Raw genomic sequence first — 49,467 nt, 5'->3', positions numbered from 1 at the left:
GGCGGGCCTCGCGGCGTCCGGTGCGTGCTCTGGGGGTCCCCCCGGCCGGAGGCTGGGGGTCCCCCCGGCCGGAGGCTGGGGGAGTGCCGGGCGGACGCCCGCGTACTGGTTGTACGTGGGTGTTCGCCCGGTGCGGCGAGAGGGCGTGCCGGGCGTCGCGGGGCAGGCGGGACTTTGCGGACACGCCCTAGCCGGGTCGGGCGGCGGGACGTCAGGCAGGGGTAGCGGGGGGAGGGCCGGGTACTCGGGGGTTCCTACTTCGAGAGGAGGCGGAACACCGTGACCGGGACCATCGATCATCGGGCCGTGCACGACGAGCGCCATTCCGTGGGCGAGCTCGTCTCACAGGCCTCGGAGCAGCTCTCCCGGCTCGTCCGGCAGGAAGTCGCTCTTGCGAAGGAAGAGCTGGCCGAGAAGGGCCGGCGTGCGGGGCGTGGCGGTGGGCTGCTCGGTGCGGCCGGTGCCGTCGCTTACGCCGGGCTGCTCGCGCTGGCCGGGACGGGTGTCGCCGCCCTCTCGCTGGTGCTGCCCGTCTGGGCCGCGGCACTCATCGTGACGGGGGTGCTGTTCGTGATCGCGGCCGTGCTGGCCGCTGCCGGCCGGAGCCAACTGCGCCGGGCCGCGCCTCCCACGCCTGAGGAGGCGCTCGGCAGTGTCAGGGCCGATGTCGAGGAGATCAGGGAAAGGGCACATCGATGACGGAAGCGACGGGTGGGGCCAAGGGGCCCGATGAACTGCGCCAGCAGATCGAGCGGACCCGTAGTGAACTCGGCAACACCGTGGAGGAGTTGGCGGGGAAGGCGGACGTGAAGGGGCGTGCGCGGGCTCGGGCGGCCGATCTGCGGGACAAGGCCGGGGCGATGACGGTGCAGTTGCGGAGCAGTGCCGCGCAGGCCGGGCACACGGTGCACGACAAGGCGACACATGCGGGGCCGCGGCCGGTGCGCGATGTCGTCCAGGCCGGGATGCGGCATCCGAAGCCGGTGCTGGTCGCCGGGGCGGCCGCGGGGGCCGCGGTCGTCGCTGTCGAGGTCGTGCGGCGGCGGCAGCAGGTGACGCGCGGACATCGCTGGCAGCGCTGGTACCGCTGAGCGGGGTGCGCCGACGGCATGCGCCAGGCGGGCCGTTCGCGCCTGCGCGGTTGGGGAAGCGGTACGCCGCTCCGCCGGACCGCGCACCCGCCCACCCCAGCACAGACGTTGAGCATCCGGAAGCGCCGGGCTGCCCGACACCCCTCCCTTGACCTCAAGCTTGGTCGAGGTTGAAAGGTGGGGTGCGCAGGCAACCGGCGCTTACGACTGGAGTGTTCAATGAGCCGTCGAACCGAACAGCACCCCGACCTCACCGATCCCCGAACCGGTGCTCCCTTCTTCAGCACCTGGCGGGTCGGTACACCCGAGCGGCAACGGCAGACCGTGGAGGCGATCGGACAGACGTGGGAGCGGCGGCCGTGGCCCACCGGTGATCTGCTGGGATACCACGTCTACGTGGGGCACGACGGGTCCACGCTGATGCACTACTCGCAGTGGAGCGGCGAGCAGGCGTACGAGGCCTTCGTCAAAGTTCATCGGCAGGAGCGGGTCGACGAGGTCGACACCGCCGTGCCGGGGATCGAGAGGGTGGGGATCGCGCGGTACCGGCGGTACGGCCGTCGCGAGCGGGCCGTCGGCGACGTACGGGAGGCGGGACTGATCGTCACCGTGCGGGTCGACTTCGAGGAGGGGGCCGGGGAGCGGCGGGAGGAGTGGGTCGATCTCGTGCTCAAGGCCCTGGCTGACGACCCCGAAGGGCACGCCGGGCTGATCTCCGCTCATTTCCATCTGAGTGCCGATGGCGGGCACGTGCTGAACTACGCCGAGTGGGAGAGCGACCAGGCCTATGACGAGGCCTTGGCGGCTCCCGGGACCGACATGTGGCAGCGGGTGCGGACCTACCCGGGGGTGAAGGGGACGAGCGGGAGCCGGTACCGGCATGCCCTGGGGCTCGTTCCCGGGTGAGTGCGGTGCCGTGGGGCGGCTGGACGCTCTGGTCCAGCCGCCCCACGGCCGACGGGTTACGGCCGGAAGCGCAGGACCTGCGGGTCGTGGTCGCTGATCTGGTCGTTGAACTCCGCGTTGACGTGCACGCTGTCGTACTCGAAGTCACAGTCGCGGCGGATCGACGGGCTGATCAGGATCTGGTCGAGGACCTGGCTGTTGCCCTGGTAGACGTACGAGTAACGCTCGCTCCTGGGCAGCGACTTGATCGCCGACCAGAGTTCGCCCCGGCCCTCCAGGATCCTGGTGGTGCCGGAGAACTCGAAGTCGTTGATGTCGCCCAGGGCGATGACGTCCGCGTTCTTCTGGGTGTCGAGGATGTCCTTGACGAAGGCGTTCACCAGCGTGGCCTGCTGGTGCCGCTGGGTCTCGGAGCTGCGGGCCGGCGGCTGGTACTGGGAGGTCAGGCCCTGGTCGCCGCCCTTGGAGTTGAAGTGGTTGGCGATCACGAAGACCGTGCGGCCGCGGAAGACGAACTCGCCGGCCAGCGGCTTGCGGCTGTTCTTCCAGGCCTCGTCGGCGGGGGCGATCCGGCCGGGGCTGAGCGTCAGGTGCGCCTTGCCGCGGATCTTCGTCACGTCGGTCGCCGTCGTGGCGTCGCCGCCCGCGCGGTCCGTGAAGGAGACCCGCTCCGGGTTGAACAGGAACGCCTGGCGGATGTTGCCGCCGGGCTCGCCGCCGTCGGCCTTGTCGGCCGGGTCGATCGAGCGCCAGTCGTACGTGGGGCCGCCGGCCGCGACGATCGCGTCGATCAGCTTGGCCATGGTCCGGTCGGCGGCGACCGTACCGTCGTTCGTCGCGCCGTTGTTGTCCTGGATCTCCTCCAGGGACACGATGTCCGGCGACTTCAGGTTGTTCACGATCGCGGACGCGTGCTCGGCGAAGGTGTCGTCGGTCGGGTCGAGGTTCTCGACGTTGTAGGTGGCGACCGCGAGTTCCGAGGAGCGCTGCTTGCGCGTCGTCTCGCGCTTCAGGCCCGCGGGCTTGAGCGTGCCGAGTTCGCTCGCGATCAGCGTGTAGCCGCCGAACTGGTTGTAGTCCAGCGGGCCCGCCGTCGTGCCGGTGAGCGTGTCGCCGACGTTCGCCTTCGGGAAGTCCGCCGTCGCGCCGAGGGACTGGATCTGGAGGCGGCCGGTGTTCTGGGCGTCGTAGGAGCCGTAGACCGTGCCGCCGTTGCGGCTGCGGTTCTCGTCCGGCTTCACCGTCACCCAGAGTTCGGTGAACGGGTCGGTGGCGCCCACGACGCGGGTGTCGCTGACGCGGACGGTCATGCCCTCCAGCGCCTCGTAGTGGTCCAGGGCGTACTTCGCGGGCTTGAGGGGCAGGGCGTTGACCGAGCCGTTCGCCGTGGTGTCGCCGGCCGGCGCGTAGGCGGCGGGCACCGACCTCGCGTCGACCGTCGTGGCGGCGGGGAGCCGGTTGCCGCTGGAGACGACCGTGGTCGTCGGCTTGGTGATCTCCGTCAGGGACTGGTTGCCGGAGGCGGTACCGCCGGGGTACTCCGAGACGGTGCCGCCGACCGTGACGGAGTCACCGACGGCGACCCCCTTCGGCGTCGAGCTGGTGAAGACGAAGACGCCTTCGCTGGTCGCCGGGTCGGCGTCCGGGTTCGGATCCTGGATCCAGAACCCGCGGGACGAGCCGTAGGTCCGGATGCCGGTGACGATTCCGGTCACGTCCGTGACCTGCTTGCCGGCGAACGGCGATATCCGGGTGTTGCCCTGGATGTCGTGGATGCGGACCGAGTCCGCGTGTGCGGGAGTGGTGAGGACGATCGTGGATGCCGCGGAGCACGCGGCGGCGACGGTGAGCGCGGCGAGGCGCGCGGACGACTTGCTCGGCAACGGGGTTCCCTCCGGGGACGTGACAGGGCGCCGGGACGAGGGTGGTGCGTGGACTGTCTGCCGCTACCTGTGGGGCGGGCGGCGTGACGCGCGTAGAGAGCGGGGGACTGGCGGGTCTGGTGGGGCCGGCCCGGTGAACAAGTGTCCGCCGACTTCTACGCGCGTCAATCTCCAGCCTGCGCGGGCCACTTGTCAAGGTTTCGGCCATGTACAGCACCTGACGGGGACATGAAGCAGGCGGCATGGGTGTAAATCCGTCTAGGCTGAGCGGCTGAGTCGTATGAGGCGCCGCTAGGAGAAACAGCCGATGTCAGACAGCTCCCCCCTGCCGCCGGTGCGGCTGCACCCCGAAGCGGAGCTGGCGCGCGACGTGCTGTCCACGCCGTTGCTGTCCCGGGCCGCCCGGCTGGCCCGCTGGGCCGGGCCGGAGACCCGGGTCGACGCCGGGGGCGGGCTCGTCGACGAGCAGTTGCCCGCGGCCGCCGAGGTGCTCGGACTGAGCGGGGACGACGCCGCCGCCGACGCCAGTGAGGCGTGGCGGGTGGCGGTGGACACCGGTCTCGTCGAGATCGTCGACGAGGAGGAGGGCACCGTCACGGCGGGCGAGGACCTGGCGGTGCTCACCGGCGGTTCGCCGCAGGACGTGCTGACGGTGTGGCTCGCGGCCCTGGAGGCGGTGCTCGCCGACGCGAGCGTGCCCGACCTGGACGGTCTCGTGGCCGAGGACGGCGACGTCGACCTCTCCGCCCTCGACTGGGACCCGGAGGCCGAGGCCGAGTTCCTCGACGGCGTGCTCGGCAACCTCTACCTGCTGACCGCCGGCGAGGACACCCCCGCCGACGCTCCGGTACCGCTGCCCGCGCTGGCCGCTTCGGTGATCGTGCCCAGCGACATGGGCGAGCCGACCAACGACGTCCTGGAGCAGGTGTCCGACGCGATGATGCGGCTGGACGACCAGTTCCGGATGCTGGAGCCGGTGGGACTCGTGGCCTACCGGCCCGTGGACGAGGCGCTCATGGCCGAGGCCGACGAGGAGCCCGCGGCGCCCGTCGACGACACCGACGTCTCCCGGTACGGCATGGTCCGGCTCACCCCGCTCGGGCTCTACGGCCTGCGGGCCCGGCTGCTGGAAGCCGGGTTCGATGCGCCGGCCGTCGGTGACCTCGCGGACAAGGGAGCCGACGCGCTGCTCGACGGCACGGCGGCGTTCCCGCCCGGTGCTGCGCAGGCCGAGACGGAGCAGTGGCTTCAGCGGCGGGAGTCGCTCGCCGCGGCCCGCGAGCTGCTGGCGGCGGCGCGGGGTTCCGATGCCGGGGCGCCGCTGCGGCGACTGCGGTGTCAGCAGGCCTTGTCGCTGGTCGGGGCCTCGGCCGAGCCCGCCTTGCGGGAGGTGCTCGACGATGCCGAGCTGGGCGGGCTCGCGCGTGTCTGGCTCACCGAGCATGGTGCGGCGGATGTGCCTGCGCCGTCCGAGGCGATGGTGTATTGGCTGACCATCGACACGGTGGCCGCGCAGCTGGCCGCCGAGGGGAACTCCGAGGAGCTGCGGGCGTTGGTCGAAGGGCTCGCGCGGCAGCACGGTGGGTTCTTCGAGGCCGTCTGGCGGGTTGAGCACCCCGCTACGGCTGATGTGCTGGAGGCGATGGGGCGGTTGCATCCGGACAAGAAGGTGGCGAAGGAAGCGCGGAAGGCTGCGTTCAAGGCGCGGTCGCAGCAGGGGGGCTGAGTTCGTATTGCGGGTGTGGGCGCGTTGTGGCTTGTCGCGCCCACGCGGCGGAGCCGCATATGGATACAGTCCCGCGCCCCTTGGTGCGCTGTTCAACCCCTGTTCACGGATGAGCGGGACGGTGTTGCCGAACGAGGTCCGCCACCCTCCACGGCATACCCCCCGTCACAGGAGACACCCATGTCGCTCACCCGCAGGGACTTCGCCAGAACCTCCGCGATCACCGGTGCCGGTGTCGCGCTGGCGGGCAGCGTCGGCGCCCTCGCCACCGCGCCCAACGCCCTCGCGTCCTACGACACCGACAGTGCGGAGGGCGCGGCGGACGCCCGGCACCCGGTCGGCTACGGGCCGCTCGTCCCCGACCCCGAGGGCATCCTCGCCCTGCCCGCCGGCTTCTCGTACCGGATCATCACCTACAGCGGTAGGACGAAGCTGGAGTCCGGTGAGTTCACGCCGTCCAACCACGACGGCACCGCCACCTTCGACGGCCCCCGCGGCACCACCCTGCTCGTCAACAACCACGAGCTGAAGGGCCCGCGCGCCAACTGGAAGTACCCGGTGCCGCTCACCGAGGGCCTCGTCTACGACCCGGCCGCCGCCGGTGGTTGCACGGTCGTCGAGATACGCCCCGACGGACGGGTCGCGGAGTGGGTCGGCATCGCGGGCACCTCCACCAACTGCGCCGGTGGCAGTACGCCGTGGGGCACCTGGCTCACCTGCGAGGAGAACTCCGACAGGGCCGGCGTCAACGGCATGACCAAGGACCACGGCTACGTGTTCGAGGTCGACCCCTCCGACCGGCGCGCCAACCGTGGCCCCAAGCCGCTGAAGTTCTTCGGCCGCTACGACCACGAGGCCGTCGTCATCGACCCCAGGCGCGGCCACGCCTACCTCACCGAGGACGACGACGAGCCCAACGGCCTCTTCTACCGCTGGACCCCGCCCGAGGGCTTCGCGTACGGCCCCGGCAAGTTCCGCGAGCTGGCCGACGACGCCGGTGTCCTCCAGGCGCCCAAGTGCTTCGACTCCGGCGGGAAGTTCGTCGACGACCTGTCCCGCGCCACGAAGACCGGCACCGTCTACGGCGTCGACTGGGTGGACGTGCCCGACCGCGACGCCCGTACGACCCCCGTGCGCAAGCAGTTCGCCGCCGACGAGGTCACCCGCGCCCGCAAGCTCGAGGGCATGTGGTGGGGCGACGGGGGCGCCTACATCGTCTCCTCCTACGCCCGTGAGGAGAGCCCCCTCCAGCACGACGGCCAGGTCTGGTTCTACGACCCCAAGCGCCGCACGCTGACACTGAAGGTGCTGCTCGGTGTGAACCCCGCCCCGTCCGAGGACGGCGCCTTCGACGGTCCGGACAACATCACCGTCTCCCCTTACGGCGGCATCGTCCTGGCCGAGGACGGCGAGGGCGTCTCGCACCTCTTCGGCGCCACCGAGAGCGGCCGCACGTACCCGATCGCCCGCAACGACCTGAACGTCGGCACCGAAGAGGAGCCGGAGTACAGCGAGTTCGCCGGTGTCACCTTCTCGCCCGACGGCAAGACCCTTTACGCCAGCATCCAGGACCCGGGCATCCTGCTCGCCATCACCGGCCCCTGGAAGCGGCAGAAGCGGTAATTAATTCGTTCGCAGTGCCTGCGCTGCGCCTCCTACAGTGAGATCACAACGTCACGCACCTCCCGGTGCGATGGCAGCGGCTACTTCTCTTCCAAAGAATCCGACGCCGCCGCCGACTTGATCTCGGGAGGCGCAGCATGTGGTGGGTGCCCGGTGCGAAGGCAACGGTTACTTCCTGGGATCAGAGGGTTGCGGGTTCGAGTCCCGTCAGCGACTTCGGGTCGCTGTAGCTCAAGTGGGTAGAGCATCTGAATTAGTCCGTCGCCGACTTCTGTCCTCGGGCACCCACCTCTTTTCCTGCATGCAGCGTCTCTCCCGAAACACGAACGAATTCGGGGGAATTCACCATGGCGCGATTCAATTCCAAGGCAGCCCGTGCACGTCCCGTCTCCCGTGTGACCTCCACCGGGCGAGTGCTGCGCACGTACGAGGGCGGCCGGGGCCGCGAGCGTGACGCACGCTCCGAGCTCTTCCTGCTGGCCGTGTCCAACTTCGTTTCGCAGCAGACCTTCTACGAGACCGGCGCCGACCGCGACGACCGCTTCGCGAAGCTCGTGCGCGAACTCGCCGTCACCGACCCGGCGTGGACGGCCGGCCTGCTCGGCTGGCTGCGCGGCGAGGGCAACCTGCGTACGGCCTCCGTCGTCGGCGCCGCCGAGTACGTCAAGGCCCGCCTGGACGCGGGCGCGACCGGCGGCCCGACGGGCCGGCAGGTCGTCGCCTCCGTGCTCCAGCGGCCCGACGAGCCCGGCGAACTGCTCGCCTACTGGACGGCGATGTACGGCCGCAACGTGCCCAAGCCGGTCAAGCGCGGCATCGCCGACGCCGTACGCCGGCTCTACCACGGCAAGGCGCTGCTGAAGTACGACACCGCCTCCAAGGGCTACCGCTTCGGCGATGTCCTCAACCTCGTGCACGCCGCCCCGGACCCGGACAAGCCCTGGCAGGGCGAGCTGTTCCGGTACGCCCTCGACCGGCGGCACCACCCCGACACCGCGGTGCCGCCCGCGTCGGACCGCGTCCTCACCGCCCACCGCGAGCTGATGGCGCTGCCGGTGGCGGAGCGGCGCTCGGTCGTGACCGCCGAGGGCGGTGCAGAGCGGCTGGCCGGGGCCGGGATGACGTGGGAGACGCTGGCGGGCTGGCTCCAGGGGCCGATGGACAAGGCGGCCTGGGAGGCCGTCATCCCGTCCATGGGCACCATGGCGCTCGTGCGCAACCTGCGGAACTTCGACGAGGCCGGGGTGTCCGACGAGGTCGCCGAGCGGGTCGCCGCGCGGATCGGCGACCCGGCGGAGGTCGCGCGCTCGCGTCAGTTCCCCTTCCGGTACCTCGCCGCCTACCAGCACGCGCCGTCGCTGCGCTGGTCGTACGCCCTGGAGCGGGCGCTCGGCCACTCGCTGGCCAACGTGCCCGCGCTGCCCGGCCGGACGCTGGTGCTCGTGGACCGCTCGGGCTCGATGTTCTGGTCGCGGCTGTCCGACCGCTCGGAGCTCAACCGCGCCGACGCCGCCGCGATCTTCGGCACGGCGCTCGCGCTGCGGGCGGAGCGCGCGGACCTGGTCGAGTTCGGCTCGACGAGCGGCCGCGTGAAGTTCCGCAAGGGCGAGTCGGTGCTGAAGATCCTCGACCGCTTCGGCGACCTGGGCGGCACCGACACCACCGAGGCGGTGCGCCGGCACTACCGGAAGCACGACCGGGTGCTGATCGTCACCGACGAGCAGTACACGCACCACCACCGGGGTGACCCGACCGAGCAGGTCCCGGCCGACGTGCCGGTCTACACCTGGAACCTCGCCGGATACCGCGCGGGCCACGGCCCGTCGGGGACCCGGAACCGGCACACCTTCGGAGGCCTGACGGACACGGCTTTCCGGATGGTTCCGCTGATCGAGGCCGCCCGGGACGCCGACTGGCCCTGGGCGGCCTGACGGACCGTGGCCCGCACCGCGAGGGGAGTGCGGGCCACGATCTTGTCCCGGCCCTTGTTCTCACTGAAATTGACATCTAACATTTCAGTTCATGGAGGCCATCCGGCCCGTGCCCCGGACCCTGCTCAGGGACCGGGCGTACGAGGCGATCCGGGACGCCATCGTGGCCGGGGAGATCGAACCCGGCGCGGTGGTGCGGGACGCCGAGCTCGCGGAGCGGCTGGGGCTGTCCCGGGCGCCGGTACGCGAGGCGTTCTCCCGGCTCGTGGACGAGGGGCTGCTGGAGAGCAAGCCGCAGAGCTACACCCGGGTGACCCCGCTCGTGGCCTCCGACGTCAGGGACGCCGCCGCCGTGGTCGGCGCCATGCACGAGCTCGTGACGCGGGTCGCCGTGCCCCGGCTGGGTGCCGCCGACATCGAGGCGATGCGCGCCGCCAACCAGCGGTTCGCCGCTGCCGTCGGCACCGGAGACGTGGACGGAGCCTTGCGCGCCGACGACGCGCTGCACGAGGTTCTCGTCCGGGTGAGCGGCAACCGCGCCGCCGCAGCGACCGTCGCCCGCTACACCCCGCTCATCCGCCGCTTGGAGCGGCAGCGCTTCGGCGAGGGCGGCAGCTGCCGCTCGGCCGGACTGCACGAACGGCTGATCGAGGCCTGCGCGGCCGGTGACGTGGCCGAGGCGGTCCGCGTCACGGCGGAGATCTGGCGAGGGCTCGAAGAGCTCGCCGACTGAGACCGGACCGATACCCATCCCGTCCCCGGGAGGACCCATGTCCCTTTCCTCGTATGCCCGTTACCCCCTGCTCTTCGGGCCCTCACCCGTGCACCCCCTGGAGCGGCTCACCGAACACCTCGGTGGCGCGGCCCTGTGGGCCAAGCGCGAGGACTGCAACTCCGGTGTCGCCTACGGCGGGAACAAGACCCGCAAGCTGGAGTACCTGGTCGCCGACGCGCTCGCGAAGGGCTGCGACACGCTCGTGTCGATCGGCGGGGTGCAGTCCAACCACACCCGGCAGGTCGCGGCGGTGGCCGCCCGGGCCGGGCTCAAGTGCGTGCTGGTGCAGGAGAGCTGGGTGGAGTGGCCGGACGCCGTGTACGACAAGGTCGGCAACATCCTGCTCAGCCGCCTCGCCGGGGCCGACGTACGGCTGGTGAAGGCCGGGTTCGGGATCGGGTTCAAGGAGAGCTGGGAGCAGGCGCTCAGGGAGGTCGAGGAGGGGGGCGGCAAGCCGTACGCCATCCCGGCCGGCGCCTCCGACCATCCGCTCGGCGGCCTCGGCTTCGCGGGGTGGGCGTACGAGGTCGCCGAGCAGGAGCGTGAGCTGGGCGTCTTCTTCGACACCGTGGTCGTGTGCTCGGTGACCGGCTCCACCCAGGCCGGCATGGTCGCCGGGTTCGCCGCGCTGGAGGAGGCGGGCGGGCGGCCCCGGCGCGTGCTCGGCATCGACGCCTCGGCGAAACCCGCCCCGACCCGTGGCCAGATCGCCCGGATCGCGCACAACACCGGGCAGCTCATCGGGCTCGAGCGCGAGTTGACCGAGTCCGACGTCGAACTCGACGAGCGGTACCACGCGGGCACGTACGGCATCCCCGACGAGTCCACCCTGGCGGCGATGCGGCTCGCGGCCCGGACGGAGGGTATGGTCACCGACCCCGTCTACGAGGGGAAGTCCATGGCCGGGATGATCGACCTGGTCTCACGGGGCGAGATCGGCCGCGACTCCACGGTCCTCTACGCCCACCTGGGCGGACAGCCGGCGCTGAACGCGTACAGCGCGCTGTTCTGACGACGCCTGGCCGTGTCCGGGCCAGGAATCAACCGGCCGGCGCGTGGGTTGTCGGGGTCATCCGAACCTCGAAGGAGCCCCCCCATGCCCGACGAACCGGCCGTACGAGAACTCCGCCTGGTCGTGACCGCGGAGGATTACGAGGCGGCGCTGCACTTCTACCGGGACGTGCTCGGCCTGACCGAACAGGGCGCGTTCGCGTCGGAGGACGGGCGGGTCACGATCCTGGAGGCCGGGCGGGCCACCCTGGAGCTGACCGACCCGAACCACGCCGCCTTCATCGACGAGGTCGAGGTGGGGCGGCGGGTGGCCGGGCACGTCCGGGTCGCCTTCCAGGTGGACGACTCCGTCGCCGTCACGGCGAAGCTGGCCGCCGCCGGAGCCGAGGTGGTCGCCGAGCCCACGCGCACCCCCTGGAACTCCCTGAACTCCCGCCTCGAAGCCCCGGGCGCCCTCCAGCTGACGCTCTTCACCGAGCTCGACGACCAGAGTGCTTCTGATGGATCTCCGCGGCGTCGCGGAGATTCGTCAGAAACCCCCTGAAGGGGCCCGCGCGGCCGCCCCTGCCGGGCGGGGTCCCCAGCCGGATAAAGTGCTCAGCATGTGGACCGACGATCAGCGCGCGGAGCCGGGTGCCGAGCGGCCCGACGGTGCCCGGCGCCGGGCCACGATCCACGACGTCGCACGACTGGCCGGGGTGTCACGGCAGACGGTCTCCCGGGCGGTCAACGACAAGGGCGAGATCGACCCGTCCACCAAGGAGCGGGTCCTGGAGGCGGCCCGGCTCCTGGACTACCGGCCCAGCCGGTTCGCGCGCGGACTCGTCCAGAAGGGCGCGGTGACGGCGGGCCTGGTCATCCCGGACCTGCGCAACCCGTTCTTCCCCGAGGTCGCCGCCGGGGTGCTGGAGGCGGCCGAGCAGCGCGGCTGGCAGGTGGTCGTGTGGGACTCCCGGATCGACGAGGCCAGGGAGCGGCAGGCGCTCGACGTGCTCTCCCACCAGGCGGACGCGGTCGTGGGCTACTTCAAGGACCCGGACGACGTCCTCACCCGGCACCTCGGCGGCGTGCCGCTGGTGCTTCTGGAGCGCGGCCCGCAGCAGACCCGGTTCGCCGCCGTGGGCATCGACGCCGCCACCGGAGTCGAGCAGGGCCTGAACCACCTGCTCCGCGCGGGACACCGCAGGATCGGCATGCTGGACGGCGTGCACGGCCCCGGCCCCCGCAGGGTGGCCTTCCTGGAGCAGGTGCGGCGCCTCGGACTGCCGGTCGACGAGGACTGGATCATGGTGTGCCCGGAGCACAGCGTGGCCGGCGGCGAGGCCGGGATGGAACGGCTCCTGGCGGCGCGGCCCGAGATCACCGCGGTCTTCGGCTTCAACGACCTGATCGCGGTCGGGGCGATGCGCACCGCCCACCGTCACGGCCGGAGTGTTCCCGACGATCTGGCGGTGCTGGGCTTCGACGGCCTCTCCCTGGGCGAACTGGTGGACCCCGCCCTGACCACCCTGCACATCGACAAGCGGCAGCTGGGACGGCTGGCCGTGGAGCAGGTGGCCCGGCTGCGCGCGGGCGAGGAGCCGCTGCGGGGCGCGGACGCGTGGGTGGTGCCCGAACTGGTGGTCCGCTCCTCCGCCTGACCGCCCGGCCGTCAGCCGGCGGACCGGCCCCTGGAACGACTGCAGGCGGGTGACCTCCGGTCGCCGGCCGTTCTCGATAGAGTGCGGAGAGGGTCTCCGGTTCTTGAGTCCCCGGTTCGTGAGGAGTGGCTGCATGGCGCAGGTCAGGCCCATGCGGGCGGATGCTCGGCGTAACTACGAGCGGTTGCTGAAGGTGGCCGTGGAGGCCTTCGCCGAGCACGGGGAGGGCGCGTCGCTCGACGACATCGCCAAGCGGGCCGGCGTCGGCTCCGGCACGCTCTACCGCCATTTCCCGACCCGGCACGCGCTGCTGGAGGCCGCGTACCTCGACCGCGTCGAGGCGATCGCGGCCAGGGCCGGCGAACTCGCGGCCGAACTGCCGCCGGGCGAGGCGCTGGTGGAGTGGCTGTACGAACTCGGCGCCGGGATGATGCAGGTGCGCGGCCTGAAGGCGCTGCTGGGCCCGGCCGTCACGGACGGTACGTCGGAGGTGGCCACCGCTTGCGGCGATCCGCTGCGGAACGCCGCCGCGCGGCTGGCCCGGGCGGCACGCCAGGAGGGCACACTGCGGGACGACGTCGAGCCGATCGACCTCCTGCGCCTGGTCCACGGCCTGGCGACGGCGTCGGAACTGGCCGACGGCGAGAGCGACCACATCCGCCGGTACCTGGGGTTGCTGACGGAGGGGCTGCGGCCCTGAGACCTCGGGGCCGTCCCGTTTCGTCGGTCACGGCGTGGGGTACTCCGGCCTGGTTCCGTGCCTGACCAGCCAGGAGGCGAGAAGTATCGACGCCCCGAACCACAGGACAGCACACCGGTACGCCGACATCGACGGGACGCGCGTCTTCTACCGCGAGGCAGGTTACCCCGACGCCCCCGTCGTTCTGCTCCCGCACGGATACCCGTCATCCTCGTTCCAGTACCGGGCCTTCCTGCCTGCCCTCGCCGACCGGTGGCGGCTCGTCGCACCCGACTTCCCGGGTTTCGGCTACAGCGACACCCCGGACCCGGGGGGCTTCTCGTACACCTTCGACGGGTATGCCGACTTCCTCCAGCGGTTCACCGACACGCTGGAGCTCCGGCGGTACGCCCTCTACCTGCACGACTACGGGTCACAGATCGGGCTGCGGCTGGCGATGCGCGCCCCGGAGCGCGTGGCGGCCCTCATCGTCCAGAACGGCGACATCTACGAGGACGAACTCGGCCCGAAGTACGGGGCGCTCAAGGAGTACTGGGCGAACCCGACGCCCGAAGGGCGGGCGCGCCTGTGGGAGGCCGTGACGGAGGAGGGGCTGCGCGAGGAGTTCGTCGGCGAGGTCGACGACCGGCTCGTCGAGAAGATCAGCCCCGATCTGTGGAAGCTGTCCTGGCCGCTGCTGTCCTCTCCGCGGCGCCGCGAGATCATGGTCGGCCTCATGGAGGGCCTCAGGGAGAACCTCGACTGGCTCCCCAGGTACCAGGAGTACCTGCGCAAGCACCGGCCCCCGACGCTGATCGCCTGGGGGCCCCAGGACGGCTACATGCCGGAGGGCGCCGCCCGCGCCTACCTGCGTGACCTGCCGGAGGCCGAGCTGCACCTGCTCGACGGCGGGCACTGGCTGCTGGAGACGCACCTGGAGGAAGTCGTGGCCCTGGTGCGGGACTTCCTCGGCAGGGTGCACACCCAGCAGCCGGCCCCCTAACTGTGCTGTCCCGGGACAGCACACCTAGAGCGACTGAGCCGCCGGCTTCACCATCCCCCTGACCGTGCGGGACTTCACGAAGTCGCCGATCGCCGTCATCTCCCACTCACCGGAGAACTGGCGGATCAGCTTGGCCATCATCACGCCGGTCTGCGGCTCGGCGCTGGTGAGGTCGAAGCGGACCAGTTCCTCGCCGGTCGCGCCGTCCAGGAGGCGGCAGTAGGCCTTGGCGACCTCGGTGAACTTCTGGCCGGAGAAGGAGTTGACCGTGAAGACCAGGCCGGTGACCTCCTGGGGCAGTCGGCCGAGGTCGACCGTGATGACCTCGTCGTCGCCGCCGCCCTCGCCCGTGAGGTTGTCGCCGGAGTGCCGGATCGCGCCGCCCACGATCTGGAGCTTGCCGAAGTAGCAGCTGTCGACGTGGTTGCGCTGCGGCCCGTAGGCGATGACCGAGGCGTCCAGGTCGATGTCCTTGCCGCGGTACGCCGGCTCCCAGCCGAGGCCCATCTTGACCGAGGAGAGCAGGGGGCGGCCGCCCTTGATCAGGGAGACGGTCTGGTTCTTCTGGAGGCTGACGCGGCCCTTGTCGAGGTTGATCTTCCCGGCGCCCGGCGCGGGCGGCGGGGGCGCGGCCGGAGCCGGAGGCGCCGCGGGTGTGGTGACGGGCGGGGCCGGCGGAGCCACCGGCGCCTGCGCCGGGGCCGGCGGCGGGGTCACCGGCTGCTGGGCCGGGGCGGCCGGCTCCTCCACCGAGACACCGAAGTCCGTGGCGATGCCCGCGAGGCCGTTGGCGTATCCCTGGCCGACGGCTCGGGCCTTCCACTGGCCGTTGCGCAGGTAGATCTCCACGATCACCAGGGCCGTCTCGTCACCGAGCTGCGGGGGCGTGAACGAGGCCAGGACGGAGCTGTCGTCCGCGTTGCGGATCGTGGCCGTCGGTTCGATGCCCCGGAAGGTCTGGCCCGCGGCGTCCGGGCTCGCCGTGACGACGATCTTTTCGATGCCCGGGGGGAGGGCCGAGGTGTCGACAATGATCGCGTCGGGCGCGGTGCCGCCGCCCGAGCGGTAGGTCACGCCCGGGCCGGACGGCTGGTTGTAGAAGATGAAGTCGTCGTCGGAGCGCACCTTGCCGTCGGCGGTGAGCAGCAGGCCCGATACGTCGAGCCGCACCGGGGCGGCGACGTCAACCGTCACGCGGGCGGCGGACAGGGGGATGTTCGAGCCGGGGGTCATAGCTGTCATGCCGGGTGAACGATCGAGGCGGTTTTGCCGTTCCCTTACCCTGCGGCCAATCGGGTCAGCGGCGGTTGCGGGGATGGTCGCGGGCCGTGCGTTCGTTGCCCCGCTTGTAGTTCCCGGTCCAGCGGGCCATGACGAGCTGGGGGTCGGAGGCCTCGACCTCGGCGATGAACTGCTCGGCCCGGGGGCCGTTCAGCGTGGTGGCGGGGCGGCCGTGGTGGGTGATGCGGACGGTTCCGCCGGCGTGCTGCTCGTAAGCGAATCCGTGGGGTGGTGGCATGCCGCGAGCGTACGGGGGCGGGGTCAGGCGCCCCACCGAATTTCGCCTGCCCCGCCGCAGCGGTCCGTTCCCTATGGCACGACCACGATCTTGCGGCCGACCCCTGACGCGAACTGCTCCAGCGCCTGCGGGTACCGCTCCAGCGGGATCCGGTCGCTGATGAAGACGTCGGGGTCCAGGACGCCGTTCGCGAACAGCTCGGCCGCGCGCTCGAAGCTGTGCAGCACCGCCATCGAGCCGGTGATGGTGATCTCCTGGTTGTAGATGCGGTACGGGTCGATCGTCACGCGGGTCGCGTAGTCGGCCACGCCGAACTGGAGGAACGTGCCGGCCTTCGCCACCCGGTCCAGGCCGTCCTGGATCGCCGCCGCGTTGCCCGTGGCGTCGACGACCAGGTCCCAGCCCTGCGGACGGTCGAGTTCGTCCGGGCCCGCGGCCGCAGCCGAGACGCCGAGGCGGCGGGCCGTCTCCAGGCGGGCCGGGTTCACGTCGACGACGTCCACGCTCGCCGCGCCCGTGCGCTTGGCCAGCTCCAGCATCATCAGGCCCATCGTGCCGGAGCCGTAGATCAGGACGTGCGCGCCGAGACGGGACCGGAGCACGTCGTAGCCGCGTACCGCGCAGGACAGGGGCTCCACCAGGGCCGCGTCCTGCGTGCGGACGTGGTCGGGGAGCTTCACACAGTTCGCCACGGGGGCGAGGGCGTACTTCGCGGCCCCGCCCGCCGTCGTGACGCCGATCGCCGCCCAGCGTTCGCAGAGGTTGTTGTGGCCGGTGCGGCAGTAGCGGCACTCGTAGCAGTACAGGGACGGGTCCACCGCCACCCGGTCGCCGACCGACAGCTCCGTGACCTGGGTGCCGACCCCGACCACCTCGCCCGCGAACTCGTGCCCGGGCACGATCGGCAGCTTGGGGGCGAACTCGCCCTGGAGGATGTGCAGGTCCGTGCCGCACAGCCCGCAGGCCGCGACCTCGACGACGACCTCGCGCGGCCCTGGCGTCGGGTCCGGGACCTCGGCGACGACGGCCCTGCCCACGGACTCGATGACGGCGGCCTTCATTTGACGGCTCCCAACGACAGGCCCTGGACCAGCTTGTCCTGGGCGGCGAACCCCGCGGCGAGCACCGGCAGGGAGATGACGAGCGACGCGGCGCACACCTTCGCCAGGAACAGGCCCTGGCTGGTGATGAAGCCGGTCAGGAAGACGGGGGCGGTCTCGGCGACCACGCCGGTCAGCACTCGCGCGAAGAGCAGTTCGTTCCAGCTGAAGATGAAGCAGATCAGGGCGGTCGCCGCGATGCCGGGCAGGGCGATCGGGGCCACCACGCGTGCGAGGACCGTCGGCAGCCGCGCCCCGTCCACCCGGGCCGCCTCGATGACCGCGACCGGGATCTCGGCGAGGAACGACTGCATCATCCACACCGCGATCGGCAGGTTCATGGAGGTGTAGAGGATGACCAGCAGCCAGATGTTGTCGAGCATCCCGGCGTTCTTGGCGAAGAGGTAGATCGGGAGCAGGCCCGCCACCGCCGGCAGCATCTTCGTGGAGAGGAAGAAGAACAGGACGTCCGTCCACTTGCGGACGCGGTTGATCGACAGCGCGTACGCCGCCGGGAAGGCCAGCAGCAGGACCAGCAGGGTCGAGGCCACGGACGCGACCGTGGAGTTGATCAGCGCCGGCCAAGGGCTCGCGCCGCCGCCCGCGCCGAAGAACTCGCGGTAGCCGTCCAGGGTCAGGGACGCCGCGAAGGACGGCGGGTTGGTCGCCGCGTCCTGCTCGGAGTGGAAGGACGTCAGCGCCATCCACGCGATGGGCAGGAAGAACGCGATGCCGAGCAGCCAGGCCAGCAGGCCCAGGCCCGCACCCTTGCCTCGGACACGGCTCACACGCAGGGCGGTCGTGCTCATGCGCCGGACACCTCCTCGCGGAACAGGGACGACACCACGCGCAGGGCGAAGGTCGCGATGATGATCGAGCCGATGACCACCAGGACGCCCGCGGCCGAGGCGAGGCCGTTCTCGTGGGCCTGGTAGAAGCTCTGGTAGACGGTGTAGGGGAGGTTGGCGGTGCCCAGGCCGCCGGACGTGATCGTGAAGACCGCGTCGAAGTTCTGGACGATGTAGATCGAGCCCAGCAGGGCGCCCAGTTCGAGGTAGCGGCGCAGATGCGGGAGCGTCAGGTGGACGAAGATCTGCCAGTCGCTCGCGCCGTCGACCCGGGCCGCCTCGATCTGCTGGTGGTCGCGGCTCTGGAGGCCGGCCAGCAGGATCAGCATCATGAACGGCGTCCACTGCCAGACGAGCGACGCTTCGACCGCGAGCAGCGGGGTGTTCGAGATCCAGTCGGGCTGTGGGCCGCCCACATAGTGCAACAACCCGTTGAACAGGCCGTATTCGGGGTTGTAGAGCACATGCTTCCAGAGCAGGGCCGCCGCGACCGGTACCACCAGGAAGGGCGCGATCAGCAGCGTCCGCACGATGCCCCGGCCGCGGAACTTCCGGTCCAGCAGCAGCGCCAGGACGAGGCCCAGCACCAGGCTGGCCAGGACCACCGCCACCGTCAGCAGGACGGTCGTCCACACCGACTGGCGCAGGTCCGCGTCGGTGAGGACCTCTTGGTAGTTGTCGAGGCCCGTGAAGTGCCGGGCGTCGGGATAGAGGGAGTTCCAGTCGAAGAAGGAGATCACCAGCGTGGCCACGAAGGGCAGCTGGGTGACGACGATCATGAAGATCAGGGCGGGGAGCAGCGGGGCGCGGGTGGCCCAGCCGCGCAAGCGGGCGGAGGGCCGGCGGACCGGGGTGCGTGTCTCGGGAGCGGCCACGGGGGCCGTTGTCGTGGCGGTCATCGTCCCTCGTACTCCTCGGAGATCTTCTCGGCGAGCGCCTGCGACTTCTTCAGGGCCGACTCGACGGACTGGCGTCCGGCGATGGCCGCGCTGATCTCCCGCGAGACCTTGGTGCCGAGGTCGGTGAACTCGGGGATGCCGACGAACTGGATGCCGGGCGCGGGCCGTGGCTGCACCCCGGGATCATTGGGCCGGGCCCCCTCGATGGCCTCCTTGGTCATCTCCTGGAAGGCGGCGGCCTCCTTGCGGTAGTCGGCGTTGGCGTACGTCGACGCCCGCTTGCCGGCCGGGACGTCGGACCAGCCGATCCGGTCGCCGACCAGCTGCTCGTACTCCTTGCCGGACGCCCAGGAGACGAACTTCCAGGCGTCGTCGGAGTTGCGGGAGGCCTTCTGGATGCCCCAGGCCCAGGTGTAGAGCCAGCCGGCGGACTCGGTCTTCTCGACGGGGGCGGGGGCGTAGCCGACCTTGCCCTTGACCGGGGATTTCGCCGCCTCCAGGGATCCGGCCGCGGAGGTGGCGTCGTACCACATGGCGACCTTGCCCTGGGTCATGTTGTTCAGGCACTCGGCGAAGCCGGCCTGGGCGGCGCCGGACTCGCCGTGCTCGCGGACCAGGTCGACATAGAACTTCGTCGCCTTCTCGAAGGCGGGGGAGTCGAGCCGCGCCTTCCAGTTCTTGTCGAACCAGGTGCCGCCGAAGGTGTTCACGACGGTGGTCAGGGGGGCCATCACCTCGCCCCAGCCGGGCAGGCCGCGCAGGCAGATGCCCTTCATGCCCGGTTCCGTGCCGTCCGCCTTCGCCGCGAGGTCCGCCACCTGCTGCCAGGTGGGGCGCGCGGGCATCGTCAGGCCCTTCTTCTCGAACACGTCCTTGCGGTACATCAGGAACGACGACTCGCCGTAGAAGGGCTGGCCGTAGAGCTTGCCGTCGTCCCCGGTGAGGGACTGGCGCATCGGCTTCAGGATGTCCTGCTCGTCGTAGGCCGGGTCCTTGGCCACATAGCCGTTCATCTCGTGCAGCCAGCCGTTGCGGGCGTAGATCGGTATCTCGTAGTTGGACAGCGTGGCGACGTCGTACTGGCCGGCCTGGTTGGCGAAGTCCTGGCTGATCTTGTCGCGGACGTCGTTCTCGGGCAGGACGGTGAAGTTGACCTTGATGCCGGTCTCTTCGGTGAAGTGGGTGCGGGTGAGCTTCTGGAGCTCGACCATCTGGGGGTTGTTGACCATCAGGACGTTGATGGCGTCGCCGCCGGATCCGGCCCCGCCCGCCCCGACCCAGCAGCCGGAGAGCAGCGGGGCGAGCAGCGTCCCTGCGGCGGCCATGGCGAGCGTGGCTCGCGGTGGCCGTCGTCGGCTCTGGGTTCGCATGGATCGCTCCTGAATTATGGGGAGATAAGGGGCATGGCAGGACGTGGCTGAGCCCTGCGGGGACGGGGACCGGTGGGTCAGACGCGGATGACCTGTGGGCCGAGCAGTGAGTAGCGGTGGGCCTCGGCCGCCGGGAGGAGCGTGCTCGTCACGATCGTCTCCAGCGCGCCGACCTCGGCGAACCGGCAGAAGCTGACCGCTCCGAACTTGGTGTGCACGCCCGCGAAGACCGTGCGGCGGGCGGCCCGCACCGCCTGGGTCTTGACCTCGCTGACGGCCGGGTCGGGGGTGGTGAGGCCGTGTTCGCGGGAGATGCCGTTGGCGCCGATGTACGCCAGGTCGACGACGAAACCGGCCAGCATCTTCGTCGTCCAGTGGTCGACGGTGGCGAGGGTGCCGGAGCGGACCCGGCCGCCGAGCAGCAGCACGGACACGCTGTCGGTCTCGGCAAGGGCGCCGGCGACCGGCAGGGACGCGGTGACCACGGTCAGCGGCCGGTCCCGGGGGAGTGCCTCGGCGATGAGCTGGGGGGTGAAGCCCTCGTCGACGAAGACGGTCTCGGCGTCGCCGAGCAGTTCGGCGGCAGCGGTCGCGATGCGGCGCTTCTCGGGGACGTGGCTGGTGGCGCGGAAGGCGAGCGTCGTCTCGAAGCCGGCGCTCTCCACGGGATAGGCGCCGCCATGGGTGCGGCGGAGCAGGCCGTGATCCTCCAGGACGCGCAGGTCCCGCCGTACGGTTTCCTTGGCCACGCCGAGTTCGGCGGCGAGGGCGGTGACGTCGACGGAGCCGGCGCGCCGCGCGGCCAGCACGATCTCGCGCTGGCGTTCTTCCGCCGTCCTCGTGCTCATGCCGACACCTGCCTTCCGCTTCTGCTGCCCGTTCGGGCCCGGTGGGACCCGTGGGGGAATTTCTACAGCGGGGATGCGGCACTGACCAGGTCTGTTGCGGGTTCGATACTGCCCGCTTGTGCCCGTTCGACGTGGGGCGGGACCGTCGCGGACCTGCGTCGGCGACGACCGGGGCGTGAGAGCGGGCAGCGATGGTGCCCGAATACGGGGGCGGGCGGGCCCGTTCGGTGCCCGCCCGCCCTCTCGCGACGACTCTTTCCGGTCAGTACGGCCAGATCGGCGGGTCGGTCACGAAGTGGCCGCCGAGGTAGGCGTGCGCCTCGTTCTCCGGGTCCAGCTCGCCCTGCTCGGCGATGAGCTTCTCGGCCCACGGCTCGGAGTCGTCCTGCGGCTCGTAGCCGAGCGCCCGGGCGGTGGTGAGGTCCCACCACAGCCGGGTGTTCGCGGAGGAGCCGTGGACGACGGTGTGGCCGACGTGCTCGGCGGTCAGGGCCGCGTGGAAGAGGCGGGCGCCGTCGGCGGGGCTCATCCACACCGAGAGCATGCGCACGCTGGTCGGCTCGGGGAAGCAGGAGCCGATCCGCACCGAGACCGTCTCCAGGCCGTGCTTGTCCCAGTAGAGCTGCGCGAGGTCCTCGCCGAAGCACTTGGACAGGCCGTAGAAGGTGTCCGGGCGGCGGGGGGTGTCGACCGGGATCAGGGGGTCGTCGCCCTGGGGGCGAGGGGTGTAGCCGACGGCGTGGTTGGAGGAGGCGAAGACGATCCGGCCGACGCCCTCCTCGCGGGCGGCCTCGTACAGGTGGTAGGTGCCCTCGATGTTCGCCTTGAGGATCTTCTCGAAGGGCGCTTCCAGGGAGATGCCCGCGAGGTGGATGATCGCGTCGACGCCGCGGACCGCCTCGCGCACGGCGTCCTGGTCGGAGAGGTCGGCGGTGATCGCGTCCGGAGCGCCCTCGATCGGCCGCATGTCGAGCAGGCGCAGCTCGTAGCCGTAGTCCGGGAGCAGGCCCCGCATCAAGGTGCCGAGGCCGCCGGCGGCGCCGGTGAGCAGGACGGTGCGGGGAGCGGGCATCCTCGGTCTCCTTGAATCTCCACCGTGCATATGGGCGCACGGCATTCATATTCGTGGACACGCTAAGGATCTGGAGCGGAACCCGTCAAGTATGCCGCGGAAAGAGCGAATCCGCTGGTGCGTGGCGGGTTCGCGCGCTTGACCGGCGTCGAGGCGGCGCCTTAGCGTGGGGTCGTTCAGAAATATAGACGGCAATCATGAATATGGAACCGGGAGAGCTCGTGACGTCAGCCCCTCTCGCCGCTCGACTCAACATCCCCAGCGGACCGCTGTTCTTCCCGGTCACCGCCTACGGCCCCGACGGCTCCGTGGATCTCGACACCTACCGCACGCACGTGCGCCGCGGGGTCGAGGCCGGAGCGGCCGCCGTGTTCGCCTGCTGCGGCACCGGCGAGTTCCACGCGCTGACGCCCGAGGAGTTCGAGGAGTGCGTCCGGGCGGCCGTCGAGGCCGCCGAGGGGCGGGTGCCGGTCGTCGCGGGCGCCGGCTACGGCACCGCGCTCGCCGTGCGCTACGCCCGCCTCGCCGAGGCGGCCGGGGCGGACGGGCTGCTCGCCATGCCGCCCTACCTCGTCGTCGCCGGGCAGGAAGGGCTGCTGCGGCACTACCGGGAGATCGCCGCCGCGACCTCGCTGCCCGTCGTCGTCTACCAGCGCGACAACGCGGTCTTCACCCCGGAGACCGTCGTCGAACTGGCCCGCACGGACGGGATCATCGGCCTCAAGGACGGGCTCGGCGACCTCGACCTCATGCAGCGCGTCGTCAGCGCCGTACGCTCCGAGGGCCCCGGCGACTTCCTCTACTTCAACGGTCTGCCGACCGCCGAGCAGACCCAGCTCGCTTACCGCGCCCTCGGTGTCACGCTCTACTCGTCCGCCGTGTTCTGCTTCGCGCCCGAGATCGCCCTCGCCTTCCACCAGGCGCTCCGCAGCGGCGACGACAGCGTGGTGGAGAAGCTGCTGGACGGCTTCTACCGCCCCTTCGTCGAACTGCGCGCCCAGGGCCGCGGCTACGCCGTCGCCCTCGTCAAGGCCGGCGTACGGCTGCGCGGACTGGACGTGGGGGAGGTGCGGCCCCCGCTGCACGAGCCGACCGAGGATCATGTCAAGCAGCTCGCCGAAGTGATCGAGCGTGGCTACGCGCTGCTTGAGGAGGCCAAGTGAAGGCGTCGGCATTCGTCTACCCCTGGGACGTCAACGGGGATCCGGAGGCACCCGCGCGGATCGCCGCGCTCGGCGTGGCACAGGTGACGCTCGCCGCCGCCTACCACTCCACGCGCGCGCTCACGCCCCGCCACCCGCGCCACCGCATCGTCACCGCCGAACACGCCGCCGTGCTGTACCCGGCGGGCGACCGCTGGAACGGGCGGGAGCTGCGCCCCTACGCGGCCGGTGACTGGGCATCCGGGGACGCCTTCGGCGAGGCCGCCGCCGCGCTCGCGGACGCCGGCCTGGAGGTGCACACCTGGGTCGTCCTCGCGCACAACTCCCGCCTGGGCGCCGAGCACCCGGGCACCTCGGTCGTCAACGCCTACGGCGACCGCTACCCCTGGGCGCCGTGCATCGCGCAGCCCGCCACGCGCGCGTACCTGACCGACCTGGCGGCGGAGGCGGCCGTACGGCCCGGGGCGCGCGGGACCGAGCTGGAGTCCCTCGGCTGGTACGGCCTCCAGCACCTGCACGCCCACGACAAGACCGGCGGCGTCGGCCTCGGCGACGCCGGGCAGTACCTGATGGCGCTGTGCTTCTGCCCGGCCTGCCGGGAGGGCTACGGCCGGCACGGCCTGGACGCCGACGAGCTGGCCGCCGCCGTACGGACCGCGCTGGAGCCGGTGTGGCAGGGGGTGACGCCCTCCGACGGAGGCTGGACGGGCGTCGAGAAGCTCCTCGGCGAGACGCTCGCGAACACCACGCGCGCGTACCGCGACGCGACCGCCCGCACGCTCCAGGAGGAGGCCGTGGCGGCGGTCCGGGCGGCCGCACCCGACGGCTTCCAGGTCCTGCTGCACGCCGATCCGGTGTCCTACCACGTCGGTGCCAACCCCGGGGTCGACCCGGCGCACATCCTGTCCGTCGCCGACGGGGTGGTCGTGCCCTGCGCGGGCGGCACCGGCACCCTGACGCCGTTCGCCCGGCAGGGCAAGGAGGGCGCGGTCATCGCCGCCAACTTCACCGTCGTCTCCGGCATGGGCGGCAGCCCCGGCACGCTCGCCGCCGACGCGGCCGAGGCACGGCGGCTCGGCGCCACCGAACTGCGGCTCTATCACGCCGGGTTGGCGTCCGACGGCGACCTGGAGACGGTCCGCTCCGCTCTCGCCGGGTTCTGAACCAGCAGGGCCGCCGTCACCAGCAGGACCACGCCCAGGGCCACCAGCACCGGCCGGTGACTCACCAGCTCGACCAGGGCCGCCCCGGCGGCCAGCCCGACCACGTTCGGTGCGTACACGAGAGTGTTGGCGGTGGCGGTGACCCGGCCCAGCAGCGCATCCGGCGTCTCGCGCTGCACGGACGTCAGCGTGGCGATCAGCACGGCGGGCAACCCCGCGCCGATCGCCGCGCCGCACGCGAGAGCCACCGCGTCCGACGGCACCGCCCGCAGGGCCACCGCGAGAGCCAGCAGGGCGATGCCGAACGCCGCGAAGCGCCGTTCGCCCAGGTGGCGCAGGGCGGTCCCGGAGAGCAGTCCGACCGCGACCGACCCGGCGCCCTGCACGGCGTACAGCACACCGGCGTACGCGGGGGAGCGGCCGAGGTCGTCGACGACGGCGTAGAGCATCGCCCCGTTCAGACCGGCGCACAGCATGGTGGCGCCACCCGCCAGAACCAGGGGGCGCAGCACGGGGTGCGCCCACAGGTGGCGGGCGCCCTCGGCGGTCCGTCCCCGGCGGCTGCCGGTGGGCGGCGCCGGCTTCTCCTCCCGTACCCGCAGCACCGCGTACACGCCCGTGGTCAGGACGAACGTCGCCGCGTCCAGGAGGGCGACGCTCGCACCGCCGTACGTCGCGTACAGGCCGGCGCCCGCCGTCGGGGCCAGGAGCTTCATGCCCTCGTTGGCCGTCATGCGCAGGCCGTTGAAGTCGCCGAGCAGGGACGGGTCGACGGCGGTCGCGACCAGTGCCGACTCGGCCGCGTCGTGGACGACGCCCGCCGCGCCGTATACGAACAGCACGGCGTAGAGCAGCCAGAGATCACCCGGGGCGTCGACGGCCACGAGGGCGAGCAGGAGGGCGCCCAGCAGCAGGTTCACGCAGATCAGCAGCGGTTTGCGGCGGACCCGGTCGGCGAGGGTGCCCAGCCACGGACCGGCCAGGACCGGCAGCCACAGGGCGAGCACGCACAGCGCGGCCAAGCCGTCCGAGCCGGTGAGGTCCTTGACCCACACCCCGGACGCCAGCCACAGGGCCGAGGTGCCGAAGCCGGAGACCACCACGCCGGAGAGGCAGAGCCCGGCGTCGCGGTCGCGCAGGACACGCACCACGGGCCAGGTCGTTCTGCTCGTCATGCCTGGTCATCGTGGCTCTAAGGCCCGTGAGCGGGGATCGGGAAAATGCCGTAGAAAACGGGCGGCAGGGCGATGAGTTCCGCGGTCGCCGTCGGTCTACCTCCCAGGAACCACATCAGGAGGAACAGCGGATGACCGATACCACCCCGACCCTCGACCTCGGGCCGCAGACGGCGGTCCTGGCGCGACTGGCCGAAGGCGTCACCGACGCGCAACTGGCGGACCCGACGCCCTGCCCGGAGTACGCGGTGCGCAACCTGCTGGGCCACCTGGTCGGGCTGACCGTCGCCTTCCGTGATGCCGGCCGCAAGGACCTGGGCGCCACGACCGACACCAGCCCGGGCTCCGCGCTCCCGGACATCGGGCCCGGCTGGCGCGAGGAGTTCCCCAAGGTCCTCGCCGAACTGGCCGAGGCCTGGCGCGACCCGGCCGCCTGGACCGGCATGACCCGGGCCGGAGGCGTCGACCTGCCCGGCGAGATCGCGGGGCTCGTCGCCACCGACGAGCTGGTGATCCACGGCTGGGACCTGGCCCGCGCGACCGGCCAGGCGTACGCCCCCGACCAGGCCGCGCTCCAGACCTGCCACGCCTTCCTCGCCGCGTCGGTCGACGACCCCAGCCGGGGCGAGATCTTCGGCCCCGTCGTCCCCGTCGGGCCGGACGCGCCCCTGCTGGACCGGGCGGTGGGGCTGAGCGGGCGGGATCCGGGGTGGAAGCCCAGGCCGTAGAAGGCTGGAACTCCAGGCCGTAGAAGGCTGGAAGCCCAGGCCGTAGAAAGCGATTGCTACTTCCTTCGTCAGAAGCATTGACGAAACAAACGCGCCCTCTTAACGTCATCGCGTCGTACTTCGTACGTCATATATGAGACGCGATACGCGAGATCCGATACGCGATCCCCAGGGACGCGAGATCCGAGAGGCGCGCATGACCTCTGTGCCCACGCCGATCCCCTCCCGCACGCAGTACGTGCTGGAGGGGATCAAACACCGCATCCTCACCGGGCAGTTGACGCCGGGCCAGGCGCTGGTCGAGACCGAGCTCGCCGCGCAGTTCGGGGTGTCGAAGACCCCGGTGCGCGAGGCGCTCAAGACGCTCGCCGGGACCGGACTGGTCGTGATGAACCAGTACAAGGGCGTCACGGTGCGCATGGTGGACGCGGACATGGCGCGCGAGGTCTACGACGTGCGGCTGCTGCTGGAGCCCGAGGCGCTGAAGCGGGCCGTGCACCGCGGGGCTTCCCTGGAGGCCGCCCGGTCCGCGCTGACCAGGGCCGACGCCGCCACCGACACCGCCGAACGCTCCCTGGCCAACCGGGAGTTCCACCGCGCCCTGTACCTGCCGTGCGGGAACCCGCTGCTCGGCCGGATGCTCGACGAGGTCCGCGACCAGGCCGCCCTCGTCTCCGCCGTCGCGTGGGCCGCCTCGCCCTCCTGGGAGCGGGAGGCCGGCGAGCACCGCGAGATCCTCCGGCTCGCCCTCGACGGCGACGCCGACGGCGCGGCCCGCGCCCTGCACTCCCACATCGCGTCCTTCGTGCAGCGCGCTTTCCCCCAGGCGGAACTGGAACAGGAAGGTCAGGAATGAGCAGCGTGGCGTTCGAGACCCAGCGGGCCGCCCTGGCCGATGTGGTGGCGATCCCGGTGACACCGTTCGCCGAGGACGGCTCCGTCGAGCAGGACACCTACCGGGCCCTGCTGCGCCGCCTGCTCGACGGCGGCATCACGACCCTCACCCCGAACGGCAACACCGGCGAGTTCTACGCCCTGACCCCCGAAGAGCGGCGGCTCGTCACGGAGTTGACGATCGACGAGGCCGGGGAGCGGGCCGTCGTCCTGGTCGGCGTCGGGCACGACATCCCGACCGCCATCGCCTCCGCCCGGCACGCCCGTGACCTCGGCGCCCGGATGGTGATGGTTCACCAGCCCGTCCACCCGTACGTCTCGCAGGCCGGCTGGGTCGACTACCACCGGGCCGTCGCCGAGGCCGTGCCCGAGCTGGGCGTCGTGCCGTACATCCGCAACGCACAGCTCACCGGCGCCCGCCTCGCGGAACTCGCCGACGCCTGCCCGAACGTCATCGGCGTGAAGTACGCCGTCCCGGACGCCGCCAGGTTCGCCGCCTTCGCCCGGGACGCCGGGCTGGAACGGTTCGTGTGGGTGGCCGGCCTCGCCGAGCCCTATGCGCCCTCCTACTTCTCCGCGGGCGCCACCGGCTTCACCTCCGGGCTCGTCAACGTCGCCCCGGCCGTCTCCCTGAACATGATCGAGGCGCTGCGCTCCGGCGACTACCCGGCCGCCATGAAGGTCTGGGAGCAGATCCGCCGCTTCGAGGAGCTGCGCGCCGCGAACGGCTCCGCCGACAACGTCACCGTCGTCAAGGAGGCCCTCGCCTCCCTCGGGCTGTGCCGCCGCGAGGTCCGCCCGCCGAGCAGGCCGCTGCCCGAGGGCGAGCGCGCCGAGGTCGCCGCCATCGCCGCCGGGTGGTCGATATGAGCACACCGAAGAAGCGTCCGGAGGACCTGCGCAGTCACCAGTGGTACGGCACCGAAGGGCTGCGTACCTTCAGCCACCGCGCCCGTACCCGCCAGCTCGGCTACCTGCCCGAGGAGCACCTCGGCAAGCCCGTCATCGCGATCCTCAACACCTGGTCGGACATCAACCCCTGCCACGTGCACCTCAGGGACCGCGCCCAGGCGGTCAAGCGCGGTGTCTGGCAGGCGGGCGGTTTCCCGCTGGAGTTCCCGGTGTCGACCCTGAGCGAGACCTTCCAGAAGCCGACCCCCATGCTCTACCGCAACATGCTCGCCATGGAGACCGAGGAGCTGCTGCGGTCGTACCCGGTCGACGGGGCCGTCCTGATGGGCGGCTGCGACAAGTCCACGCCCGCCCTGCTCATGGGCGCGGCGAGCGCGGACCTGCCGGCGGTGTTCGTGCCGGCCGGGCCCATGCTGCCGGGCCACTGGCGCAACGAGGTGCTCGGTTCCGGCACCGACATGTGGAAGTACTGGGACGACAAGCGGGCCGGTGTCATCGGCGACTGCGAGATGCAGGAGCTGGAGAGCGGCCTCGCCCGCTCGCCCGGCCACTGCATGACGATGGGCACGGCCTCCACCCTGACCGCCGCCGCCGAGGCCATCGGCGTCACGGTCCCCGGCGCCTCCAGCATCCCGGCCGTCGACTCCGGGCACGACCGGATGGGCGCCAGGGCGGGCATGACGATCGTCGACTTGGTCCACCAGGACCGGAAGCTGAGCGACATCCTCACCGCCGACGCCTTCCACGACGCCGTGACGACCGTGCTCGGCCTCGGCGGCTCCACCAACGCCGTGATCCACCTGATCGCCATGGCCGGCCGCGCGGGCGTCCGGCTCACCCTCGACGACTTCGACCGCATCGCCCGCACGGTCCCGGTGCTGGCCAACGTACGGCCCGGCGGACAGACGTACCTGATGGAGGACTTCCACTTCGCGGGCGGCCTGCCCGGGTTCCTCTCCCGGATCACGGACCTGCTCCACCTGGACCGGCCTACGGTCTCGCACGACACGCTGCGGGAGCAGATCGCCGGCGCGCAGGTGCACAACGATGACGTCATCAGGATGCGGGACAACCCGGTCGCCGCCGAGGGCGGGGTCGCCGTGCTGCGCGGCAACCTCTGCCCGGACGGCGCCGTCATCAAGCACATCTCCGCCGAGCAGCACCTGCTCAAGCACACCGGACCCGCCGTCGTCTTCGACGACTACAAGACGATGCAGCGCACCATCAACGACCCGTCGCTCGGCATCACCCCCGACCACGTGCTCGTGCTCCGCAACGCCGGTCCCAAGGGCGGCCCGGGCATGCCCGAGTACGGGATGCTGCCCCTGCCCGACTACCTGCTCAAGCAGGGCGTCCGGGACATGGTCCGCATCTCCGACGCCCGCATGAGCGGTACGAGTTACGGCGCCTGTGTGCTGCACGTCGCGCCCGAATCGTACGTGGGCGGACCGCTCGCCCTCGTCCGCACCGGCGACTCCATCACCCTGGACGTCGAGGCGCGCACCCTCCACCTCCACGTGGACGACGAGGAGCTTCAGCGGCGCAGGGCGGACTGGACACCGCCGCCCACCCGGTACGAGCGCGGTTACGGCGCGCTCTACAACGAGCAGATCACGCAGGCCGACACCGGCTGCGACTTCGAGTTCCTGGCCCGTCCGGGCAAGGTGCAGGACCCGTACGCGGGCTGAACCCACGCGCCACCCACGCACGACGGCACCACCCACGCACCTCAGCACGACCCGGCACGACCCTGCACAGGAAGAAAGCGCTTCCCGCGCACGCACGACGTACCACGACGTACTGAGATCGGAGAACAGTCATGGCCCAAGCCGCAGCCGTGGCGAAACCGCCCGCGCCACCCCGGCGGCGCCGTGGCTCCGCCACCCCGCGCAGGCTCCCGTACCTGCTGATCGCACCGGCCGCCCTGCTCATGCTGGGCTTCATCGCCTACCCGGTCATCAGCGTCTTCTACTACAGCCTGCAGAACTACAACCCCACCAAGCCGTGGCGGAACGGATACGCGGGCTTCGACAACTTCGTCCACGCCTTCACCGAGGACCCCGTCTTCTGGGACACCCTGGTCTTCAGCGCCAAGTGGGTCTTCGTCGAGGTCGGCCTCCAACTGCTGTTCGGTCTCGCGCTGGCCCTCATCGTCAACCAGACCTTCGTGGGCCGGGGCCTGGGACGCGCGATGGTCTTCTCCCCGTGGGCCGTCTCCGGCGTCCTCACCTCCGCGATCTGGGTGCTGCTCTACAACTCCCAGACGGGCATCACCCGTTACCTCGCGGACATCGGCATCGGCTCCTACGGCACGAGCTGGCTGTCGGACACCTCGACGGTGTTCCCGGCGGCTGTCGTGGCCGACCTGTGGCGCGGAGTGCCGTTCTTCGCGATCCTCATCCTCGCCGACCTCCAGTCCGTCTCGAAGGACCTCTACGAGGCCGCCGAGGTCGACGGGGCCAGCAGGATCAAGCAGTTCTGGCACATCACGCTGCCCCATCTGAAGGACGCCATCATCCTGTCCACGCTGCTGCGCGCGGTCTGGGAGTTCAACAACGTCGACCTGCTCTACACCCTGACCGGCGGCGGACCCGCGGGTGAGACGACCACGCTGCCGCTGTACATCGCCAACACATCCGTCGACGCCCACAACTTCGGCTACGCGTCGGCCCTGACCACGGTGGCGTTCGTGATCCTGCTCTTCTGCTCGATGGTCTATCTGCGGCTGAGCAAGTTCGGAGGCGAGAGCAAGTGAGCGTCAAGGAAGCCACCAAGGCGGCGCCCGCCCCGGCGCCCGCGGCCCCCGAACCGCCGCGCCCCGCCAAGGGCAAGCGGGCCTGGGACGAGGCGCCCCGCTGGCAGATCTACCTGCCCCTGGGGATCTACCTCGTCTTCACCCTCATCCCCTTCTACTGGATCCTGCTGTTCGCCCTGCGCCCGGCCGGCTCGACCTCGCTGGTGCCCTGGCCGATGACCTTCGACCACTTCGAGAAGGTGTGGACGGAGCGCAGCTTCGGCACCTACTTCGCCAACAGCGTGCTCGTCGGCGTCGCCACCCTGGTCATGACGACCCTCGTCGCCCTGGCGGGCGGCTACGCCCTCGCCCGGTTCGACTTCAAGATCAAGCGGGCGTTCATGCTGGCCCTGCTGTGCTCCCAGTTCGTGCCGGGCGCGCTGCTGCTGGTCCCGCTGTTCGAGATCTTCGCCGAACTCCAGATGATCAACAGCCTCGGCAGTGTCATCCTCGCCGAGACGGTCTTCCAGCTGCCGCTGTCGATGATCCTGATCAGCAACTTCATCAAGAACGTGCCGTACTCCCTGGAGGAGGCGGCCTGGGTGGACGGCTGCAACCGCATGACGGCCTTTCGGATCGTCGTGCTGCCGCTGCTGCGGCCGGGCCTGATCGCCGTCGGCTCCTTCGCCTTCGTGCACTCCTGGAACCACTTCCTGTTCGCCCTGATGTTCCTCAACAACCAGGACAAGCAGACCATCCCGGTCGGCCTGAACACCCTGATGAGCGCGGACAGCGTCGACCTGGGCGCCCTCGCCGCGGGCGGCATCATCGCGGCCGTGCCGGTCGTGCTCGTGTTCGCCTTCATCCAGAAGTGGCTGATCACCGGGTTCAGCGCGGGGGCGGTGAAGGGATGAGACTGCGCCAACTCGCCGTGGCGGCAGGGCTGGTGGGCGTGCTCTGCGTCCCCGCCCACGCGGAGGACCGTGACATCAGCCGCGACACCCTGCCCGCGAACGACGGCTGGGCCTCCGCGGGTGAAGGCACCACCGGAGGCGCGGCCGCCGACGCCGACCACGTCCACACCGTCACGGACCGCGCGGAACTCGTCCGCGCCCTCGACGGCGGCAGCGACACCCCGAAGATCATCAAGATCGCCGGGACCATCGACGCCAACACCGACGACGACGGCGACCGGCTCGACTGCTCCGACTACGCCACCGGCGGCTACAGCCTGAAGAAGTACCTCGCCGCCTACGACCCCCGCACCTGGGGCGCCGCCAAGCCCAGCGGCCCGCAGGAGGAGGCCCGCCAGGCCTCCGCCGCCCGGCAGGCCGAGCGGGTCGTGCTGCCCGTCGGCTCCAACACCACGATCGTCGGGCTCGGCGACTCGGCCGTCCTGAAGGGCGCGAGCCTTCAGGTGCGGAACGCGGACAACGTGATCATCCGCAACCTCGACATCCGCGACGCCTACGACTGCTTCCCCGTCTGGCAGCCCAACACCGGCGGCCTCGGCGACTGGAAGACGGCGTACGACACGATCTGGCTGGCCGGCGCCACCCATGTGTGGGTGGACCACGTGACGCTGAGCGACAAGGGCCACCCGGACGCCGAGGAGCCCACCCACTTCGCCCGCAACTACCTGCGCCACGACGGGCTGCTGGACATCACCAACGGCTCCGACCTGGTGACCGTCTCCTGGAGCCGGTTCGCGGACCACGACAAGGCGATGCTCATCGGCAACGGCGACACCGCCACCGGCGACCGCGGAAAGCTCCGGGTCACGCTCCACCACAACGAGTTCGAGTCGGTCGTCCAGCGCGCCCCGCGGGTCCGCTTCGGCCAGGTGCACCTCTACAACAACCGCTACGAGATCAACGGCGACGACTACCGCTACTCCCTCGGCGTCTCCACCGAGTCGAAGATCTACGCCGAGAACAACGCCTTCCACGCCCCCGGCCATGTCGAGGTCGCCGACCTGGTCAAGAGCTGGAACGGCAGCGCCCTGCACCAGAGCGGCACGCTCTTCAACGGCTTTCCGGTTGACCTGCTCATGATCTACAACGCCTACAACTCGGGCAGCGAGCGCGACCTGACGGGCGACGTCGGCTGGACGCCCGCCCTGCACGGGCGGATCGACAGCGCCGCCGCGGCCGACCGGGCCGTGGCCCGCGGCGCGGGTGCGGGGAGGATCCCGTGACCGGTCGCATGATCGACTCCATGAACACACCTCTGCCCGTCGTCCTCGCCGGCGCCCGGGGCCACGGCCGCTGGCACGTCGAGAACATCCGCCGCCTCCAGGACAAGGGCCTCGTACGGCTGGCCGGCGTCTGCGAACTGACGCCGCTGACCGATCAGGAACTCGACGGCCTGGGCACGCCCGAGCAGTCCGCCGACTTCGGCGCCCTGCTGGACTCCACCGGCGCCCGGATCGCCGTGATCTGCACACCGATCCCCACCCACACCGACCTCGCGCTCACGGCGGCCGAGCGGGGCGTGCACCTCCTGCTGGAGAAGCCGCCCGCCCCCTCGTACGCGGAGTTCCGCCGCATGGCCGACGGGGTCGCCGCGGCCGGTGTCGTCTGCCAGATCGGCTTCCAGTCGCTGGGCTCGCACGCCGTGCCCGCCATCCGCGAGCTGATCGCCGAGGGCGCGATCGGGAAGCTGGCCGGGCTCGGCGGGGCCGGTGCCTGGGTGCGGAACGAGGACTACTTCCGGCGGGCGCCCTGGGCGGGCAAGCGGCGGCTGAACGGCGTCGACGTGATCGACGGGGCGCTGACCAACCCGCTCGCCCACGCCGTCGCCACCGCCCTCGCCCTCGGCGGCAGCACCCGCGCCGAGGACGTCACCGGCATCGAGACCGAACTGCTGCGCGCCAACGCCATCGAGTCAGACGACACCTCGTGCGTCCGGGTCAGCACCGCGCAGGGCCACCCGGTCACCGTCGCCGCGACCCTGTGCGCCGAGCAGGCGGACGAGCCGTACGTCCTGGTGCACGGCAGCACCGGCCGGATCACCTTCTGGTACAAGCAGGACCGCGTGCTGCTCCAGCGCGCGGGGCACGGCCCCGAGGAGTTCGAGCACGGCCGCACCGACCTGCTGGAGAACCTCGTCGCGCACCTCACCACCGGCGCGGACCTGCTGGTCCCGCCGGACGAGACCGGCGCCTTCATGAAGGTCGTGGAGGCCATCCGCACGGCCCCCGACCCGGCACCCCTGCCGGACACCGCCTGGCACCGCGTCCCCGGCGAGAACCGCCGGGTGGTGCCCGGCATCGACGGGCTCGTCGCGGCCGCCGCCGACACCCTCTCCCTCTACTCCGAGCTGGGCGCCCCCTGGGCCTCGGAGCACCTGCCGAAAGAGGTGAGCACCAGATGACCAGCAGCAACGACACCGCGGTGCTGCGCGTCGCGGGACGGCCGGTCGGCCGGTACGTCACCCGGCCCGAGCTGCCGGCCCGGCTCTCCCCGCGCCCCTATCTGCACCCCGTCACCACCCTGGCCGGCACGGCGGTCACCGAGCTGACCCCCGCCGACCACGCACACCACCTCGGCGTCGGTGTCGCCGTTCCCGACGTCGAGGGGTTCAACTTCTGGGGCGGACGCACCTACGTCCGCGACCAGGGCCCGACCGAGCTGGACAACCACGGCTCCCAGCGGCACGTCGCGTTCCAGCTGCGCGACCCGGACGGCTTCGTGGAGGAGCTGCGCTGGGTGGCGGCGGGCGGTGAGCTGCTGCGCGAGCGCCGTACGGTCGCGGCCACCGAACTCACCGACCAGGCCTGGGCGCTGGACCTCACCTTCTCCCTCACCAACGTCACCAAGGACCCGCTGTCGATCGGCAGCCCCGCGACCAACGGGCGACCGGGCGCGGCCTACGGCGGATTCTTCTGGCGGGCCCGCAAGGAGTCCTGCGCGCCGGAGGTCTTCTCGGCCGGGGCCGAGGGCGAGGAGCAGGTCCACGGCCGCCCCGCCGACTGGCTCGCCCTGCGGGGCGGCACCTGGACGCTGGTCTTCGCCGGCGCCACCGGACAGACCCGCCGCGACCCGTGGTTCGTGCGCACCGAGGAGTACCCGGGCGTCGGTTCCTCCCTGGCGCACGGCGAGCGGCTGCCGGTCCCGCCGGACGAGACCGTCGTCCGCCGCGTGGTCACCGTCGTCGCCGACGGCCGCCTCGACCGGGACGCCGCGGCGGCCCTCGTCCGCAAGGCGGTGAGCCCGTGACCACCGAGACCTACCGCAACCCGATCCTCGACGCCGACTGGTCCGACCCGGACGTCGTCCGCGTCGGCGACGACTTCTACCTGACCGCCTCCAGCTTCGGCCGCGCCCCCGGACTGCCCTTACTCCACTCCCGCGACCTGGTGAACTGGACGCTGGTCGGCCACGCGCTCGACCGTCTGGAACCGGCGGAGGAGTTCGAGAAGCCCCGTCACGACTGCGGCGTCTGGGCCCCGTCCCTCAGGTACCACGACGAACGCTTCTGGATCTTCTGGGGCGACCCCGACCAGGGCATCTTCCAGGTCAACGCCCCCGAGATCAGGGGCCCCTGGACCCGCCCGCACCTGGTGAAGGCGGGCAAGGGCCTGATCGACCCGTGTCCCCTGTGGGACGAGGACACCGGCGAGGCCTATCTGGTCCACGCCTGGGCCAAGTCCCGCTCGGGCATCAAGAACCGCCTCACCGGGCACCGCATGCGCCCCGACGGCACCGAACTCCTCGACGAGGGCAAGGTGATCGTCGACGCCGACCGCATACCCGGCTGGTTCACCCTGGAAGGTCCCAAGCTCTACCGGCACGACGGCTGGTTCTGGATCTTCGCCCCCGCCGGGGGAGTGGAGACCGGCTGGCAGGGCGCCTTCCGCTCGCGCGGCTTCTTCGGGCCGTACGAGGAGCGGATCGTCCTGGAACAGAAGGACACCGAGGTCAACGGCCCCCACCAGGGCGGCTGGGTGCGCACCGCGTCCGGCGAGGACTGGTTCCTGCACTTCCAGCAGCGCGGCGCCTACGGCCGGGTCGTGCACCTCCAGCCGATGCGCTGGGGGGCGGACGGCTGGCCGGTGCTCGGGGACGACGGCGCCCCCGTCGCCGTGTACGGGAAGCCCGGCCTGCCGCCGCAGCCGCCCGCCGCGCCCGCCACCGACGACGACTTCCCCGGCGGACGGTACGGCCGCCAGTGGCAGTGGACCGCCAACCCGGGCGACGGCTGGGCCACCCAGCACTCCGGGGACGGGCTCCGGCTGACCTGCGTCCGCTCGGCCGACGCGCACGATCTGCGCAAGCTGCCGAACGTGCTCACCCAGCGGCTGCCCGGAAAACCCTGCACGGTCGAGGTGGAGCTGCGGCTCGACAGCGACGAGCCCGGGGCCCGGGCCGGCCTCGCCGTCCTCGGGGACGCGTTCGGCTGGATCGGCCTTCAGCGGGGCGCGGACGGGACCGCGCACCTCGTGCACCGGTTCGCCGAGGCGGTCGCGGACGCCGAGCGCGACGCCGCCCACCCACGGCTCGCGCCCGGGGGCCGGGCCCGGCTGCGGATCGAGATCGGCGCGGGCGCCCGCTGCCGCTTCTCGGCCGACGTCGGCGACGGCTTCCGGCCGTCGGGCCCGGTCTTCACCGCCACCCCGTGGCGCTGGGTCGGCGCCCTGCTCGGCCTCGTCGCCCTCGCGCCCGCCGGCCAGGGCCACGCCGGCGCGGCCACCTTCACCCAGTTCCGGATCAGCGCCTCGTAACGCACCTCAAGTCGTACGCCTGTTGGGAGCCGCAATGACGCACTTCCGTAGCAAGCGCTTGTCGAGACCGGCGCACGGCAAGGTCGTGGCCGCCGTGCTCGGCCTCGTCGCCGCGCTGAGCCTCGGGACCCTCGGGGACGCACAGGCGGCCCCGCAGTCCCGGGGCGTGCCCGCCGCGGACCGCTGGACCGACCGGCCGCACGGCTTCGCCTCCCTCGCCGGCGGCACCACCGGCGGCGCGGGCGGCAAGGTCGTCACCGTCACCGACCAGGCCGCGCTCGCCAAGTACGCGGCGGCCGAGGAGCCGTACGTCATCCGCGTCAAGGGCTCCCTGGACATGGACCCCTTCGGCACGGAGATACCCGTCGCCTCGGACAAGACCATCATCGGCGTGAGCGACACCGCCGAGATCGTGCACGGCGGCTTCACCCTCGACCCCGGCACGCACAACGTGATCATCCGCAACCTCGCCATCCGCGACACGGCCATCGAGGGCAACTGGGACTGCAAGGACACCGACTACGACGGCATCCGCCTCGACACCGCCCACCATGTGTGGATCGACCACATCCGCTTCTCGCGGATCTGCGACGGCCAGCTCGACATCCGCAAGGACAGCGAGTACGTCACCGTCTCCTACAACCAGTTCACGAACAACAACAAGACCTTCGGCATCGGCTGGACCCCGAACGTCAAGACGCAGATCACCGTCGACCACAACTGGTTCCGCGGCACCAAGCAGCGCAACCCGTCCGCCGACAACGTCGCCTACGCCCACCTCTACAACAACTACCTGTCCTCGCAGCTGTCCGACGGCGACCCCGTGTGGACGTACGGCAACTGGTCGCGCGGCCGGACGAAGATGGTCATCGAGAACAGCTTCTATGACGGCGTCCAGCACCCCTACCAGGCCGACGCCACCGCCGAGCTGGTGCAACGCGGTTCGGTCCTGCGGAACACCACGGGACGGCACGACGCGTGGGGCACGGCGTTCGACCCGCGCGCGTTCTACGACTACCGGCTCGACCCGGCCGCGGCCGTGCCCGCGCTGGTGAAGAGGTTCTCCGGGCCGCAGAAGCGGATCGGCGGGCCTGTCACGCTGCACGTCCCGGGCGACTACCCGACCGTGCAGGCCGCCGTGGACGCGGTGCCCGACGGCAACGACACCCCGCTCACGATCGCCGTCGCGCCCGGCACGTACCGCGAGAAGGTGTTCATCCCCGCGAGCAAGCCGAATCTCGTGCTGCGGGGGACCGGACAGGACCGCTCCGACACCGTCATCGTCTTCGACACGCCCGCCGAGTACGGGGGTTCGACCGGGAGCGCCACCGTCCGGATCGCCGCGAACGACGTCACCGCACGCAACCTCACCTTCAGCAACGACTTCGACGAGGCCGCGCACGAGCTGAAGGGCGAGCAGGCGCTGGCGATGAAGACGACCGGCGACCGGATCGTCTTCGAGGACACCGCCTTCCTGGGCAACCAGGACACCCTGATGACCGACAGCCTCAAGCTGACCACCCTCAGCCGGGTCTACGTCCGCGACTCCTACATCGAGGGCGACGTGGACTTCATCTACGGCCGGGCCACGACGGTGATCGAACGGTCGGTGATCCGGGCGCTGAGCCGGGGCTCGGACACGAACAACGGCTACATCACGGCGGCTTCGACCTGGAAGGGAAACCCGTACGGGTTCCTGATCACCCGGTCGAAGATCGTCAGCGACGCCCCTGCCGGGACCTTCCACCTGGGCCGGCCCTGGCACCCGGGTGGCGAGCCCGACGCGATCGCGCAGGTGCTGATCCGGGACACCGAACTGCCGGCCGCGATCAAGTCCTCGCCGTGGACCGACATGGGCGGGTTCTCGTGGAAGGACGCGCGGTTCACCGAGTACCGCAACTTCGGCCCGGGCGCGACGGTCACCGCCGACCGTCCGCAGCTGAGCGACCAGGAGGCGCGGCCGCACACCGTGGCCGCCTACCTCAGGGGCACGGACGACTGGGCACCCCACGCCCGCCACTGACCCCCCACACCTTCAAGTTCCGCTGGATCCAGAAGAAGAGAGCCGACCAATGAAGATCAGCAATCGCAGAAGCAGGCGCGCCGCCACGGCCGTCGCCCTGGGGGCCGTACTCGCGCTGACCGTCACCGCCTGCGGCGACGACGGCAGCGGGGCGGGCGGCGACAAGGGCGCCGACGGCAGCGGCAAGGGCAAGATCGTCTTCTGGGACAACAACGGCGGTGTCCGTACCGAGGCCTGGAAGGAGATCATCGCCAACTTCGAGAAGGCGAACCCCGACATCGAGGTCGAGTACGTGGGGATCGCCTCCACCGAGTACCAATCCAAGGTCGACACCGCCCTCCAGGGCGGCGGTCTGCCGGACGTCGGCGGTGTCGGCGCGGCGATGCTCGCGGGGTTCGCCGCACAGGGCGCGCTGGAACCGCTGGACGAGCGGCTCGCCAAGTCCTCGCTCAACGGCAAGCTCAACAAGGACATGGTCGAGTCGCTGAAGGCGGCCGGCGGTGGCGACGACAACCTGTACTCGATCCCGACCTCCGCGAACAACGGTGTGCTGTACTACCGCACCGACCTGTTCAAGAAGGCGGGGCTTCAGGAGCCGACGACGTGGGACCGGTTCTTCGAGGCCGCGAACAAGCTCACGAGCAAGGGCAAGAACGAGTTCGGCTACACCATCCGCGGTGGCGCGGGCTCCATCGCCCAGGCGCTGGACGCGATGTACGGGCAGTCCGGGATCACCTCGTTCTGGGACTCCAGCGGTGAGAAGACCACGGTCAACGACCCCAAGAACGTGGCGGCCCTGGAGAAGTACGCGGCGCTGTACAAGAAGGTCACCCCCGCGGCCGACCTCAACAACGACTTCACCAAGATGGTCGCGCAGTGGGACTCCGGCACGATCGGGATGCTGAACCACAACCTCGGGTCGTACCAGGACCACGTGAAGGCGCTCGGGGTCGACAAGTTCCGGGGCATTCCGCAGCCGACCGGGCCCGGCGGTAAGCGGGTCCAGGTCTCCAACCCGGTCGACGGCATGGGGCTGTTCAAGAGCTCCAAGAACAAGGCCGCCGCCTGGAAGTTCATCGAGTTCGCCACGTCCAAGGCGGAGAACTCGAAGTTCAACGAGTCGGCGGGGCAGGTGCCGTCGAACACGGACGCGGCGAAGGACGCGTGGATTTCGAAGGCCGAGCCCACGAAGCTGGCCGCTGACGCGTTGTCGGACGGGTCGACGACGATCGTGCAGCTGCCGTACTACCTGCCGGACTGGAACACGATCTCCAAGGCCGACAATGAGCCGAACTTCCAGAAGGTGCTGCTCGGGAAGATGAGTGCGAAGGAATTTCTGGACACGTTGGCTGAGCAGCTGAATGCGGCTCAGGAGGAGTGGGACAAGCAGAAGGGTTGATTTTCGCCGGGTTTCGCCGTGGGACGGCCTGTGGTGTGCAGGGTGCGGGCCGTCCCCGGCTTGTCGCGCAGTTCCCCGCGCCCCTAGGGAGTTTCATTCGTGTCTCTCAGTCGAAGACAAGTCGCTGTCGCCGCTGTCGCCTCCGTACCCCTCGCGTTTTCCGTTACCGGTACGGCACAAGCCGGCGGTCACCGTCTTCGCACCCTCTACATCGCCGGTGACTCCACCGCCGCCCAGAAATACGCGAACGCCGCGCCCGAGACCGGGTGGGGTATGGCGCTCCCGTTCCTTCTCCGTAAGGAGCTGGTGGTCGCCAACCATGCGGTGAACGGGCGCAGTTCCAAGAGTTTCGTCGACGAAGGTCGGCTGGAGGCTATTCTCTCCGCGATCCAGCCCGGCGATTTCCTCCTCATCCAGTTCGGTCACAACGACCAGAAGGCGGAGGACCTCACTCGGTACACCGAGCCCTGGACGACGTACCAGGACCATCTGCGGATGTACGTCGAGGGGGCCCGGGCCCGTGGGGCGCGGCCCGTGCTCGCGACCTCCGTGGAGCGGCGGAAGTTCGACGCCGGCGGGAAGGCCGTGACGACGCACGGCGAGTACCCGGCGGCCATGCGGGCGCTCGCCGCCGAGGAGCGGGTCGCGTTGCTCGACATCCAGGCGCTGTCGCTCGCCCTGTGGCAGGAGCTCGGGGTCGAGGAGACGAAGAAGTACTTCAACTGGACCGCCACCGAGCAGGACAACACGCACTTCAATCCGCCGGGCGCGATCGCCGTGGCCCGCCTCGTGGCGAGGGAGCTGCTCCGGACCCGGGTGCTCGGGCCGCGCGATGTGCGCCGGCTGGACGAGCGGATTCCCGAGTCGTGGATCACCTGGCCGCAGGCCGCGGCGTAACACCCCCCAGCGAGAAGGAAAGAGAGCCGCACCATGAACATTCGGAAGTGTCATGATCATGTCAGAGTGAGCGGAGTGAAGGTCGCCGCGGTGGTCGGGTGCGCCGCGCTCGTGCTGTCCGTCAGCGGTACCGCCGCACAGGCCGGGCCCCGGGACGTGGCCCGCCAGACGCTCGGGGCCAACGACGGGTGGGGTGCGTACGGCACCGGTACCACGGGTGGTGCCGCGGCCGATGCCGCGCACGTCTACACCGTCACCACCTGGGAGCAGTTCCGGGCCGCCCTGAAGGACGGCGGGACCGCGCCCAGGATCATCAAGGTCAAGGGGATGATCGACGCCGTCTCCCAGGGCTGTGAGGCGTTCGAGGCCGAGGGGTACGACTTCCACAAGTACCTCGCCGCCTACGACCCCGCCGTCTGGGGACACGACAAGCCGGTCAGCGGTGAGCAGGAGGACCTGCGGGCCGCGTCCGCCGCCCAGCAGGACAAGACCATCAAGGCGATCGTCCCCGCCAACACCACCATCATCGGCGTGGGCAAGAACTCCGGGATCCTCGGCGGCAGCCTCCAGATCAAGGGCGTCGACAACGTCATCGTCCGGAACCTCACCATCGAGGCGCCGGTCGACTGCTTCCCGCAGTGGGACCCGACCGACGACAACAAGACCGGCGCCTGGAACAGTGAGTACGACGGGGTGGTGGTCTACGGCTCCACGCACGTGTGGGTCGACCACAACACCCTGACCGACGGCCGCTACCCCGACAGCTCCCTGCCGTCCTACTTCGGCAAGACCTACCAGCAGCACGACGGGCTGCTCGACGTCGTCCGCGGCTCGAACCACGTGACCGTGTCCTGGAACTCGTTCAAGGACCACGACAAGACCATGCTGATCGGCAACAGCGACAGCGCCACCGCCGACGACACGGGCAAGCTGAAGGTCACGCTGCACCACAACCGCTTCGAGGGCATCGTCGAGCGGGCACCGCGGGTGCGGTTCGGGCAGGTCGACTCGTACAACAACCACTTCGTGGTCACCAAGGGCCAGAAGTGGGGCTACGTCTACGGCATCGGCAAGGAGTCCCGGCTCGTCGCCGAGCACAACGCGTTCACCCTGGCGCAGGGCGTCAGCCCGGCGAAGATCCTCAAGAAGTGGAACGAGGCGCCGGTCACCGCGGGCGGCAACCACGTCAACGGCAAGGCCGTCGACCTGATCGCCGTGCACAACGCCGAGATCCCCGGCGAGACGCTCCAGTCGGGCGCCGGCTGGACGCCGACGCTGCGGGCCGGCGTCGACCCGGCGAAGGCGGTCCCGGGCATCGTCGGTGCCCGCGCGGGCGCCGGCCGCGTGTGCTGACCAGACCTGACCCGACCGGCACGTGAACCGGCCGGGGCGGCACGCATCGCACCCCGCCCCGGCCTCTTCCCCACTCGTAAGAACCCCGCACCAGCCGCACCGCGAAGGAGCAGCCGTATGCTCTCGCAGCCCCATGTCCCCCTCTCCCGCCGGACGTTCCTCGCCGGGAGTGCCGCAGCGGGTGCCGCCGTCGGCCTCGCCGCCGTTCCCGCGCGGGCCGCCGGCACCCGGCCGCGCCCGTTCGGCCGGTACGGCTCACCGGCCGCCCGCCTGACGCCCAGGACCCTGTACGTCCACCGGGGCGGCGCCGGTGACTTCACCACCGTCCCGGACGCCGTCGACGCGGCGAACGGCAGCGGGTACACCGTCGTCATCGCCCCGGGCACGTACCGGCAGACCGTCGCCGTCGACTCCGCCCGTACGGAGATGACCTGGATCGGGGCGAGCCAGAACCCCCGTGACGTCGTGATCGTGTACGACAACGCGGCCGGGACACCCAAGCCCGGCGGCGGCACCTACGGCACCACCGGCTCCGCCACCACGACCGTGCAGGCCGACGGCTTCACCGCCCGCTGGATCACCTTCGCCAACGACTGGCTGCGCGCGGACCACCCCGGGATCACCGGCACCCAGGCCGTCGCCATCAAGGTCCAGGGCGACCGGTCCGCCTTCCACCACTGCCGGTTCCTCGGCCACCAGGACACCCTGTACGCCGACTCGATGGCGCTGGGCACCTTCGCCCGCCAGTACTTCGCCCACTGCTACGCCGAGGGCGACGTCGACTTCGTCTTCGGGCGGGCGACCGCCGTCTTCGAGCGCTGCCGCTTCCGGACCCTGAACCGGACCGACCTGTCGGCCGCCCCGTACGGCTTCGTCTTCGCCCCGTCGACGGCCGGTGCCAACCCCCTCGGATATCTGGTGACCGACAGCCGCGTCGACAGCGAGGCTCCCGACGGCCACTACAAGCTGGCCCGCCCCTGGGTGCCCAGCTCCGACACCACCGCCCGCCCCATGCTCACCGTCCGGAACACCTGGCTCGGCCCGGGAATCGACGCGGTCGCGCCCTACACCAACATGCGCGAAGCCCATCCCTGGCAGTCGATGCGGTTCGCCGAGTACCGGAACTCGGGGCCGGGGGCGGCGATTCACGTCCCGGAGAACCGGCCGCAACTCACCCGTGCACAGGCCCGGTCGCACACCAGGGAGACCTACCTCGGCGACTGGCGGCCCTGTGCGTAGGATCGCCGTCCTCCTCCTCGGCCTCTGCCTGCTCTGGCCGGCCTCGCCGGCCTCCGCCGCCGGGCACCCGCCCGTCGGCTGGGCCTCGACCGGCTCCGGAACCACCGGCGGCGCGGGCGGCACCACCTGGACGGTGGACACCCGCGCCGAGCTCAAGCAGGCCCTGGCCAATGACGGCGCCCCCGCCGCGCCCAAGGTGATCCGGGTCGTCGGCGACATCAACGGCCACGAGGGCGACGACGGTTCCCTGCTCGGCGAGCAGGACTACGCGCCCGGATACGACCTCGGCAAGTACATGTCCTGCTTCGGCGAGGACGGCGCCGTCTGGTCCGACACCCGCTTCGGCCACTGCAAGCAGCAGCGGCAGTTGCGCCAGACCGGGTCGAACAAGGAGAAGGCGCAGATCCAGCTCACCGTGCCGAGCAACACCACGCTTGTCGGCATGGGCCGGGACGCCCGGCTGCTCGGGGTGTTCCTGACGGTCAACACCGGCAGCAACATCGTCGTGCGGAACCTGCATCTGGAGGCACCCGTCGACCACTTCACCAGCTGGTCGCCGGGCGACGGCACGCACGGGAGCTGGAACGCCCGCTTCGACGCGCTCACCGTGATCACGGGTAAGCACATCTGGATCGACCACTGCACTTTCACCGACGGCCGTTTCCCGGATCGCGAGGCGCCCCTCGGCTTCCACGGCGAGCGCGTGCAGCGGCACGACGGACTGCTGGACATCGAGGACGGCTCCGACTTCGTCACGGTCTCCGACAGCCGGTTCGAGGACCACGACAAGGCGATCCTGATCGGGTCGGGCGACGGACGCGGCGACCGCGACCGGGGGCACCTCAAGGTGACCTTCGTCCGCAACCTGTTCAGCGGCATCGTGCAGCGCGCCCCGCGTGTCCGCTTCGGGCAGGTGCACGTCGTCAACAACGTCCACCGGGGGCAGGCGCCTCTCTACGCCCTGGGCGTCGGCGTGGAGTCCGCGATCTTCTCCGAGCGCAATGTCTTCCGGTATCCCGGGGGACGGCCGTTGCTCGCCGTCGCGGACTACGGGGGTGAGCGTTTCCGCGACACCGGCTCCTGGTTCAACGGCCGGCCCGCCCGGCTCGACGCCGTGGCGAGCGGTCTCGGCCTCGGGACCGACGTCGGCTGGGATCCGGCCGACGTGTACGAGTACCGCGCCCTGACGTCCCCGTCGGCGGTGGAGCGGTACGTGCTGCGGCACGCCGGAACGGGGAGGTCGTATGGGCACCCATGAGCCGCTGGACCGGCGGACGTTCGTGGTCGGGGCGGGCACGGCGCTGCTGGCCGGGGGAGCGGTGAGCGGGGCGGAGGCCGCGGTCGTGGACGGCCCGCTGCCCGACTTCCACCCGGCGCTGAAGGACGCCCTGACCTTCCCGCTCGCCTGGGGGAGATCCCCGATCCGCGACTTCCGCGCCTGGCGGCGTGCCGCCCGGGACACGGTCGAGGAGCACCTGCTCGTCGAGCGGCAGGACGGGACGCCGTACGCAGCGGAGATCGGTGGTCGTACCCAAGGGGAGGGATACGCACGGGAGTTGGTCACCGTCTCCCTCACCCGCCACGAAAGGGTGCGCGGCGCCCTGTTCACCCCCCACGGCCGCGGGCCCTTCCCCGCCGTGCTGCTCCTGCACGACCACGGCGCCAGGTTCGACATCGGGAAGGAGAAACTCGTCCGTCCCTGGTACGACGACACCCGTCTCGCCTCGGCCCGGGCCTGGGCGGACAAGTACTTCAGCGGACGGTTCGTCGGCGACGAACTGGCGCGGCGCGGCTATGTGGTGCTGTGCCTGGACGCGCTCGGCTGGGGCGATCGCGGACCGCTCGCCTACGAGCAGCAGCAGGCCCTCGCCGCCAACTTCTACAACCTCGGCTCCTCGCTCGCCGGGCTCATGGCCCGGGAGGACCAGCGGGCCGCCGCCTTCCTGGCGGGACTGGACCGGGTGGACGCCCGGCGGGTCGCGGCCGTCGGCTTCTCGATGGGCGCCTACCGCGCCTGGCAGACCGCCGCCCTCAGCGACGACATCGCGGCCGCCGCGAGCGTGTGCTGGATGACCGGCCTGAAGGAGATGATGGTGCCGGGCAACAACACGCTGCGCGGGCAGTCGGCTTACTACATGCTCCACCCGGGTCTCGCCCGGCACCTCGACATCCCCGACGTGGCGAGCATCGCCGCGCCCCGGCCGGCGCTGTTCTTCAACGGCGGGCTCGACACGCTGTTCCCGGCCGAGGACGTACGGGTCGCGTACGACAAGCTGCGTGCCGTCTGGCGGTCACGCCACGCCGAGGACCGGATACGGACGAAGACGTGGCCGGAGCTCGGCCACGTCTTCACCCACGAGATGCAGGACGAGGTCTTCAACTGGCTCGACGACGTCCTGTGAGGCTCATCGCCGAACCGGCTTGATGCCCTCCAGGGTCGGCACCACCGGCTTGATGCCGCCGTCGGCCGCGAACTCCATGCGGTCGATGGTGGTCTCCCGGTGCATGCCGTCGCCGCCGGGCCTGCCGGGGCCGTTGAGGGCGAAGCGATGGTAGACCATGTACCAGTCGTCGGTGCCCGGGGTGTTCACCACCGAGTGGTGACCGGTGCCGAGGATGCCGTACTCGGGCCGCTTCTCGAGGATCGTCCCGCGCTTGGTCCACGGGCCGAGCGGGGACGGACCCGTCGCGTACGCCACGTGGTAGTTCTCGCTGCGGGTGTCGTCCTCCGACCACATGAAGTAGTACGTGCCCTTCCGCTTGATCACGAAGGAGCCCTCGCGGAAGTTGTCCGGGGTGATGTCCTGCACCTTGGACGCGTCGAAGGACACCATGTCGTCGTTGAGCGGCACGACGTACCCGCGTCCGTTGCCCCAGTACAGGTACGCCTGGCCGTCGTCGTCCGTGAAGACCGACGGGTCGATCATCTGGCCCTTGAGCGCTCCGCCCTTGGCGACCAGCGGCTTGCCGAGCGCGTCCTTGAAGGGGCCGGCCGGGGAGTCGGCCACCGCCACGCCGATCTGCTGCTCGGCGCAGAAGTAGAAGTAGTACTTGCCGTTCCGCTCGGCGATCGCGGGCGCCCAGGCGTACTTGTCGGCCCAGGTCACGTCAGGCCCGAGGTCGACGATGACGCCGTGGTCCTTCCAGTGGACCAGGTCCTTCGACGAGTACGCCTTGAACTTGGTGCCGCTCCAGCCCTGGAAGCCGTCCGTCGTCGGGTAGATCCAGTACCTGCCGTCGAGGTAGTGCACGTCCGGGTCGGCGTTCAGGCCGGGCAGCATGGGGCTGCGTGTGCGGACCGCCTCGACCGTCCAGGTGCGCTTGGTGCCGTCGGCCGCCGTCACGGTGTACTTCTGCGGCTTGCGGAAGTCGCGCCGGGTGCCGGACCTCGGGCTCAGCACGGCGCCCTCACCGACCCACAGCTTCGGGGCCAGACCACGCAGATCGGCATCCGGCTCCATCGGCAGGACGACCTTGGACGCGCTGTCCGTGACGATCGAGTAGCCCTTCTGGTGCTTCGCCGTCGCGTCCACGACCGAGGTGGGCGTGGCCGGGTATGCCGCCAGCAGCCGGTCGTACTCCTTCTGGGTCACCGGGAGCACCGTGCCGTGCCGGGGGCTCGCCGGGAGCTGGTAGTCCGTGGACGGGGTCCACTTGCCCGAGGCGAGGTCGGTGGTCTCGAACGGGATGTAGCCGCGGCCGCCGTACTCGTCGCTGAACAGGTACCACTTCTTCTCGGTGTTCGACTTGAACACCGTCGGGCCCTCACCGCGGTCCATCGCGCCCTTGCCGATGCAGTCGGCCACGAACTCGTACTTCGTCGAGGTCAGGGACGTCGACTTCTCACCGGTGATGAATTTCGAGCAGGGGCTGGAGGAGCTGGGATCCCGCTCGTCCTTGGTGTAGCGGTAGTACTCGTCCTTGTACTTCACGACCGTGGAGTCGATCACCGAGTAGCCGGGGTCGTTCCAGATCTTCGGCTCGCTGAAGGTCCGGAAGTCCTTGGTCGTCGCGTACATCATCTTGTTGTACGTGTTGCCCTTGTGCTCCGGGTCGTCGGCGGCGTACAGCTTCGACGCCCAGAAGACGACGTACTCACCGAGCTCGTCGTCCCAGTAGGCCTCCGGTGCCCAGGTGTTGCCCGCGTTGTCCGGGGAGACCTTCACCAGGCGCTGGTCGGTCCAGTTGACCAGGTCGGTGGACTCCCAGACCATGATCGACTTGCTGCCGTGCCGCTGCACCTGGTCCCAGCTGCCGCTGGAGTTCTTGTACATCCGCAGGTCGGTGGCGATCAGGAAGAACTTGTCGCCCTTGGGGGAGCGGATCACGAACGGGTCGCGCAGGCCCTTCTCGCCGATCGTCGACGTCAGGACCGGCTTGCCGGCGTTCAGCTCGCGCCAGTGCAGCGCGTCGTTGCCCCGGCTGAGGGCGTAACGGATCTGCTCGCCGTCGGCGGTGCCCTCGCCCGTGAAGTAGGCGAAGAGATAGCCGGCGTACTTGGAGTGCTTCACGGGTGGTGCTCCGGAGTCCGCGGCGCCGGGTGGCGCCGCGAGAAGGGTCAGGAGGAGGCCGGTCAGGGCCAGGAACGGGAGCAGGAGCGTGCGGGGGCGCATGACACTTCCTGTCGGAGTCTGGGGGATTCTGTTGGGTAGCGGCCATCGGAGTTTCACCGGACGGGGACAGGGCGTCAACGGGTGTGCATGGGGCGGGTGGTTCCGAAACTTTCGCAAGCTCGGGCACGCATGTGCACGTGACGGCGGCAACCCTTTCGCGGTGCGGTGGCGACTACTGGTCGGAAACGGGACGGAGCGGGCCCCTCCGCACCGTTTCCGCCCCCGATTCCCCAGGAAAGGACCGCTTCGTGCTGCTCAGCGCAGGACGCCACCGCAGGACCCGTACGCTCACCATCGCCGCCGCGGTGGTCTGCGCCTCGGGGGCGGGCGGCGTCTACCTCGGGCTCTCGGGAGGCGGCGCGCGGGCCGCCTCGTCGACGGTCACCGTCTCCACCGCGGCGCAGCTCGAAGCGGCCGTGAAGAACGCCACCGCAGGGACCACCATCCAGGTCCGCGGCGGCACCTACTACCCGGACGCCACTCTCAAGTCCACGGCGAACGGCACCGCTTCGGCACGCATCACGCTGCGGGCGTACGGCGGCGAGAAGGTCCGGATCGACGGCTCCAGGCTGCCCGCCGGCTCCTGGCTGGCCGCCGTCCAGGGCGACCACTGGACCGTCGAGAACCTGGCCTTCGTCAACTCACCCGCCCAGGGCTTCGTCGCCACGTCCTCCGTGGGCGGCGTCTTCAAGAACCTCGTCACCGCGGACAACGGCGACTCCGGCTTCACCCTGCGCGGCGACGGCACGACCGGCAACCTCGTGCAGAACCTGGACAGCCACGGCAACTACGACCCGGCCGGACACGGCCAGAACGCCGACGGCATCGCCGTCAAGTTCGGCTCCGGGACGGGCAACAGGATCACCGGCGCCCGGCTGTACGACAACTCCGACGACGGCCTCGACCTCTGGCAGTTCTCCTCACCGGTCACCATCGAGCACTCCTGGGCCTTCGGCAACGGCGAGAACCGCTGGAACGACCCGGCCTTCGAGGGCAACGGCAACGGCTTCGAACTGGGCGGTGGCGGATCGTCGGCCGCCCATGTCGTCAACGACAACGCCGCCTGGGACAACACGCTGCACGGCTTCACCGAGAACTCCAACACCGGCGCCATGGCCCTGAACCGCAACACCACGTACTCCAACGCCCACAACGGCTTCTACTTCGCCACCGGCAAGGCCCGCCTCGGCAAGAACCTCGCCACGAGCGACAAGGGCGGCCCCGCCGAGCTGGGCTCCACGGCCGTCTCCGCCGGCAACGACTGGGACCGCGGCGTCGCCACCCCGCCCTTCAGGTCGACGGACGCGACCAGCGCGTACGGAGCGCGCCGAGCGGACGGCTCCCTCCCCGCGACGACGTTCCTGACGACCGGCTCGACGACCGTCGGCTCGACGATGGGCTAGGGCGTGTCCGCAAAGTCCCGTCGTCCGCCCGGAGGGCGGGCCTCGCGGCGTCCGGTGCGTGCTCTGGGGGTCCCCCCGGCCGAAGGCTGGGGGAGTGCCGGGCGGACGCCCGCGTACTGGTT

43 protein-coding genes are annotated in these 49,467 nt (G+C 70.9%); 32 read left to right on the top strand and 11 right to left on the bottom strand.

The genetic code is table 11. From position 1 onward, the window contains the following. Window positions 1-279: 279 nt before the first annotated feature. The 3 genes from QC385_RS42080 to QC385_RS42070 all read left to right on the top strand — a co-directional run bounded on the left by QC385_RS42080 (window position 280) and on the right by QC385_RS42070 (window position 1,997). Window positions 280-699, top strand: coding sequence for a phage holin family protein (locus QC385_RS42080; RefSeq protein ID WP_279546695.1), 420 nt, complete (start codon window positions 280-282; stop codon window positions 697-699). Then, window positions 696-1,091: a DUF3618 domain-containing protein gene (locus QC385_RS42075; protein WP_279546694.1), complete on the top strand. Its 396-nt coding sequence runs from the start codon at window positions 696-698 to the stop codon at window positions 1,089-1,091. The genes QC385_RS42080 and QC385_RS42075 overlap by 4 nt, the downstream gene beginning before the upstream one ends. Window positions 1,092-1,310: 219 nt before the next feature. Further along, the gene (locus QC385_RS42070; protein ID WP_279546693.1) at window positions 1,311-1,997 is read left to right on the top strand and encodes an antibiotic biosynthesis monooxygenase; all 687 of its coding nucleotides are present in this window, start codon (window positions 1,311-1,313) and stop codon (window positions 1,995-1,997) included. Between the two features lie 56 nt (window positions 1,998-2,053). Here the strand turns inward: QC385_RS42070 and QC385_RS42065 are convergent, their stop codons facing one another. Continuing rightward, window positions 2,054-3,880 carry an endonuclease/exonuclease/phosphatase family protein gene (locus QC385_RS42065; RefSeq protein ID WP_279546692.1) on the bottom strand — a complete coding sequence of 609 codons (1,827 nt, stop codon included), beginning with the start codon at window positions 3,878-3,880 and terminating at the stop codon, window positions 2,054-2,056. Window positions 3,881-4,187: 307 nt separating this feature from the next. Between QC385_RS42065 and QC385_RS42060 the strand changes: the two genes are divergently transcribed. From QC385_RS42060 to QC385_RS42020, 9 genes are all read left to right on the top strand, one after another. Continuing rightward, window positions 4,188-5,606, top strand: a complete 1,419-nt coding sequence (locus tag QC385_RS42060; protein ID WP_279546691.1) for a hypothetical protein — start codon at window positions 4,188-4,190, stop codon at window positions 5,604-5,606. 180 nt (window positions 5,607-5,786) lie between these two features. Then, complete coding sequence (locus QC385_RS42055; protein ID WP_279546690.1) at window positions 5,787-7,229, top strand: alkaline phosphatase PhoX; 1,443 nt, start codon at window positions 5,787-5,789, stop codon at window positions 7,227-7,229. A 347-nt stretch (window positions 7,230-7,576) separates the two neighbouring features. Beyond that, window positions 7,577-9,160: a TROVE domain-containing protein gene (locus QC385_RS42050; RefSeq protein WP_279546689.1), complete on the top strand. Its 1,584-nt coding sequence runs from the start codon at window positions 7,577-7,579 to the stop codon at window positions 9,158-9,160. Between the two features lie 91 nt (window positions 9,161-9,251). Then, window positions 9,252-9,893, top strand: coding sequence for a GntR family transcriptional regulator (locus QC385_RS42045; RefSeq protein ID WP_279546688.1), 642 nt, complete (start codon window positions 9,252-9,254; stop codon window positions 9,891-9,893). 37 nt (window positions 9,894-9,930) lie between these two features. After that, a complete protein-coding gene (locus tag QC385_RS42040; RefSeq protein WP_279546687.1) occupies window positions 9,931-10,947 on the top strand; it encodes a 1-aminocyclopropane-1-carboxylate deaminase in 1,017 nt (338 codons plus the stop codon). An 84-nt stretch (window positions 10,948-11,031) separates the two neighbouring features. Continuing rightward, window positions 11,032-11,490: a VOC family protein gene (locus QC385_RS42035; RefSeq protein ID WP_279546686.1), complete on the top strand. Its 459-nt coding sequence runs from the start codon at window positions 11,032-11,034 to the stop codon at window positions 11,488-11,490. Window positions 11,491-11,548: 58 nt separating this feature from the next. Then, on the top strand, window positions 11,549-12,586 hold the full coding sequence (locus QC385_RS42030) for a LacI family DNA-binding transcriptional regulator (RefSeq protein WP_279546685.1): 1,038 nt from the start codon (window positions 11,549-11,551) through the stop codon (window positions 12,584-12,586). 133 nt (window positions 12,587-12,719) lie between these two features. Beyond that, window positions 12,720-13,286, top strand: a complete 567-nt coding sequence (locus QC385_RS42025; protein WP_279546684.1) for a TetR/AcrR family transcriptional regulator — start codon at window positions 12,720-12,722, stop codon at window positions 13,284-13,286. Between the two features lie 34 nt (window positions 13,287-13,320). Further along, the gene (locus tag QC385_RS42020) at window positions 13,321-14,268 is read left to right on the top strand and encodes an alpha/beta fold hydrolase (protein ID WP_279546683.1); all 948 of its coding nucleotides are present in this window, start codon (window positions 13,321-13,323) and stop codon (window positions 14,266-14,268) included. Between the two features lie 24 nt (window positions 14,269-14,292). Here the strand turns inward: QC385_RS42020 and QC385_RS42015 are convergent, their stop codons facing one another. The 8 genes from QC385_RS42015 to QC385_RS41980 form a co-directional block, all read right to left on the bottom strand. Beyond that, window positions 14,293-15,501, bottom strand: coding sequence for a TerD family protein (locus QC385_RS42015; RefSeq protein WP_279546696.1), 1,209 nt, complete (start codon window positions 15,499-15,501; stop codon window positions 14,293-14,295). 64 nt (window positions 15,502-15,565) lie between these two features. Continuing rightward, window positions 15,566-15,787, bottom strand: a complete 222-nt coding sequence (locus tag QC385_RS42010; RefSeq protein WP_279546682.1) for a hypothetical protein — start codon at window positions 15,785-15,787, stop codon at window positions 15,566-15,568. A gap of 71 nt (window positions 15,788-15,858) precedes the next feature. Continuing rightward, window positions 15,859-16,848, bottom strand: coding sequence for a zinc-dependent alcohol dehydrogenase family protein (locus tag QC385_RS42005; RefSeq protein ID WP_279546681.1), 990 nt, complete (start codon window positions 16,846-16,848; stop codon window positions 15,859-15,861). Then, complete coding sequence (locus tag QC385_RS42000) at window positions 16,845-17,696, bottom strand: carbohydrate ABC transporter permease (protein WP_279546680.1); 852 nt, start codon at window positions 17,694-17,696, stop codon at window positions 16,845-16,847. Before QC385_RS42000 ends, QC385_RS42005 begins: the two co-directional genes overlap by 4 nt. Beyond that, window positions 17,693-18,634 carry a carbohydrate ABC transporter permease gene (locus QC385_RS41995; protein ID WP_279546679.1) on the bottom strand — a complete coding sequence of 314 codons (942 nt, stop codon included), beginning with the start codon at window positions 18,632-18,634 and terminating at the stop codon, window positions 17,693-17,695. The genes QC385_RS42000 and QC385_RS41995 overlap by 4 nt, the downstream gene beginning before the upstream one ends. Next, window positions 18,631-20,004, bottom strand: a complete 1,374-nt coding sequence (locus QC385_RS41990; protein ID WP_279546678.1) for an ABC transporter substrate-binding protein — start codon at window positions 20,002-20,004, stop codon at window positions 18,631-18,633. The genes QC385_RS41995 and QC385_RS41990 overlap by 4 nt, the downstream gene beginning before the upstream one ends. A gap of 77 nt (window positions 20,005-20,081) precedes the next feature. Beyond that, entirely contained in the window at window positions 20,082-20,852 is a 771-nt protein-coding gene (locus tag QC385_RS41985) for a DeoR/GlpR family DNA-binding transcription regulator (protein WP_150480153.1), read from the bottom strand. 262 nt (window positions 20,853-21,114) lie between these two features. After that, window positions 21,115-21,924 carry an NAD-dependent epimerase/dehydratase family protein gene (locus QC385_RS41980; RefSeq protein WP_279546677.1) on the bottom strand — a complete coding sequence of 270 codons (810 nt, stop codon included), beginning with the start codon at window positions 21,922-21,924 and terminating at the stop codon, window positions 21,115-21,117. Between the two features lie 221 nt (window positions 21,925-22,145). On the opposite strand from QC385_RS41980, the gene QC385_RS41975 reads away from it, so the two are divergent. Both QC385_RS41975 and QC385_RS41970 read left to right on the top strand, forming a co-directional pair. Then, window positions 22,146-23,087, top strand: a complete 942-nt coding sequence (locus QC385_RS41975) for a 5-dehydro-4-deoxyglucarate dehydratase (RefSeq protein ID WP_279546676.1) — start codon at window positions 22,146-22,148, stop codon at window positions 23,085-23,087. Next, window positions 23,084-24,250, top strand: coding sequence for a hypothetical protein (locus QC385_RS41970; protein WP_279546675.1), 1,167 nt, complete (start codon window positions 23,084-23,086; stop codon window positions 24,248-24,250). Before QC385_RS41975 ends, QC385_RS41970 begins: the two co-directional genes overlap by 4 nt. Here the strand turns inward: QC385_RS41970 and QC385_RS41965 are convergent. Beyond that, window positions 24,187-25,425 carry an MFS transporter gene (locus QC385_RS41965; RefSeq protein WP_279546674.1) on the bottom strand — a complete coding sequence of 413 codons (1,239 nt, stop codon included), beginning with the start codon at window positions 25,423-25,425 and terminating at the stop codon, window positions 24,187-24,189. The two genes, QC385_RS41970 and QC385_RS41965, sit on opposite strands and share 64 nt — an antisense overlap. A 131-nt stretch (window positions 25,426-25,556) precedes the next feature. On the opposite strand from QC385_RS41965, the gene QC385_RS41960 reads away from it, so the two are divergent. The 17 genes from QC385_RS41960 (at window position 25,557) to QC385_RS41880 (ending at window position 45,731) form a co-directional block, all read left to right on the top strand. After that, window positions 25,557-26,153: a TIGR03086 family metal-binding protein gene (locus QC385_RS41960; protein ID WP_279546673.1), complete on the top strand. Its 597-nt coding sequence runs from the start codon at window positions 25,557-25,559 to the stop codon at window positions 26,151-26,153. 196 nt (window positions 26,154-26,349) lie between these two features. Beyond that, entirely contained in the window at window positions 26,350-27,009 is a 660-nt protein-coding gene (locus tag QC385_RS41955; RefSeq protein ID WP_279546672.1) for a GntR family transcriptional regulator, read from the top strand. Further along, window positions 27,006-27,917: a dihydrodipicolinate synthase family protein gene (locus QC385_RS41950; protein WP_279546671.1), complete on the top strand. Its 912-nt coding sequence runs from the start codon at window positions 27,006-27,008 to the stop codon at window positions 27,915-27,917. Before QC385_RS41955 ends, QC385_RS41950 begins: the two co-directional genes overlap by 4 nt. Further along, entirely contained in the window at window positions 27,914-29,647 is a 1,734-nt protein-coding gene (gene araD / locus QC385_RS41945) for an L-arabinonate dehydratase (RefSeq protein ID WP_279546670.1), read from the top strand. Before QC385_RS41950 ends, araD begins: the two co-directional genes overlap by 4 nt. A 131-nt stretch (window positions 29,648-29,778) precedes the next feature. After that, window positions 29,779-30,714, top strand: coding sequence for a carbohydrate ABC transporter permease (locus QC385_RS41940; protein WP_279546669.1), 936 nt, complete (start codon window positions 29,779-29,781; stop codon window positions 30,712-30,714). Further along, on the top strand, window positions 30,711-31,607 hold the full coding sequence (locus tag QC385_RS41935) for a carbohydrate ABC transporter permease (protein WP_279546668.1): 897 nt from the start codon (window positions 30,711-30,713) through the stop codon (window positions 31,605-31,607). Before QC385_RS41940 ends, QC385_RS41935 begins: the two co-directional genes overlap by 4 nt. Then, window positions 31,604-32,890: a pectate lyase family protein gene (locus QC385_RS41930; protein ID WP_279546667.1), complete on the top strand. Its 1,287-nt coding sequence runs from the start codon at window positions 31,604-31,606 to the stop codon at window positions 32,888-32,890. The genes QC385_RS41935 and QC385_RS41930 overlap by 4 nt, the downstream gene beginning before the upstream one ends. A 20-nt stretch (window positions 32,891-32,910) precedes the next feature. Beyond that, entirely contained in the window at window positions 32,911-34,068 is a 1,158-nt protein-coding gene (locus QC385_RS41925) for a Gfo/Idh/MocA family protein (RefSeq protein WP_279546666.1), read from the top strand. Further along, the gene (locus QC385_RS41920) at window positions 34,065-34,913 is read left to right on the top strand and encodes a PmoA family protein (protein ID WP_279546665.1); all 849 of its coding nucleotides are present in this window, start codon (window positions 34,065-34,067) and stop codon (window positions 34,911-34,913) included. Before QC385_RS41925 ends, QC385_RS41920 begins: the two co-directional genes overlap by 4 nt. Beyond that, on the top strand, window positions 34,910-36,418 hold the full coding sequence (locus tag QC385_RS41915; protein ID WP_279546664.1) for a glycoside hydrolase family 43 protein: 1,509 nt from the start codon (window positions 34,910-34,912) through the stop codon (window positions 36,416-36,418). Before QC385_RS41920 ends, QC385_RS41915 begins: the two co-directional genes overlap by 4 nt. A 34-nt stretch (window positions 36,419-36,452) precedes the next feature. Further along, a complete protein-coding gene (locus QC385_RS41910) occupies window positions 36,453-38,441 on the top strand; it encodes a pectinesterase family protein (RefSeq protein ID WP_279546663.1) in 1,989 nt (662 codons plus the stop codon). Between the two features lie 49 nt (window positions 38,442-38,490). After that, on the top strand, window positions 38,491-39,840 hold the full coding sequence (locus QC385_RS41905) for an ABC transporter substrate-binding protein (RefSeq protein ID WP_279546662.1): 1,350 nt from the start codon (window positions 38,491-38,493) through the stop codon (window positions 39,838-39,840). 99 nt (window positions 39,841-39,939) lie between these two features. Further along, the gene (locus tag QC385_RS41900; RefSeq protein ID WP_279546661.1) at window positions 39,940-40,737 is read left to right on the top strand and encodes a rhamnogalacturonan acetylesterase; all 798 of its coding nucleotides are present in this window, start codon (window positions 39,940-39,942) and stop codon (window positions 40,735-40,737) included. A gap of 33 nt (window positions 40,738-40,770) precedes the next feature. Continuing rightward, window positions 40,771-42,090: a pectate lyase family protein gene (locus QC385_RS41895; protein WP_279546660.1), complete on the top strand. Its 1,320-nt coding sequence runs from the start codon at window positions 40,771-40,773 to the stop codon at window positions 42,088-42,090. A gap of 117 nt (window positions 42,091-42,207) precedes the next feature. Next, window positions 42,208-43,329: a pectinesterase family protein gene (locus QC385_RS41890; protein WP_279546659.1), complete on the top strand. Its 1,122-nt coding sequence runs from the start codon at window positions 42,208-42,210 to the stop codon at window positions 43,327-43,329. Next, window positions 43,322-44,587 (top strand): pectate lyase family protein, encoded by a 1,266-nt coding sequence (locus tag QC385_RS41885; RefSeq protein ID WP_279546658.1) that lies wholly within the window; start codon window positions 43,322-43,324, stop codon window positions 44,585-44,587. The genes QC385_RS41890 and QC385_RS41885 overlap by 8 nt, the downstream gene beginning before the upstream one ends. Beyond that, window positions 44,574-45,731, top strand: coding sequence for a dienelactone hydrolase family protein (locus QC385_RS41880; protein WP_279546657.1), 1,158 nt, complete (start codon window positions 44,574-44,576; stop codon window positions 45,729-45,731). The genes QC385_RS41885 and QC385_RS41880 overlap by 14 nt, the downstream gene beginning before the upstream one ends. A gap of 3 nt (window positions 45,732-45,734) precedes the next feature. Here QC385_RS41880 and QC385_RS41875 read toward each other — a convergent pair whose 3' ends face one another. Next, window positions 45,735-47,942: a family 43 glycosylhydrolase gene (locus tag QC385_RS41875; RefSeq protein WP_279546656.1), complete on the bottom strand. Its 2,208-nt coding sequence runs from the start codon at window positions 47,940-47,942 to the stop codon at window positions 45,735-45,737. A 248-nt stretch (window positions 47,943-48,190) separates the two neighbouring features. Here QC385_RS41875 and QC385_RS41870 point away from each other — a divergent pair, with 248 nt between their 5' ends. After that, window positions 48,191-49,345 (top strand): right-handed parallel beta-helix repeat-containing protein, encoded by a 1,155-nt coding sequence (locus QC385_RS41870; RefSeq protein ID WP_279546655.1) that lies wholly within the window; start codon window positions 48,191-48,193, stop codon window positions 49,343-49,345. Window positions 49,346-49,467 lie beyond the last annotated feature (122 nt).

The sequence above is a fragment of the Streptomyces sp. DH10 genome (assembly GCF_029813805.1).
Lineage (GTDB): Bacteria > Actinomycetota > Actinomycetes > Streptomycetales > Streptomycetaceae > Streptomyces > Streptomyces coeruleofuscus.
The sequence above is the reverse complement of the archived record's forward strand: the minus strand, read 5'-3'. Positions and strand labels throughout refer to the sequence as shown.

What these genes read in the sequence shown, in the direction of transcription:
- QC385_RS42075 (WP_279546694.1), top strand. Translation starts at nt 696, where the DNA reads ATGACGGAAGCGACGGGTGGGGCCAAGGGGCCCGATGAACTGCGCCAG.
- QC385_RS42070 (WP_279546693.1), top strand. Translation starts at nt 1,311, where the DNA reads ATGAGCCGTCGAACCGAACAGCACCCCGACCTCACCGATCCCCGAACC.
- QC385_RS42060 (WP_279546691.1), top strand. Translation starts at nt 4,188, where the DNA reads ATGTCAGACAGCTCCCCCCTGCCGCCGGTGCGGCTGCACCCCGAAGCG.
- QC385_RS42055 (WP_279546690.1), top strand. Translation starts at nt 5,787, where the DNA reads ATGTCGCTCACCCGCAGGGACTTCGCCAGAACCTCCGCGATCACCGGT.
- QC385_RS42050 (WP_279546689.1), top strand. Translation starts at nt 7,577, where the DNA reads ATGGCGCGATTCAATTCCAAGGCAGCCCGTGCACGTCCCGTCTCCCGT.
- QC385_RS42045 (WP_279546688.1), top strand. Translation starts at nt 9,252, where the DNA reads ATGGAGGCCATCCGGCCCGTGCCCCGGACCCTGCTCAGGGACCGGGCG.
- QC385_RS42040 (WP_279546687.1), top strand. Translation starts at nt 9,931, where the DNA reads ATGTCCCTTTCCTCGTATGCCCGTTACCCCCTGCTCTTCGGGCCCTCA.
- QC385_RS42035 (WP_279546686.1), top strand. Translation starts at nt 11,032, where the DNA reads ATGCCCGACGAACCGGCCGTACGAGAACTCCGCCTGGTCGTGACCGCG.
- QC385_RS42030 (WP_279546685.1), top strand. Translation starts at nt 11,549, where the DNA reads ATGTGGACCGACGATCAGCGCGCGGAGCCGGGTGCCGAGCGGCCCGAC.
- QC385_RS42025 (WP_279546684.1), top strand. Translation starts at nt 12,720, where the DNA reads ATGGCGCAGGTCAGGCCCATGCGGGCGGATGCTCGGCGTAACTACGAG.
- QC385_RS42015 (WP_279546696.1), bottom strand. Translation starts at nt 15,501, where the DNA reads ATGACCCCCGGCTCGAACATCCCCCTGTCCGCCGCCCGCGTGACGGTT.
- QC385_RS42010 (WP_279546682.1), bottom strand. Translation starts at nt 15,787, where the DNA reads ATGCCACCACCCCACGGATTCGCTTACGAGCAGCACGCCGGCGGAACC.
- QC385_RS42005 (WP_279546681.1), bottom strand. Translation starts at nt 16,848, where the DNA reads ATGAAGGCCGCCGTCATCGAGTCCGTGGGCAGGGCCGTCGTCGCCGAG.
- QC385_RS42000 (WP_279546680.1), bottom strand. Translation starts at nt 17,696, where the DNA reads ATGAGCACGACCGCCCTGCGTGTGAGCCGTGTCCGAGGCAAGGGTGCG.
- QC385_RS41995 (WP_279546679.1), bottom strand. Translation starts at nt 18,634, where the DNA reads ATGACCGCCACGACAACGGCCCCCGTGGCCGCTCCCGAGACACGCACC.
- QC385_RS41990 (WP_279546678.1), bottom strand. Translation starts at nt 20,004, where the DNA reads ATGCGAACCCAGAGCCGACGACGGCCACCGCGAGCCACGCTCGCCATG.
- QC385_RS41985 (WP_150480153.1), bottom strand. Translation starts at nt 20,852, where the DNA reads ATGAGCACGAGGACGGCGGAAGAACGCCAGCGCGAGATCGTGCTGGCC.
- QC385_RS41980 (WP_279546677.1), bottom strand. Translation starts at nt 21,924, where the DNA reads ATGCCCGCTCCCCGCACCGTCCTGCTCACCGGCGCCGCCGGCGGCCTC.
- QC385_RS41965 (WP_279546674.1), bottom strand. Translation starts at nt 25,425, where the DNA reads ATGACGAGCAGAACGACCTGGCCCGTGGTGCGTGTCCTGCGCGACCGC.
- QC385_RS41960 (WP_279546673.1), top strand. Translation starts at nt 25,557, where the DNA reads ATGACCGATACCACCCCGACCCTCGACCTCGGGCCGCAGACGGCGGTC.
- QC385_RS41955 (WP_279546672.1), top strand. Translation starts at nt 26,350, where the DNA reads ATGACCTCTGTGCCCACGCCGATCCCCTCCCGCACGCAGTACGTGCTG.
- QC385_RS41950 (WP_279546671.1), top strand. Translation starts at nt 27,006, where the DNA reads ATGAGCAGCGTGGCGTTCGAGACCCAGCGGGCCGCCCTGGCCGATGTG.
- araD (WP_279546670.1), top strand. Translation starts at nt 27,914, where the DNA reads ATGAGCACACCGAAGAAGCGTCCGGAGGACCTGCGCAGTCACCAGTGG.
- QC385_RS41940 (WP_279546669.1), top strand. Translation starts at nt 29,779, where the DNA reads ATGGCCCAAGCCGCAGCCGTGGCGAAACCGCCCGCGCCACCCCGGCGG.
- QC385_RS41930 (WP_279546667.1), top strand. Translation starts at nt 31,604, where the DNA reads ATGAGACTGCGCCAACTCGCCGTGGCGGCAGGGCTGGTGGGCGTGCTC.
- QC385_RS41925 (WP_279546666.1), top strand. Translation starts at nt 32,911, where the DNA reads ATGAACACACCTCTGCCCGTCGTCCTCGCCGGCGCCCGGGGCCACGGC.
- QC385_RS41920 (WP_279546665.1), top strand. Translation starts at nt 34,065, where the DNA reads ATGACCAGCAGCAACGACACCGCGGTGCTGCGCGTCGCGGGACGGCCG.
- QC385_RS41910 (WP_279546663.1), top strand. Translation starts at nt 36,453, where the DNA reads ATGACGCACTTCCGTAGCAAGCGCTTGTCGAGACCGGCGCACGGCAAG.
- QC385_RS41905 (WP_279546662.1), top strand. Translation starts at nt 38,491, where the DNA reads ATGAAGATCAGCAATCGCAGAAGCAGGCGCGCCGCCACGGCCGTCGCC.
- QC385_RS41895 (WP_279546660.1), top strand. Translation starts at nt 40,771, where the DNA reads ATGAACATTCGGAAGTGTCATGATCATGTCAGAGTGAGCGGAGTGAAG.
- QC385_RS41890 (WP_279546659.1), top strand. Translation starts at nt 42,208, where the DNA reads ATGCTCTCGCAGCCCCATGTCCCCCTCTCCCGCCGGACGTTCCTCGCC.
- QC385_RS41880 (WP_279546657.1), top strand. Translation starts at nt 44,574, where the DNA reads ATGGGCACCCATGAGCCGCTGGACCGGCGGACGTTCGTGGTCGGGGCG.
- QC385_RS41875 (WP_279546656.1), bottom strand. Translation starts at nt 47,942, where the DNA reads ATGCGCCCCCGCACGCTCCTGCTCCCGTTCCTGGCCCTGACCGGCCTC.